Source organism: Streptomyces sp. NPDC001513 (genome assembly GCF_042894695.1).
Lineage (GTDB): Bacteria > Actinomycetota > Actinomycetes > Streptomycetales > Streptomycetaceae > Streptomyces.
Genome location: NZ_JBIAVU010000006.1, coordinates 109540 through 165163 on the forward strand (window position 1 = coordinate 109540; position 55624 = coordinate 165163).

Annotated in this window: 56 protein-coding genes, 4 tRNA genes and 1 pseudogene (2 of these 61 running past the window's edge); 12 read left to right on the forward strand and 49 right to left on the reverse strand. The window is 66.3% G+C overall.

Translation table 11 applies throughout. The features are described 5' to 3' along the window. From ACFYZ4_RS15070 to ACFYZ4_RS15235, 34 genes are all read right to left on the reverse strand, one after another. Positions 1–984: the 5' portion of a DNA polymerase gene (locus ACFYZ4_RS15070; protein WP_390784067.1), read on the reverse strand. Its footprint begins 843 nt before the window's first position; the window shows 984 of its 1827 coding nt (coding positions 1–984); the start codon lies at positions 982–984; its stop codon lies beyond the left edge, outside the window. 98 nt (positions 985–1082) lie between these two features. Then, positions 1083–3554, reverse strand: coding sequence for a phage/plasmid primase, P4 family (locus ACFYZ4_RS15075; protein ID WP_390784068.1), 2472 nt, complete (start codon positions 3552–3554; stop codon positions 1083–1085). A 134-nt stretch (positions 3555–3688) separates the two neighbouring features. Further along, positions 3689–4201, reverse strand: a complete 513-nt coding sequence (locus tag ACFYZ4_RS15080) for a hypothetical protein (protein ID WP_390784069.1) — start codon at positions 4199–4201, stop codon at positions 3689–3691. 367 nt (positions 4202–4568) lie between these two features. Beyond that, the gene (locus ACFYZ4_RS15085; protein ID WP_390784070.1) at positions 4569–4904 is read right to left on the reverse strand and encodes a hypothetical protein; all 336 of its coding nucleotides are present in this window, start codon (positions 4902–4904) and stop codon (positions 4569–4571) included. 102 nt (positions 4905–5006) lie between these two features. Continuing rightward, the gene (locus ACFYZ4_RS15090) at positions 5007–5729 is read right to left on the reverse strand and encodes a hypothetical protein (RefSeq protein ID WP_390784071.1); all 723 of its coding nucleotides are present in this window, start codon (positions 5727–5729) and stop codon (positions 5007–5009) included. 117 nt (positions 5730–5846) lie between these two features. After that, positions 5847–6689 carry a hypothetical protein gene (locus ACFYZ4_RS15095; RefSeq protein ID WP_390784072.1) on the reverse strand — a complete coding sequence of 281 codons (843 nt, stop codon included), beginning with the start codon at positions 6687–6689 and terminating at the stop codon, positions 5847–5849. A 288-nt stretch (positions 6690–6977) separates the two neighbouring features. After that, positions 6978–7685 carry a hypothetical protein gene (locus ACFYZ4_RS15100; protein ID WP_390784073.1) on the reverse strand — a complete coding sequence of 236 codons (708 nt, stop codon included), beginning with the start codon at positions 7683–7685 and terminating at the stop codon, positions 6978–6980. A 255-nt stretch (positions 7686–7940) separates the two neighbouring features. After that, positions 7941–8525, reverse strand: a complete 585-nt coding sequence (locus ACFYZ4_RS15105; protein ID WP_390784074.1) for a hypothetical protein — start codon at positions 8523–8525, stop codon at positions 7941–7943. A gap of 92 nt (positions 8526–8617) precedes the next feature. Then, positions 8618–10009 carry a hypothetical protein gene (locus ACFYZ4_RS15110; RefSeq protein ID WP_390784075.1) on the reverse strand — a complete coding sequence of 464 codons (1392 nt, stop codon included), beginning with the start codon at positions 10007–10009 and terminating at the stop codon, positions 8618–8620. 173 nt (positions 10010–10182) lie between these two features. After that, on the reverse strand, positions 10183–10773 hold the full coding sequence (locus ACFYZ4_RS15115) for a hypothetical protein (RefSeq protein WP_390784076.1): 591 nt from the start codon (positions 10771–10773) through the stop codon (positions 10183–10185). A gap of 59 nt (positions 10774–10832) precedes the next feature. Continuing rightward, positions 10833–11048, reverse strand: coding sequence for a hypothetical protein (locus tag ACFYZ4_RS15120; RefSeq protein WP_390784077.1), 216 nt, complete (start codon positions 11046–11048; stop codon positions 10833–10835). Positions 11049–11153: 105 nt separating this feature from the next. Continuing rightward, a complete protein-coding gene (locus tag ACFYZ4_RS15125) occupies positions 11154–12173 on the reverse strand; it encodes a peptidoglycan-binding protein (protein ID WP_390784078.1) in 1020 nt (339 codons plus the stop codon). 80 nt (positions 12174–12253) lie between these two features. Continuing rightward, positions 12254–14146 (reverse strand): collagen-like protein, encoded by a 1893-nt coding sequence (locus ACFYZ4_RS15130; protein WP_390784079.1) that lies wholly within the window; start codon positions 14144–14146, stop codon positions 12254–12256. 299 nt (positions 14147–14445) lie between these two features. Beyond that, positions 14446–14691, reverse strand: coding sequence for a hypothetical protein (locus ACFYZ4_RS15135; protein WP_390784080.1), 246 nt, complete (start codon positions 14689–14691; stop codon positions 14446–14448). Positions 14692–14700: 9 nt separating this feature from the next. Then, positions 14701–15315, reverse strand: coding sequence for a hypothetical protein (locus ACFYZ4_RS15140; RefSeq protein WP_390784081.1), 615 nt, complete (start codon positions 15313–15315; stop codon positions 14701–14703). A gap of 199 nt (positions 15316–15514) precedes the next feature. Further along, positions 15515–16588: a hypothetical protein gene (locus ACFYZ4_RS15145; RefSeq protein ID WP_390784082.1), complete on the reverse strand. Its 1074-nt coding sequence runs from the start codon at positions 16586–16588 to the stop codon at positions 15515–15517. Then, positions 16588–17391, reverse strand: a complete 804-nt coding sequence (locus tag ACFYZ4_RS15150) for a hypothetical protein (RefSeq protein WP_390784083.1) — start codon at positions 17389–17391, stop codon at positions 16588–16590. Before ACFYZ4_RS15150 ends, ACFYZ4_RS15145 begins: the two co-directional genes overlap by 1 nt. A gap of 45 nt (positions 17392–17436) precedes the next feature. Further along, positions 17437–19854: a phage tail tape measure protein gene (locus tag ACFYZ4_RS15155; protein WP_390784084.1), complete on the reverse strand. Its 2418-nt coding sequence runs from the start codon at positions 19852–19854 to the stop codon at positions 17437–17439. A gap of 270 nt (positions 19855–20124) precedes the next feature. After that, positions 20125–20403 (reverse strand): hypothetical protein, encoded by a 279-nt coding sequence (locus tag ACFYZ4_RS15160; protein ID WP_390784085.1) that lies wholly within the window; start codon positions 20401–20403, stop codon positions 20125–20127. Positions 20404–20405: 2 nt separating this feature from the next. Beyond that, positions 20406–20879, reverse strand: coding sequence for an HK97-gp10 family putative phage morphogenesis protein (locus ACFYZ4_RS15165; protein ID WP_390784086.1), 474 nt, complete (start codon positions 20877–20879; stop codon positions 20406–20408). Next, the gene (locus ACFYZ4_RS15170) at positions 20864–21859 is read right to left on the reverse strand and encodes a phage tail tube protein (RefSeq protein WP_390784087.1); all 996 of its coding nucleotides are present in this window, start codon (positions 21857–21859) and stop codon (positions 20864–20866) included. Before ACFYZ4_RS15170 ends, ACFYZ4_RS15165 begins: the two co-directional genes overlap by 16 nt. Before the next feature lie 27 nt (positions 21860–21886). Next, a complete protein-coding gene (locus ACFYZ4_RS15175; protein ID WP_390784088.1) occupies positions 21887–22315 on the reverse strand; it encodes a hypothetical protein in 429 nt (142 codons plus the stop codon). Between the two features lie 8 nt (positions 22316–22323). Further along, positions 22324–22692, reverse strand: a complete 369-nt coding sequence (locus ACFYZ4_RS15180) for a hypothetical protein (protein WP_390784089.1) — start codon at positions 22690–22692, stop codon at positions 22324–22326. 73 nt (positions 22693–22765) lie between these two features. Further along, positions 22766–23941, reverse strand: coding sequence for a phage major capsid protein (locus ACFYZ4_RS15185; RefSeq protein ID WP_390784090.1), 1176 nt, complete (start codon positions 23939–23941; stop codon positions 22766–22768). 71 nt (positions 23942–24012) lie between these two features. After that, positions 24013–24609 (reverse strand): HK97 family phage prohead protease, encoded by a 597-nt coding sequence (locus ACFYZ4_RS15190; protein WP_390784091.1) that lies wholly within the window; start codon positions 24607–24609, stop codon positions 24013–24015. Continuing rightward, positions 24602–25957: a phage portal protein gene (locus tag ACFYZ4_RS15195; RefSeq protein WP_390784092.1), complete on the reverse strand. Its 1356-nt coding sequence runs from the start codon at positions 25955–25957 to the stop codon at positions 24602–24604. Before ACFYZ4_RS15195 ends, ACFYZ4_RS15190 begins: the two co-directional genes overlap by 8 nt. 72 nt (positions 25958–26029) lie before the next feature. After that, entirely contained in the window at positions 26030–27592 is a 1563-nt protein-coding gene (locus ACFYZ4_RS15200) for a terminase large subunit domain-containing protein (RefSeq protein ID WP_390784093.1), read from the reverse strand. Positions 27593–27629: 37 nt separating this feature from the next. Next, a complete protein-coding gene (locus ACFYZ4_RS15205) occupies positions 27630–27974 on the reverse strand; it encodes a phage terminase small subunit P27 family (protein ID WP_390784224.1) in 345 nt (114 codons plus the stop codon). 307 nt (positions 27975–28281) lie between these two features. Beyond that, positions 28282–28629: an HNH endonuclease gene (locus ACFYZ4_RS15210; RefSeq protein ID WP_390784094.1), complete on the reverse strand. Its 348-nt coding sequence runs from the start codon at positions 28627–28629 to the stop codon at positions 28282–28284. Positions 28630–28709: 80 nt separating this feature from the next. Beyond that, positions 28710–28782: transfer RNA gene (locus ACFYZ4_RS15215), tRNA-Leu, on the reverse strand. 5 nt (positions 28783–28787) lie between these two features. Beyond that, a tRNA-Ala gene (locus ACFYZ4_RS15220) sits at positions 28788–28858 on the reverse strand. Positions 28859–28916: 58 nt separating this feature from the next. After that, positions 28917–28988, reverse strand: a tRNA-Phe gene (locus tag ACFYZ4_RS15225). A gap of 1 nt (position 28989) precedes the next feature. Further along, positions 28990–29064: transfer RNA gene (locus ACFYZ4_RS15230), tRNA-Met, on the reverse strand. Positions 29065–29649: 585 nt separating this feature from the next. Then, positions 29650–31374 carry a recombinase family protein gene (locus ACFYZ4_RS15235; protein ID WP_390784095.1) on the reverse strand — a complete coding sequence of 575 codons (1725 nt, stop codon included), beginning with the start codon at positions 31372–31374 and terminating at the stop codon, positions 29650–29652. 26 nt (positions 31375–31400) lie between these two features. Between ACFYZ4_RS15235 and ACFYZ4_RS15240 the strand changes: the two are divergent. After that, positions 31401–31820, forward strand: a pseudogene (locus ACFYZ4_RS15240) (dicarboxylate/amino acid:cation symporter); the annotation flags it as partial. Between the two features lie 75 nt (positions 31821–31895). On the opposite strand, the gene ACFYZ4_RS15245 reads toward ACFYZ4_RS15240, so the two are convergent. The 5 genes from ACFYZ4_RS15245 to ACFYZ4_RS15265 form a co-directional block, all read right to left on the reverse strand. Further along, positions 31896–32210: a hypothetical protein gene (locus ACFYZ4_RS15245; protein ID WP_351292258.1), complete on the reverse strand. Its 315-nt coding sequence runs from the start codon at positions 32208–32210 to the stop codon at positions 31896–31898. Then, a complete protein-coding gene (locus ACFYZ4_RS15250; protein WP_351292260.1) occupies positions 32207–32536 on the reverse strand; it encodes a hypothetical protein in 330 nt (109 codons plus the stop codon). The genes ACFYZ4_RS15245 and ACFYZ4_RS15250 overlap by 4 nt, the downstream gene beginning before the upstream one ends. Continuing rightward, positions 32533–33921, reverse strand: a complete 1389-nt coding sequence (locus tag ACFYZ4_RS15255; RefSeq protein WP_390784096.1) for a hypothetical protein — start codon at positions 33919–33921, stop codon at positions 32533–32535. The genes ACFYZ4_RS15250 and ACFYZ4_RS15255 overlap by 4 nt, the downstream gene beginning before the upstream one ends. Beyond that, positions 33918–34358 (reverse strand): hypothetical protein, encoded by a 441-nt coding sequence (locus tag ACFYZ4_RS15260; protein ID WP_390784097.1) that lies wholly within the window; start codon positions 34356–34358, stop codon positions 33918–33920. Before ACFYZ4_RS15260 ends, ACFYZ4_RS15255 begins: the two co-directional genes overlap by 4 nt. A gap of 69 nt (positions 34359–34427) precedes the next feature. Beyond that, positions 34428–34838: a contact-dependent growth inhibition system immunity protein gene (locus ACFYZ4_RS15265; protein ID WP_390784098.1), complete on the reverse strand. Its 411-nt coding sequence runs from the start codon at positions 34836–34838 to the stop codon at positions 34428–34430. Positions 34839–35284: 446 nt separating this feature from the next. On the opposite strand from ACFYZ4_RS15265, the gene ACFYZ4_RS15270 reads away from it, so the two are divergent. Then, the gene (locus tag ACFYZ4_RS15270) at positions 35285–36127 is read left to right on the forward strand and encodes a helix-turn-helix domain-containing protein (RefSeq protein WP_390784099.1); all 843 of its coding nucleotides are present in this window, start codon (positions 35285–35287) and stop codon (positions 36125–36127) included. A gap of 23 nt (positions 36128–36150) precedes the next feature. Here ACFYZ4_RS15270 and ACFYZ4_RS15275 read toward each other — a convergent pair whose 3' ends face one another. Then, positions 36151–36579, reverse strand: coding sequence for a MarR family transcriptional regulator (locus ACFYZ4_RS15275; RefSeq protein ID WP_351292268.1), 429 nt, complete (start codon positions 36577–36579; stop codon positions 36151–36153). 134 nt (positions 36580–36713) lie between these two features. Here ACFYZ4_RS15275 and ACFYZ4_RS15280 point away from each other — a divergent pair, with 134 nt between their 5' ends. From ACFYZ4_RS15280 to ACFYZ4_RS15290, 3 genes are read left to right on the forward strand one after another with little or no spacing between them, the layout of a single operon-like run. Further along, positions 36714–37604 carry an MBL fold metallo-hydrolase gene (locus tag ACFYZ4_RS15280; RefSeq protein ID WP_351292270.1) on the forward strand — a complete coding sequence of 297 codons (891 nt, stop codon included), beginning with the start codon at positions 36714–36716 and terminating at the stop codon, positions 37602–37604. Between the two features lie 59 nt (positions 37605–37663). Then, positions 37664–38011 (forward strand): GntR family transcriptional regulator, encoded by a 348-nt coding sequence (locus tag ACFYZ4_RS15285; protein ID WP_390784100.1) that lies wholly within the window; start codon positions 37664–37666, stop codon positions 38009–38011. After that, on the forward strand, positions 38008–39000 hold the full coding sequence (locus ACFYZ4_RS15290) for a DUF1648 domain-containing protein (RefSeq protein ID WP_390784101.1): 993 nt from the start codon (positions 38008–38010) through the stop codon (positions 38998–39000). The genes ACFYZ4_RS15285 and ACFYZ4_RS15290 overlap by 4 nt, the downstream gene beginning before the upstream one ends. Here ACFYZ4_RS15290 and ACFYZ4_RS15295 read toward each other — a convergent pair. Continuing rightward, positions 38997–39971, reverse strand: a complete 975-nt coding sequence (locus tag ACFYZ4_RS15295) for an AraC family transcriptional regulator (protein ID WP_351292276.1) — start codon at positions 39969–39971, stop codon at positions 38997–38999. The genes ACFYZ4_RS15290 and ACFYZ4_RS15295 overlap by 4 nt on opposite strands. 90 nt (positions 39972–40061) lie before the next feature. On the opposite strand from ACFYZ4_RS15295, the gene ACFYZ4_RS15300 reads away from it, so the two are divergent. Then, positions 40062–40892, forward strand: a complete 831-nt coding sequence (locus ACFYZ4_RS15300; RefSeq protein WP_390784102.1) for an NAD(P)H-binding protein — start codon at positions 40062–40064, stop codon at positions 40890–40892. Positions 40893–41069: 177 nt separating this feature from the next. Beyond that, a complete protein-coding gene (locus ACFYZ4_RS15305) occupies positions 41070–43007 on the forward strand; it encodes an AMP-dependent synthetase/ligase (protein WP_390784103.1) in 1938 nt (645 codons plus the stop codon). Positions 43008–43053: 46 nt separating this feature from the next. Here the strand turns inward: ACFYZ4_RS15305 and ACFYZ4_RS15310 are convergent, their stop codons facing one another. The 3 genes from ACFYZ4_RS15310 to ACFYZ4_RS15320 form a co-directional block, all read right to left on the reverse strand. Then, positions 43054–44223: a lipase family protein gene (locus tag ACFYZ4_RS15310; protein ID WP_390784104.1), complete on the reverse strand. Its 1170-nt coding sequence runs from the start codon at positions 44221–44223 to the stop codon at positions 43054–43056. 137 nt (positions 44224–44360) lie between these two features. After that, the gene (locus ACFYZ4_RS15315; RefSeq protein ID WP_351292284.1) at positions 44361–44537 is read right to left on the reverse strand and encodes a hypothetical protein; all 177 of its coding nucleotides are present in this window, start codon (positions 44535–44537) and stop codon (positions 44361–44363) included. A 110-nt stretch (positions 44538–44647) separates the two neighbouring features. Further along, complete coding sequence (locus tag ACFYZ4_RS15320; RefSeq protein ID WP_351292286.1) at positions 44648–45658, reverse strand: AraC family transcriptional regulator; 1011 nt, start codon at positions 45656–45658, stop codon at positions 44648–44650. Positions 45659–45811: 153 nt separating this feature from the next. Here ACFYZ4_RS15320 and ACFYZ4_RS15325 point away from each other — a divergent pair, with 153 nt between their 5' ends. The 3 genes from ACFYZ4_RS15325 to ACFYZ4_RS15335 all read left to right on the forward strand — a co-directional run bounded on the left by ACFYZ4_RS15325 (position 45812) and on the right by ACFYZ4_RS15335 (position 49684). Next, positions 45812–47551, forward strand: coding sequence for an AMP-dependent synthetase/ligase (locus tag ACFYZ4_RS15325; protein WP_390784105.1), 1740 nt, complete (start codon positions 45812–45814; stop codon positions 47549–47551). Positions 47552–48048: 497 nt separating this feature from the next. Beyond that, positions 48049–48672, forward strand: coding sequence for a histidine phosphatase family protein (locus ACFYZ4_RS15330; protein WP_390784106.1), 624 nt, complete (start codon positions 48049–48051; stop codon positions 48670–48672). Positions 48673–49135: 463 nt separating this feature from the next. Then, positions 49136–49684, forward strand: coding sequence for a hypothetical protein (locus ACFYZ4_RS15335; RefSeq protein ID WP_384341530.1), 549 nt, complete (start codon positions 49136–49138; stop codon positions 49682–49684). Here ACFYZ4_RS15335 and ACFYZ4_RS15340 read toward each other — a convergent pair. Continuing rightward, a complete protein-coding gene (locus ACFYZ4_RS15340; protein ID WP_390784107.1) occupies positions 49674–50720 on the reverse strand; it encodes an FUSC family protein in 1047 nt (348 codons plus the stop codon). The two genes, ACFYZ4_RS15335 and ACFYZ4_RS15340, sit on opposite strands and share 11 nt — an antisense overlap. A gap of 266 nt (positions 50721–50986) precedes the next feature. Here ACFYZ4_RS15340 and ACFYZ4_RS15345 point away from each other — a divergent pair, with 266 nt between their 5' ends. Continuing rightward, entirely contained in the window at positions 50987–52075 is a 1089-nt protein-coding gene (locus tag ACFYZ4_RS15345; RefSeq protein WP_390784108.1) for a hypothetical protein, read from the forward strand. Positions 52076–52100: 25 nt separating this feature from the next. Here ACFYZ4_RS15345 and ACFYZ4_RS15350 read toward each other — a convergent pair whose 3' ends face one another. Next, positions 52101–52298, reverse strand: a complete 198-nt coding sequence (locus tag ACFYZ4_RS15350; RefSeq protein WP_390784109.1) for a DUF397 domain-containing protein — start codon at positions 52296–52298, stop codon at positions 52101–52103. Then, entirely contained in the window at positions 52295–53167 is an 873-nt protein-coding gene (locus tag ACFYZ4_RS15355) for a Scr1 family TA system antitoxin-like transcriptional regulator (protein ID WP_390784110.1), read from the reverse strand. The genes ACFYZ4_RS15350 and ACFYZ4_RS15355 overlap by 4 nt, the downstream gene beginning before the upstream one ends. A 139-nt stretch (positions 53168–53306) precedes the next feature. Between ACFYZ4_RS15355 and ACFYZ4_RS15360 the strand changes: the two genes are divergently transcribed. After that, complete coding sequence (locus tag ACFYZ4_RS15360; RefSeq protein ID WP_390784225.1) at positions 53307–53714, forward strand: ATP-binding protein; 408 nt, start codon at positions 53307–53309, stop codon at positions 53712–53714. 24 nt (positions 53715–53738) lie between these two features. Here ACFYZ4_RS15360 and ACFYZ4_RS15365 read toward each other — a convergent pair whose 3' ends face one another. Both ACFYZ4_RS15365 and ACFYZ4_RS15370 read right to left on the reverse strand, forming a co-directional pair. Beyond that, positions 53739–54944 carry a Kelch repeat-containing protein gene (locus tag ACFYZ4_RS15365; RefSeq protein WP_390784111.1) on the reverse strand — a complete coding sequence of 402 codons (1206 nt, stop codon included), beginning with the start codon at positions 54942–54944 and terminating at the stop codon, positions 53739–53741. A 91-nt stretch (positions 54945–55035) separates the two neighbouring features. Beyond that, positions 55036–55624 carry the 3' portion of a Kelch repeat-containing protein gene (locus ACFYZ4_RS15370; protein WP_390784112.1) on the reverse strand. 830 nt of this gene lie beyond the right edge of the window, so the window shows 589 of its 1419 coding nt (coding positions 831–1419); its start codon lies off the right edge, out of view — the gene reads right to left on this strand; the stop codon is at positions 55036–55038.

The window sequence follows — 55624 nt, forward strand, 5'->3', positions numbered from 1 at the left end:
GCGCTTAGCCCTGAGCACCGCATCGGCAAGCGGGTTGGGCGTGCGCATGTGTACGCGCTCCCACTGCATAGACATGTCAGCAAGGGACAGCAATACAGCCTTGTCCACCTTGACGGCACCGGATGCCGTCCGCTCAGTCAGCGTCTCGCCCATGCCCATGAGCGCTTCCGCAATCTGCTTGGTCGAGTTGACGTTCTCAACCCCGTACCGGCGGGCAACGTCGTTGTACTCCGCCTCTTCCTCGCGCAGGATGCGGGACAGAGTGGTGACGTAATCGACGTCAAGCACCATGCCCTTGCGCTGCATGACCGCGCACATGCGAGAAATGGCGTGCTCGTACTCAACAAGCACGTCCCGCACCCCTAGCCGGTCAAGCTCAGCAGCAAGGATGGGAGCGAGACGAGACGTGAGAATGACGTCAAGTCCCGCGTAAAGATTGAAAGTTGGGTGCCTAAGGTCGATGCCTGCCCACCCGGTTGCCTTGGTGAGCCCCAGGGAGCGGAAGACCGCCGTAAGGTCCCCCTGAGTATCCGGGGCGGACCGGTCTACGTAGTACCCGCTGAGCGGCTTGAGGCCGGTCCCAATCCCACCTTCTTGGGGTTGGCGAGGGTCCACAAGCCCGGCAAGAATCTTGGTGTCCACCGTACGGGGAGCGAGGGACTCAAGAGAGACACCCGCATGCCGGTCCAACACGAGCCAATCAAACGGAGCGTGATGAATGCGGAAGCGCTGGACCACGCGGAGCGCGTACAGGGCGGCACTGACGAAGTAGCCCCCCAACTCCCAGTGAATGACCCACGCGTTGTACGCGTCTCCGAACTGAACTGTCCTCAGGCGGTAGCCGGTTGAGAAGAGATCAAGGCCGGTGGTTTCCGTATCTAGCGCTACGGGCCCTCGTGCGTCAGCCTCAAGCACCCATGCCCGGAAAAGGTCTAGGTCCCGCTCATCCTCAGGCACGTGGACCGTGACGGTCTCGCCTGCCACGTTGTGACGATAAATCTGCACTGCTGCCCCCAGGGACAAAAAAAGGGGGACCACCTACTAAATTAGTAGGTGATCCCCCAACGGACGGGCGGATACGGTTACTTGGCGAAGATGCCCGGACCGGTGGCGGCAGGCGACTGACCGGCAATGCGGCAACCCACTAGGGCAATGCCCTTGTTGGTCTTCTTGCGGGTTACCCCGCGCTCTTCCATGGCGGTGTAAAACGTGGTGCGCGTCCAGCGCTCACGCCCGGGAAGGTTCTCAGCCTCACACCACTCAAGGTAGAGATTGAATGCGTCGTTGCCCGGGGTCTGGCACATGTCGTCACACGGTTCAAGGGCACCCGGGTAGAAGCCTGCGAGTGCATCGCTGGTCTCTCGGTATTCCTTGACGGCACGCATGATGACGGATGGGTCTTGCAGCCCATCGGCGTACCACTCGACTGCACCCCGGACGGCCCACCGTGCGATTCCCTCAGCCTCAGCGGCCAACTTGACGTCAAGGGTGTGGTCCCGCTCGTGAGGAGCGAACCAGCGCTTGAAAGGGATCATCTTGACGCGTCGCCAGAGTCCCTCATCCTGGCCGCGAAATTTAGGCTTGTGATTTGTGGCGAGCATGAGAAGGAAGCTGGGCTTGAACTCAAAGAATTCTTGCCGCAGGAAGCGCGCAGCGATCATGTCCTTACCAGTGACCCGCTTGAGAATCGCTTCCGACATGGGCTTGCCTGACTCGCCCTCGCTGGCCATGACCAATCGGCTACCCCTCAGGGCCGCAATGTCGTTGGGAATGCCCCCCGACCCGCGCTCTTCGAATGTGGCGAACGGTGTGGTCTTGCTGACCGTGCGGAAGACATGCGTGAGCGTGTCAGTCAAGACTGACTTGCCGTTGGCACCCTTGCCCCACAGCACCGCGAAACACTGTTCGGACACGTTGCCTGTGATCCCGTAGCCGACCAACCGGCGCATGTACGGGGAGAGTTCGGGGTTATCCGGGAAGATTTCCTCAAGGAAGGATTCCCAACGCGGGCACTCCGCCTGAGGGTTGTAGTGGATGTCCAGCGCATACGTGAGCATGTCTTCCTTGCGGTGCTCATGCATGGTGCCGGTCCGCAGGTTCACGGTCCCGTTCTTGAAGCTCAGCAGATCAGGGCGAGCGTCGAACTCCGAAGCGTCCACGTGGACGGACGGGACGGCCCTGAGTTCCCGCATGAGAGCGTCAATGTTCCGGGTGAGGGTGAAACCCTTAGCCACCTTTCGCAGTACCTCACCCGGGTCAGCCTTTGCTTCCGGGTCCTTATCCCGGGTCTTCTCAGCGGCGGCAACCGTGAGGGCAGCACCCATGTAATGGATTGCCTGCCGTACGCGGGTTTCGCTGCGTTCCCAGACGGACCCGTTCCACACGTAGTAACCAAGCCCGGCAGCAAACTTGATATGCCCACCCGTGAAAGCCACAAGCGCATGCGCGTTCAGCACGTCCGAAGAGCCGTAGCGCTCCGCAAGCTCAGACATGAGCCGGACGGCCCTAGCCGCTTCGTCGGCATCCGGCACAAGCGCGCCGGTCTCAGCGTCCACCAGGGCCGACCCGCGCTTACCGGCAACCGGCTGAGCGGTCTTCACCGCGCGGTGAAGAGCATCCGGAAAGCGTCGCCCCCCGACCCGTTCCCGCCAGTCGGTCAAGTCGGCACCCTCGTACGGGACTTCAAGGGTGAAGACGTCCACGCCGTGACCGGCAAGCCCGTCCGCCAGACGCGCGGCAAAGCCGTTGCCTGCCTTGTCGTTGTCCCCGCAGACGATGACCTGAGACCCGCGAAGACCGGCGGCAAGCTCAGCAATGATTTCGGGGGAGTGCGAGAGGGAAGCCCCACGGATGGCTACGGCGTCATAGCCCACAGAAACGGCTGTGAGCGCGTCTCCCGGCCCCTCAGTGACCAGGGTGACCCCGTAGCCACCCTGACCCCGGAAAACCCCGTACGGGGTCCACCGTGCCCCCTCAGGGTTGCTAAGGGATATCCACCGGCCGGAGCACTGCCCAGTGATGTCACGTCCCTGTAGTCCCCGGGCAACCCCGCCAAAGTCCCTCAGGGGGACGGTCACCCGGGGGTAAGCCAGGAAGGAGCGAGACCGGTACGGGAAGCTGTGGCCGGTGCCATCGTCCACGCCGAGCATGAGTTCAGCGGCAGACTCAAGGTCCAAGCCAAAGCGCCGGTCAAGGTAGGCAAGCGCGTCCCCTGCCGTGGCGCTGCCGTAGTCGCCCAAGGCCAGAGACGTTGCGTCCACGTAGGCAGCGAGGGCGGCAGTGTGGCCGATGCCGACAAGTACCGGCTTTTCCTTGGGCACGGTCAGACCCTCGCCGGTTGCGTTGAAGAGATGACCCCATGTCAGTCCAACGGACTTGATGACTTCCTCAGTCTCACAACCGGCACGGCATGTGATCCGCACCTTGTTGTCATCCCCCCGCCAGACGCGCAGTGAGGGACGCGAGTCCCCGTGTGCCGGGCAGAGGGCGAGATAGCCCCCGTCAGCCTCTTCGCTTACGTCGGTAAACCGGGCCAGTAGATCAGCGAACTTCAATGTTCTCTCCCTTGCTCACCGGCCCTTGGGTGCGAGGGATTCCACTTCGGCCGAAGTAACTTTGCGTAGTTACCGCGGGGCCCGGCATGTCCGTTTCTGTCCGCTTACGCCCGTGCCGGCGAGGGGCCAGAATTTCACTGTGGGTTACGGTTCCTCCGGATGTCCGCAAGCAGTAGGGCAAAGTCCTCAACTTCGGTCGTGAAGTACCAACGACCCGTGTTCAGTCCACGGGTTGAGACCGTGAAGGAGTAGCGGTCAGCGAAATGACGGGAGCACATACCGAGGGACAGACGCACCCGCGTCCACGTGCGCACGGTGAAGTGCACCTTGCCCCGCCGGACGTTCAGCCGGGCCGACTTCACCACGGCTACCCCGTACGGAAATCCGGCATGATGGGCTTCAACTTCCGCTTGCCGTAGGAAGGTTGGGACGGCCGGTGACTTGACGTTCTTGCACTCAAGGATGAACGGCACGGCGTGCACGTCCCCTACGTCTGCCGCACCCTCTTGTGCCGGACGTCGGACGTTCAGCGCTGAGAACGGGTCAAGGAACTTCCCGAACTCATCCACCAGTCCTAGCCGGGCATTGAGGTAGTCGCGAACGGCGGATTCCCACCCGGTCCCCTTGGCCTTGTTGGGGTTAGCCACGGCGCCGCCCCTTGCTCGGTAGCAGCAGTGCAGCAGTCAGGAACCCGACGTTAAAGCACATCCAACAAGCTAGATACAGAACCCAGTTACTCATTTGCGGACCCACCTAGCGTCAGCGCCACGGGATACCGCCTCAGCGATGACGAAGACGTATCGCCCCCAATCCCGCCGGTTCCACACCCCGCCCTCAAGCCAGAGGGTGTCACCCTCGCCCATGGTCCGTACGTCCCCCAGGGCGGGGGCAGCGTCGGACGTAATGGCCTTGTCCATGTTCCTCCTTGGACCACCTACTAAATTAGTAGGTGGTGGATAGCAAAGAGGGGCCGGACGGTATCACTTGGATACCGTCCGGCCCCTAGGGTTCGGTCTAGCGAGTGGGTTCGTCGGCAACGTCCGCCATGACAAGCCGGACGTGCTCCGCAGAGATCCACTCAGCGCGCAGAGAGCGGCGCTTCGTGAAACCCGACTCTGTGCCGGTGGGCTGCACCTTGAGCATGGGGCGCAGCCTGCCCCCCTCAAGGCGCGTGGTCACCTTCTGAACGATTGCGTCCGTGACGCGTACGCGGTTGCCCTGCCGGGCCGCGTAGTTGATCAGGTCACCCGGGTACAGCTCTTCGCCTGCATAGTCCGTGACAACACCGCGCTTACCCAACGAATTCAAGCCCCTCATCATCGTCAACACCGAAGCGGACACGCCGCTCATGAATTACCGCCGGACGCTCGCCCGGGGTGAACTCCCAAAGGGGGCGCCGGATATCAACATCCGGCAGCACCCTTAGAGCCTCAGCGAATTCGTCACGGGTCATTACTCCGCCACGGCATCGTTGTAAGAGCGGACGCGATTGATAACCGGCTTGTAGTAGCTGACGAACAGACCCTTCTTAGGGCCCTTCTTGATGGTGAACTCAACAAGCTCAAGCGCGAGTTCTGCCACGGCGTCACCGTTGACCCGCTCAAGGTAATTCGCGTACTCGTGAAGCACAGCGGCCATGGTCCAAGAGCCGGTCTGGAACTTGAACAGGCCAAGGTCCGGGTCATCGGCCAGACGGAACGTGACAGTGATGGACGGGGACGGGCCCATAAGGTCCTTCGCTGCCTGCTTGCGCTCCGCGAAAAGCTCAGGGCAAAGGCACGGCTTACCCTTGCGCTCATCCGGAGAAAGGAACTTAACGCCGTCGCAGTGGTGGACCAGCTTGTTGCGGTTCCACAGCTTCATGTCAGCCTTGATTGCGTCCGGCCCCTCAAGGATGACCGGCACGGACTCACGCGAAGTGAATACGTCAATGTAGTTCTCAGACGTGGTCTCTTCGTTCTCCACCGGCTGACCGCCGAAGAGCTGAGCAACGGCCTTGGCAACCTCAGGGTCACCAGTGGACACGCGCCACTCAGAGAGGCTCTCAGGCTCCTTCTCGCCCTTGTCGTTTACGACCGAGTGACCAGAGTGGAACTTACCCACGGTGTCATCAGAGAACTTCTCACGGACCTTGGGCTTGTTGTTGGGGTCGGTGTCCCAGAGGTTAAGCAGCATGCGGAATCTCTCCAAAGAGTTCATGTGAAGTGGAGAGAGGGGGGAGGAAGGATTCCCGGGGTTGGCCGGTCCGTTCCTCGCCCCTCTCTACTAGCCCTTGGGTGCGAGGGATTCCGCCTACCGGGCCCGGCGCTCAGTTCCGGTGATGAGCTTTCCGGCGCTCTTCGCGATAGCCCGACCGATGACGGTCTTACTGGTCTCCCGGTCCCACGTGAAGACCTTTCGGAGAGTCAGGAACAGATCAAAGACATGGGCCTCAATGGACACCGGCTTGAAAGCCCACTGTTCCGGGGTGATGTGCAGCACTGCCGCCCCATCGAATTCCGGCATGGGCGCACGGTTGCCGTCCGGGTCAATGATGAAATCGGCGTGCGCGTACGCGGCCATCTGTAGGGCAACGTCCGCGTAAGTGGCCTTGGACGTCTTCCAGTCCACAATCAGGATGTGCGGCACTCCGGACCGATCCGGAGTGGGCTTCCCCTCTTCGTCCAGCCACACGCGGAGAATGGCATCAAAGCTTCCCGCGTAGTCGTGCGTATCCGACCACGCCACATCCTCAGCGCGGACTAGTTCCGGATTCACTGCCTCAAGGAATTCAGCGAACATCGCGCGATAGGGCTCAAGGTCCGGGTGGACGTGCCCGACGTACTCACCCCGGATCATGCGCTCAAAGAGGTCATGTGCCTGAGAGCCGATATCGGCCCGAATCTTGGTGTACCGGCGAGCGGCACCCTTGAGAAAGTCAACTGCCGCTTCGCGTCCGGCCGTTGCATGCATCTGCTCTACGAACGGCAGGGAATCAACGGCGAGTTCGGCAACCATCTTGGCATTCCAGAAAGCCAGAAAGGGCTTAGGAAGCATAGAGATGATGGATGTTACGCCCGGCCTCTTGATGGTGCTGTCTTCCGGGTCGATATAGAACCGGGTGCCGGAACGCTGGATAGTGCGGACGGTTCCCACTGTGCCCCCTTGGGCTTGGAAGTGCTTACAGGGGTGCTTGGGGGCGAGGGATTCCACCCGGGGGAGTGGTGACGAGTGACGACCGTGAGGGGGCTTCCGGGTCGGTCCCACAGAAGAGGCTGACTGAGTGATGTATGGGTGGAACAGAAGTAGTCGTCATTCCGTCACTCGTCACCGCTCCTCACTGCTGAGGGGGCAGGCGCGGCGCTCAGCGCCCGTCTGCGGGCACGACAAAGCCCCCGGGTCCGAAGACACCGGGGGCCGTCCGCTAGGTCGTTAGGCGGGCACTCAGAGCTTCAACGCCCGAGTCAGCTTGTTCGTCTCGTCCGTGGTGTGGGTCTTGCACATCCACACCCATGCGTAAGTGTGCATGGCTTCCTTGCTCTTGATCTCTCCGCAGATGGCGCACTCACGGGACAGCTCTTCGCCGTCCTCGCGCTCACGCGCCTCAAGAGTCGCTTCCCGGTCCTTACGGGCCTTGGCGGCAATCGGCCATTCCTCGTTGTGGGTCAGCGCGTAGAGATCATTCAACGCGCTTGCGATCCGCTCGAATCCTGCGCGGGTAGGTTCGCCGTTCGCGTCAACGTCTTGCCACCGCATGGAATCCCCGAGAGGGCCCCAGCTCCAAGTCTCGTGTGGCCCGCGCGCCTTGAGCTTGAGCCATGCGGAACCGAGACCGGACGGGCTGAACGGGCCGGGCGTGAATTCGGGTACTTCCTCTGTGATCTCTTCGATCACAAAGCCCGGCTCCCATTCCGCCTGCCACCCCGGGGCGCGACGGCTTTCCGCGTAGGCGAGTTCGTAAACCATCTCGTCCCACTGGATAGCGATTACCCCGGACGTGCGCTTTGCCTTGGGACCGGCGGAAATCTCGGTCCACTCGTTCCGCGAAGTCAGGATCTTGCGCTTAGCGTCTGCGTCCGGGATGTACGCGCCGAACTTGTCCAGTACCCCCGCGTACCACTCAGCAATCTCGTCTTGCGTGGTCTTCCTCATTGCACGCCACCCCAGTTCTTGCACTCTTCGCTGTACTCACGGAATTTCGGGGAGCACGCCACCCCGCCCCCAACGGATTCAATGAGCCTGGCCATGTAACGGCGCTCACGGATCGCGCCGCATCGGACGCATGTTGCGGGTGCCGATAGCTCCTCTTCGCTCAGCGGCTCATGCCGCCTACGCGGATACGTCATCTGACTGTCCCTCAGGTGGGGGACCACCTACTAAATTAGTAGGTGGTCCCGGGTGGTCGGACTACTGACAGGGGTCGGCGCAGACGTACAGCGCTGCCAGTCGGTCAAGGGTGTTGAGCGCCGCTTCCGGCCGGTGCTGCTTGCATCGCGTGCACTTGTACGCACGCCCCCCGTCGTATGTCAGCTCAGGGGGAAGCCCCACGCGCTCACTGGTCGGTTCATGCGAGCATGCCGCGTGAGCGTAACTACCGCAGTAGTGGCACCCGTTGAGCGTGCCGTGTTCCTCGGCCGCGTAGTGCGTGAGGTACTGCCCATCGGGCACGCATGTGCATGACATGGCGTTCAGCGGGGAGCATGTCCGTGTGTCTTCCGGCGCCGGGTCCGTGGCCCAAAGCGGCAAGACGTTCTTGCACTCAGCGCACGTGACCGGCGCTTCAAGGGCAATGACTTCCCGGTCAAGTTTGTCCCGGTCTTCCGGGGTGATGATGAGCTTGCCCTTTTCGCCGCGCAGCAGTGCAACAAGGTCTTCGTGTCGCGCCCGCTCAGGGCTGTAGCCGGGCTTGATGACGGGCTGTGCGTCGTAACCCTTCCCCCGCGCGTACGCCATAACGTCCGCCGCCTGTTCCGCTTCGCTCTTGTCGTGCATTGCGTTCCCCTCACACGGTGGTCTTATGGGACGGGCCCCCGCCCTATCCGGGTGTGAATAGAGCGGGGGCCCGTGGTGCCGGTCTGTCAGCGTCAGCCGATCAGGGCCTTACGGATTTCCTTTGCGGCATCCTCAAGGGCCTTAGCCTGCTTTTCCATTTCCTCGCGCTCTTCGTCCTTGAGGACACTGAACTTGGCGGTCTTAAACTTCGTCGTGGCCTTAACGGCCGCCGTGGCGAGCTTAAGAATGTCCACGTACGTGGGCTCAGTGGCCGGAGTGCCCTCGCCCTCGCCCTCGCCGGAACCCTCGCCCTCGCCGGACGCCAGTTCCTTCTTTTCGGCGGCAGCGAGTTCCGCCGCGCGCTCCTTGTTCCAGTCGGCCTCTTCGATCTCTTCCTTGGTCTGACCGCGCGAGACCTTGTGGTACTCAAACACCGCTTCCGAAACCGGCTTGTCCGGGTGGGCTTCCTTGGCGCGGGTGAAGAGGGCGGCAAGCTCCGGCTTGTCGTCAAGGCTCAGAACGAAGTCACGGCGTGCGGCAGCGTGGCGGTTCTGAACGGCCTTGAGGAACTTGGCAAGCGTCTTGTTCCCCTCAAAGTTGTCCGGGATTCCGGCCTCAGCGAGGGCGTCAGCGGTCATCTTGCGGAACGCGTTCTTGAGTGCGTCGCTGGTGAAGCCAATGTCAGGGTTGCCGTTCTTGTCGGTGAACGTGACGGCAAGCCCCATCTTGGCATCCGCAACTTCGCGGGAGAGCTTGGAGAACTTCATGTTGGCGGACAGTGCCGCACCGATGCTCTTTGCGGCAGCGTCGATCTTCTCGCGCGCCCCTTCGACGTCTTCCCAATTCTGCGTCTCGGGGTTGACCACCTCAGCCTTGGGGGCGGGGCGGTTAGCTGCCGCAGCCTCTACGGCCTTTTCCTGGTCGGCGCGAAGCTTGGCCTTGACACCGGCGGCACCCGTGCCGGTGATCTTCGCCCGGTCCTTGTTCAGCTCTTCCATAAGTTCCTTGGCAGAGTCGTCCTTACCCTCAGCGATAAGCGTCACGACCCGCTCAATTCCCGCCCGGATTTCCTGCTCGGCCTTTTCCTGCGCGGCCTTGTCCATCGTCTTCGCTGCCATCGTGGCTTCCTTCTCTTCGGTGTTGGTGGTGCCGGTCTCAGTGGGGGTCTCAGGGAACTCAAGGGGAACCGCTACGGCGGTCTTCACCTTGACGTCACGGCCAAGCCCGGGGATCGTCACGGCCTTTTCAACGATCTCAACCGGGCCGGTCTCGACAAGGGCAGAGCACTTGATGCAAAGCTCAATCTCCGGCTTCTGTTCGTGCGCCGGACCCCAAGAGGAGAATGCGGACTTGGCCTTAGTGGGGCAGTAAGGCGCCCACCCAGCGTCAGTCATGTTGAGCGCGTGCGGCGTACCCTTGAACCCTCCGGCCGCACCGATCATGACGTCCCCGCGAACCTCAGACAGCTTGAGCTTTGCAGCCATGTTCCCCGCCCCTTTGTTGCCGTGTTGTGCTTACAGGTAGGACAGTAGGGCATTGATCATGGTCGGCGCAACCCCCCACCTACTAAATTAGTAGGTGGTCCCCTGGGACTCACCCGTTCGGGTGACATGGGAACGCAAAAAGCCCCCCTTCCCGAAGGAAGAGGGGCGGTGCGCTAGCGGCGCGTGACCAACTGGCTTGCGTCTAGGTGGAGTTGGGGCAGCGTGCCCACGTTGGCAAGGGTCACGTCTGCGGGGTAGTCGTCTAGGGCGGTCTCACTCTCATGGGTTGCAGCCCCCGCCTGAGTCAAGGTCAGATGTTCAGCGGCCGGACGCTGCACCCGTGCGAGTAGGAAGCCACGCGCGCGGAGTGCGTCAGCCTCGTTGGGGTACCGGACGTCAGTCACGACTACGGGCAGGTTCCACGTGTCTGCCACGTCCACCTTGTCCATGGCGATGTTCACCCAGTAGTCAGCATCGTTGACCCGTACCGTCTGCCCGAGACGCTGTAGCGTCCGGCGGATTTCCGGGTAACGATCCTTTGCCTTTTCCCACCCGTACCGGCGCACGATGTCTGAGAGCCGGTTAGGCAGATAGCCGTAATGGCCAGACTCGGCACCGATGATGGGATCAAGGGAAAGCGCCATTCCCTTTAGGGGGTCAGCGAATGCCACCCGCGTGAATGCGAAGTTAGCGGTGAGGTACTTACCCACTTCGTCTTTCCCCGAACGGGCCTTACCCATAAGCGCGATGTTGCGATAGGACATGTGCCGCACTCCCCATAGCCGTTGGTGCTTTCACAGCTATGGGGGTGCGACGGATTCCACTACTCCTTTCGGTGCTTGCCGTCAGCCTCTAGCAGCGCACCCGCAAGGGTCTTCGCGTTCTCTAGACGCTGCACAGCCTCACCGGTACCGAGCACCGCAGCAACCACACCCAGGATGAGCGCGGACGGCAGGGACGGCACGTAGTGAGCCACTAGGGCGAGCACGGCCACGGCTAGCGCGTAGAGGCGAGTAGCGTGATTCTTGGCGAAGGTCATTGACAAAGTCCTTTCGTGACTGTCTGTAAAAATTGGCCCCGGGGCCGGCATAGCCTGAATCGGTACAGAAACGGACATGCCGGGCCCCGCGGTAACTACGTTGTGTTACTTGGAGACGCGCGGGACCTTGAGCGCATCCCACTGCCGCTTACCGGGCCACCCGTCGCAGTAGGCGCGCGCGTCGCCTAGCTTCACCTGCCACTTGCGGAAGGAAGCCCGGTCAGCCTCGCCCCACTCAGCGGACGGACCGACGCGGTAAGCGCTGCACCCCTCAGCAACTAGCCGCTTTCCCATGGCAGTTACGATCGGGCTATCGGGGTGCCGCTTGAAGAACGCCTCACCAGGGAACGGCTCGTAACCGGCGGGCTTGCTAGGGGTGGAGCCACCCGGCAGCGTGCCTAGAAGGGTCTTGAGGCTGGACGGACCGGGAACCCCGTCAGCGTCGGAACCGGTGAACCCTAGCGACTCCTGAAAGTCCGCATAGCAGAGCGTGTCAGCATCGGTCCAGTTGGGCCCCGGTCCCTCGCTGTAGTGAGAGCCGAAGCCCTTAGCCACAAGGGCCGTTCCAACCTGCGTGACGTGGTCACCAGTGGCGCCGTAGCCGTACGTCAGACCGTTGATGACCACCTGAGCGCGGGACGGTCCAGACGGGCCGCTATCGCCGTACGAGGGGCGCCCAAAGCCCAGGATGACGGACCGGCTACGGGAGCGCCGGTAGACCCCATCACCGTTGCCCTGAGAACCAGCGTTGCCGCTGGACGTGTTGCCCTCAATGGTGCGGACGTTGGAGCCTGCCGCAGCGTCGAACTCAACTACTCCAACGTGGTCCGCCACGGGGCCACCGTCCCAAGTGAAGAACACGATGTCACCCCGCTTGACGGCAGAGTTGGCACTAAGCCACTGACCACGGCCCTTAAACCAGTTCACATGCGACGGGCAATAGGCGAACTTGCCGACCGCCTCAGCGTTGCCGGACAGCTCTGCCCACATGGAAACGGCCATGTCACACCACGGCTCGTTGTTCATGGGGTACCAGCGGCCAAACTTGGTGTCGTTGCTAGGTCCCTCCTTATAGCCAGCGTCAGCGTCAACCGCAGCAGCGGCAAGCATTGAGTCAATGGACATGCGTGTTCCTCTCAACAGAAAGCCCCGCCCGGATTCAGCCCGGACGGGGCAGGGACCACCTACTGAATTAGTAGGTGGTGTTAGACGGCAACCGCCATGATGGGCGGGTCATGGTCCACGAGCGCGCTAGCCGGGTTTACGGTGGCCGTAAGCGTGGTCTGGCCGCTGAGATACCAATTCCGGCAGAACGCTGTACTTCCAAGAAAGAAGTTCGACGGACTCGACGGGGCTTCATTCTGAATGTGGAAGTAATAGAAGTCAGTCGCGGAACCGGCGGACAGTAGGAACGCCAACCAATAGCGTCCGGGCTGCATTGTGTAGCTAGCCGTTAGAGGCAGCGGGACGGCGCCAACGTGATTGCTCATCATTCCTGCCGGGGAACCGCTGATCTGACCAGCCATGGGCACGTTGGATAGTGCCGTTGACCCCGTCCACGCAACGCGCGTTCCGGCCTCGCTGTAGATACCGGCGAAGAACCGTGCGGCGGGAACCGTGGTGGAGCCTGCCCAGCCACGCGAGTGAATCACCACGCGGCTAACCGTGGTTGGCTCTGTGATGTTCACCGCGCTCATGTAGAGCCGCTGAACCACGGCAGCCTTTAGCGTGGTCGGGTTGGCAACCGAGGCAGGGTCCACGGTCCACGCTTCAAACCCAAGAGCGTCGGGAGTCCACGTGTTTCGCGTTCCCTCGTTGACCGTGAAATACCGGCCGCTCTGTTCCTGCACAGTGAGCTGACCACCAGTGGCATACAGATGCACACCGGCAGCATTCGCCGCAGACGGACCCGTTCCGTTGTCGATAGCGAGTACGCCGTTTACCGATGAACCGATACCGGCAGCGCTGCCCGATCCGCCTACGCGAATGTTCTTGTCAGCGTAGAGATTCCCTACGGCCATTCGCGCACTGCCGGTCTTGCGTACGGCGAACAGATCAGCGGCTACGTCATTCTGCACCTTGAGCGCGTCGGTAGCTGTGCCGTCTGCCTTAAGGACGGTCGGACCATTAACAGTCAGCTTCGCACCGGCCGTTGGTGCGGTTGTGCCCAGCGCGATTGCCCCCGTGCCACGGTCACCAAAGAACAGGGTTGACTTAAACGTTCCGTCGTCATTGCGAGACGAAAGCCGGAAGTTCGAGCCGGACCCGTCGCCCGGTTCGGCAGTGTCGTCTTTCTGGAATGTCCAGCGCTTCACGTTGCCGACGTCCAGGGACCACTGACGGTAGGCACCCGCAGCGCCGTTGAACGCGACGTCAGCAGTAAACGTTCCGCCGGTTGTCGGCATTGCACCGACGTTGGCAGCGGTAAGAGTTACCTTTCCCGCGCCATCCGGGTTCACGTTGTTCACGGCCGTAACGGTTCCGGAGCCGGTGCCATTCTGGCCGGGTACACCCTGGATTCCCTGGGGGCCCTGAGAGCCCGTTGCGCCCGTATCTCCCTTCGGTCCCTGAGGACCGGTAGGACCGGGTACGGTGCTAGCTGCACCGGTAGGGCCCTGGATTCCCTGGATACCCTGGATTCCCTGGATACCCTGAGGCCCCTTGATATTGCCCTTGGCGCTGCCCCAACCGCTAGCCGAACGCTGGTACATGTCGCCATTGTCGGTGCGTATGAGAATGTCACCGGGCTTGGCGTCCGTACTAGGCGTAGACGCGGTGTTGAGGAAGATTTGCGACCCGTGAACGTCACCGCCGATTGCAGCCCACACACCCCCGGTCTTCTGCCAATTGGTGACCGTGGTATGCGTGATCCCTAGCAGCGTCCGCGTGTCGTACTGCACATAGAAGTCATTGTTGACCCCGATGGCGCCAGTAGGCACGGCAGTGCCGTACAGAATCTGACTTCCGGCCACCGGAACATAGTTCGGTGTAGTCGGGTCAGCCGGGGCAATGTCGGCAAGGTCAACTTCGGCCACTGCCTTAGGCAGCAGCATTGAGAATGTGCGCGAACCAACTATGCCAGAAAGGTTCTCCTTCACGGTGTAGGACCACCCGGATGGATTCATACCCGGTGCATCGGTCGCCGGTAGTGTGACCTCAAAGCGTCCAGTCTCGTTTAGTTGAGCGACTACCGGACCGGCAATGAATAGGTCAGAATCCGGGAACGTCAACAGCGCGGGAATGCTGAACGTGACTGTCCCGGATAGGGCCCGCCCGTCGGGGCCGTAGTAGGTGCCGTGCACCTTGACAGTAGGAATGGCGCCGGGAATAGGCATAGGACCCCCATACGAGGGGGACCACCTACTAATTTAGTAGGTGGTCCCGGAAGAGTGGATGATTACGGGCGGGCTAGTAGCCGCTCAACCTGTGCGCGTAGCTCTGCGTTCTCGCGTCGCAGTTCGCGCACTTCCTTGTGTAGCGCGGCTAGCTCTTCGCTCTGCCGCTCAACCTTGGAGCGGTAGGCTTCCGCCTCTTCCTTCCAAGATGCAACCATGCCGTCTCGGAAGCGGCGCATGGTGAATGCGGCAAAGACGAGTAGGGGGACAACGATTTCCGCCGCCCCAAATAGTCGGGTGAGGTCCATCGTTGTTTCCTATACAGAGAAGTAGTCTTCGGTCAGACTGGCAGCCCGGCCCCAACTGGAATTCATGCCACGGGTCCACGCCCAGCCTGCCGCGCTTGCTTCCGGAATTCGATCCTTTGGAAGTCCTACGCAATACTGCATGGCCGAGATGGAATAGGAACCGTACTGTTCCTGATCGCCAACGATTCGCGGAATGGTCAGCCATCCGCCGTAGATGTTCGGCCGACTCTTGGGCAGAACCATCGTTTCGTAGTTGTTGTTATTGGGCATTTCCAGCCCGCCACCGGTGCTAGGGGCGCTAGTCTTTGTGTCCTTATAGAACGCAAAGACATCCTGCGTGTGGGCGTCAGAGTCGTACTCCTCAGGGCCAACGCGGTACCGGTGCTGTAGCTCGATGGTGTAAACGGTGTTGTTCTCTTCGTAGTCCCATCCGAACGGAATGCCGTGCACCCATCGGAGTAGGCATACGCCAACGTAGCGGGCGGATAGGCCGTGAAGGTTGAGCACGCGGGACGCGCTGACAATGAAGCGCTGTCCCATGCTGTCGTGTCGGAATGCGGCAAGCCTTACTTCGGCTTCACGCTTCCCCGTAAGGAGGAAGTCCGTAATGAACTTGCATTCCACGCGGTCAAATGTCAGCCCCGTAACGTTAGCTATGGAGACGGACGACCAAATATTGCCCCCCACTTCCGGGCGCCCCTGAGCGGCCCACTCGGTTGCGGGGTACCGGTCAAAGGCATTCACGGGGGCAGGGGCACGCTCAATAGCGTTCAGGCGTCGCTTTACCTCAGAAAGCTCACTGATCAGCGAGGGCGGGACTACGTTAGCTTGGGTTGGCATTGCTGAATAGCTCCTTACTGGCAAGCGCTAGCTTGATGGTTTCGGTTCCATTCGCGTCCACTGCCGTGGCGCATTCGGTCACAACGAATTCGTCAAAGAGGGCGACGTAACCCGCATCCACATTCACCGCAGTAATGTCCCCGGGGGTGAAGTCCAGCGGCCCGAACTCGCCCGGATAGAGCGTCAGCTCAGGAATTGCCACCGGGACCGCCCCCGCATTGATGGTGGCCTGAGCCTTATCAATGAGGGTCTCGGTTTCCTTGACGTCGTTATATGAAGCGACCATGAGTTTTTCCGGCATGGTGGCTTCAAGGGACGGGTTAGTGAACACGCCAACGAGCTTTTCGCCATTGCCCTTGTCTGCGCCGGTTGCGTAGGCCACGGTGCATAGGGCGGTGCTGTCGTAGCTCACAGAGGTCACGTTGCAGTTCGCGCGGTGAGTGAGGCTATGGGAAGTGGTGACACCTTCACGGCTGGATATCAGGAAGCGGTGACCGATCTTCTTTCCGACCGTCACCCAATAGGGGGAGTACCGGAAATTGAATCCGCCGATGTTGTCGGCAAGCTCTTCGATTGCTTCGGCAGCGTTCTTGAGTTCGTACTTAGTCCACACCGTTGTTCGGACGTGGCCGGTTGACGTGACAAGGCTGGTGTCCGTGGCAATGCCGTTGTCCCCGTTGAAGAACGCGAACCAATCCTTGAGAATGGTTGCTTGTTCCTTGCTCTTCGCCGTCCAGCCGTTGACGAAGTACCGCCCCTGATAATGCGAGTGGTAGCCCGTCGCATTGAGGGCGAGCGTTCCCGCGTCTATATCTCCCACTAGGGTCCAAAGGATTCCACCCCACACGGGGACGTTGTCCCGTAGGACCACTAGGCCACTCGCCCCCGGGCGTAGGGAGTTGGGGTCAGCCTCAGGGGCGAACAGCGGGATACCGACGCTCGCACTTCCGGCACCGTTCAGCGCGTGCGTGAAAGCGAGTGCGGTAACCGGCAGCGTGGTCACAACGTTGCCGGTCTTTAGGTCCGTCTGAACAACGGTATATGCCGCGCTGGTCATTAGACCCACCTATCCCGCCACGTGAGTTCGGCTGTAGAGGCGGCATTCACCGCAAGGGTTGTCATGGATAGGCGGTGTTCGCCAAAGCCGTATTCGGGCCACGTAGAGCCGGGGGTAATCCGGTCTGTGAAGTCGGTACCGGTAACCGAGCCGGTCACCCGCTGTGCCTCAGCGTCGATGGTGATTGCACCGGCAAGATTGGTCATGCCGAACCAAAGGCCGGTCACTTCGTCAGTGAGCTTGCAGTCCTTTGCGTTGGTCAGCTTGATAAGCGGCCGGAGGGCAACGGACCCGGGGGAGTTGAAGTAGAGCTTGGGGGTTGACCCCTGCCACGGGGCCGACAGGTTCCTAGTCGTCAGTGCGTCGCTGTAGATGTGGGGGTCAGTGGCGAAGAGTTCAACGACCACGTTGCAGACCTGATAGGCGAAGTTGAGATCAAGGGGGCCGGACCGCTTGCGCGGCCGGACGTTCACGAACCCCGTTAGATCGCCGCCTACGCCCGGGAAACGGAACCGTAGAGGCTTCTCACGCTCGGCAGGCTGAATGGCCGCGTAGAGCGCGCTGAGCGCCTTGGTGAACTCTGCCCGGGTGGAACCGTAAACCTCAAGGGTCAGCGTGACGGTACGGCCGTTCATGTAGTCGTCACCCGCGTACAGCCCGTGACGCTGAACAAGTGTCAGGTCAGACGTGCGCACGTCCGGCATGGACAGCAGACCGTCAACGCCAACGATAGAGATGGGCGAGTCAGGTTCACCCATGACCAGCCCGTTGAACTCACAAGTCCAGTCGTTCAACTCGCCCATCTCTACCCCCTGTTGAGTTGGACCACCTACTAAATTAGTAGGTGGTTACCGGGGCGCCGTACGTAGCGCCCATGCCACTTGCCGACCAATCGCGTACGGGTCAGCGTTGGTCTGTACGTTCACAACCACACCCCCGCCAGACGGGCCAGCGTGGTTGGGGATGACAGACGATCCCTTGGGGAGGTTCAGCCACTCAGGGCCGCGCTCACCAACTCGGGTAAGACCCGCTGCCGGACCACCCATAGCGCGAATCTTGGGGATCGGGTTATGCGGGATATCGACCCCAACCGGCCCGATTCCGATGCGGTCCGGGATCGCCCAGTTGAGTAGGTCGATCAAGGAATTGATGGCGCTCTTGAGTCCTCGCGCCACCGCGTCACCAATGCTTCCGCCGAAGCTAGCTAGCTGGGAAAGCCCCTGTCCTAGCGTGTCGATGATGGTTCGTCCGACACTTGCCGCAGCGCTGCCGATGCTCCCGACAAAACCCATGATCCTGCCGGGTAGGTCCCGGAAGAATCCAATGACCGCGTCTAGTCCTTCCTTGGCCTTATCGCGCACCCATAGGAAAGCCTCAGCGGTCTTGGTCTTGATGGTGTCCCAATGCTTGATCAAGAGCCCCGGGCCCGTGAAGTTCAGGAAGAGATCAACGAGCCAGTTGAAGACCGACTTGACCTTGTCCCAAACCCACTGGAAAGCCTCAGCGGTCCACGTCTTGATCTGATCCCAGTTGGTCCAAATCAGCAGCGCAAGAGCAACGATTGCCGCAATGACAATGGCTATCGGGCCCATGGCGATAAGCCACGCTGCCGCCATCCGTGCCGCCTGCAACATGGCCTGAGCGCCCATGGCAATCCAAGTGGCCACCATGACCGCGCCATTGACTACGGCGGCAGCAGCACCGGCAACCCACTGCCCAACGACCATGGCGCCGGATATGAGCGCCTGAGCCCCTGCCTTGAGCCACCCGCCAACCACAGCCCACGATGCCGTGACCTGAGCTAGTGCGGACGTGGTGGACGCTGCCCCCGACGTCACCCATGCAGTCACCGCAGCGATTCCCTGAGTGACTGACGTGACACCCCAAGAGATCAGGGCGGGCAACAGGAAAACCGTAATAGCCGTGGCTATCGCGGTGAACGTGGTCTTGTGCTCCCCGATGAAAGCAAAGGTGGAGCCGACCACTTCCCCAAAGGTCCGAACGGCAGGCACTACCCAGTCAACTAGGACGGTCTTAGCTGCGCTGCCGATCGGGGCAAACTTCGTTGCTAGTGCCTCTAGCTTGGGAATGACCTTCCCGCCAATGAGGTCAATAGCGCCGGTCTCAAGCGTCCGCCAAAAGGCGGTGAGCTTGGCACTGGCATTGTCGTGCATGGTGTCGCCTGCACGCTGCGCCGCGCCGTTTACCTTGTCTAGGCCGTTGGCTGCCGCTGCCGATGCAGGGTCCATCGCGTACAGGGCCTTGCCCATGGTGTTCGCGGGGTCACCGAACAATGCCGACGCTGCATTTAGCTGTACCGTTTCGTCTTTGGTATTGCGCAGTGCATCCGTGGTCATTTGGAATGCCTTCTGCGCGCTTGCCCCGCCTTCCTGCATTAGGGCCGTGATCTGCTTGCCGTTAACCCCAATGGACGCGTACGCCTCATCAACGGCCTTGCCACCCTTTAGAGCGACCTCACCGAAAATGCCGAGCGCGTCGGCAACCTGATCCGAGTCACGGGCACCGGCTTGAAGGGCCTGCGAGATAATGCCCATTGACGTTTTACCGTCTAGGCCAACCCGCTGAAATAGAACCGAGTATTCATTGAACGTGTCCAACAGGTCGTTGGCCTTATTGGAACCGTTCTGTGCGCCTACAACGAGAATGTCGAATGCCTCTTTGGCGTTCTTCGCCATTCCCGTTTTTAGCATGGTGCCGACTGCATTAGCGGTCGGGCCAACGTCCTCACCCAGGACCGATGCGACATTCAGCGCTTGCTTTGAAATGTTGGCCATCTCGTCGGCAGTCGCGCCCGCAGGAACTAGACCCTGTTGCCAAAGGTTCTTGAGAGCCTCATTCGCGTCAGCGACAGACTCGCCATAACCGGCGGAGTAGACCTTACCGGCCGCCTGCCCCAGGGCCTTTGCCTGCTCAGGGTTGGCACCTAGCTGAGCGGCCAGGAGGTCATTACCGGCTTCCTTTTCAAGAGCCTGGCCAAGGCCCATTGCGAGGGCGGCGCCAATAGCGAGACCGGCACCAAGGGCAAGCCCCTTGAGCTTTTCGCCAAAGCCCCCGACTTCCGCCCCGGCATCCTCAATGCCGTTGGCAACTTCGTCCCCTAGGCGGCCCGCCTCTTGCGACGCATCCTTTAGCGCGTCGGTTAGCTCAGTGCCTATCTCAGAGACTTCCGCAGAAGCCTTGGCCATGCTCTTTGCTAGGTCCGAAACATCACCTAGCAAAGTGATCTTGATGGGCTCCCCGGCCACGCCGCACCTCTATTCAGTTGTAACTCTGTGTATATCCCGCGGTATGCCGGCGGTATACGCAGAGTGAGAATTACGTCATAACCGGGGTCCGCCTGACCCCATCGGCCGGGGCCGATGTGCGCCCCCGGGACGCATTCCGGGCTTGCTTGTTCTGCTCTTCAACGTCGCTCACCATTTGGTCTGTGAGCGTGTTGAAATCCCTCAGCGAGAGTGAGCGCACATCGGCCCACGTAAGGCCCCTGTAATGCCCTACAAGCCGCGCGCAGGTGATTACTCGCTGAGCGCGGTAGGGTCCTTCGGCACGGCCTTGAGGGAGATGCGCAGCTTGCCCGCATCCTCAGCGGTGAAAGTCGGGTCCTCGCGCCGCTTGATAACCACGGCCATAGCGCGAAGGAGCTTTGCCTTTCGCGCGCCCGGCTTAGCGAGCTGGTCTAGTGGACCGTCGATGATGTCCTCAATGATGTCAATCTCATCAATGGAGAGAGAGTCAATGTCGATAGACAGAACCTCACCCAGGGTGCCGACGTTCTCAGCGGTCTTCTTAGCCATGACTAACTCTCCAATTTGTTTTTGAGTACGGCGGTAATCTCACGCTCGTACGTATCCGAGACGGCGCCGGAGTTCCTGGCCATTGCTCGGTAAAGGAATCGGTTAGGGCGAATGCCCCGCCGAGGGAAACCGAAGTGAATTGCTCCGGCATAAGGTGCACGGGCTTTAGTGCCTGCCTTGATGGCAGCGGAGTTAGCCGACGCGACCACCTTTACGGACTTGGCAAGTTTCCCGGGTCGGTACTTCTTGCTGTCCTTAGGTGTACGCGCATGCTGCGGAACACCCTGTTGGGCGTCCGGCCGGACTATCTCCGCTGCCGCCTTGTTGGCGTCGCGCACGCTCTTGTTGAGGTCTTTGTCTTTGAGCTTCCTGAGAGCTTGCTTAAGCTCGTTCAGCCCATCGACCTGAACTGAGAACCTAGACGATGCCAAGGGGTCACCTACTAAATTAGTAGGTGCCCTTACGGGGCAACCCATCCGGGAGTGGGCTCAATGTAAGTGAGCTTGAGTGCGGCGGTGTTGGCCGTGCCAGGGTCAAGGATTCGGAACGGAAGCTCAGAAACCGTGACGTCGTCAACCGACGCTTCCGGCGAATCGCCGGTGAACTGGATTGCAGGAGCCTCAATCTTGACCGACGTGCCCGGGGTGAGTCCCACAAGGTCAATCGTCAGAGCGGCAATCTTGCCCGCCACAAACGCTTCGTAGACCTTGAGAGTGTCGCTGGTGAACTCACCCTCTAGCGTGCCCTCATATGTCGGCACGGCGGCGCGTACGGGCTTGGCCTTAAGCGAGCTACCGCGCAGGAAGCGTCGGTCAACCTTCATGCCTAGATCGCCGGTCAGCTCAAGGGAGTTGACCGAAAGCGGGACCGACACGTTGTCAATCTTGAGAGAGACGGCAGTGCGGGACCAGTCGTAGGGGAGCGCGGTAGCGGGATAGGTGATCGGGAGAATCTGACCAACTACGTCCGTGTGGGACACGTCCTGAAAGTCAAAGTTCGCAGTGAGGGTCACCGCGTTCTCAACTTCGGCGGTCAGAGTGAACTCTGTCGCCTGGCAACCGACGTGCTTGTAAGCAACGTTCTTGCCGTCCGTGGTAGGCCGGATCATCTGCGACGTGAACGAGGGTGCAGCACTCTGCGTGCTGGTCTCGAATACGTGCGTGGTCTTTCCAGTCGTACCGTTCGGCGTGCTGGTGGTCTTATCAAAGATGGCAGAGAAGAGGGCAGCCGCACCCGCGTCTAGTAGGTCAACCTCTAGTTCGCCCTCACCGCCCATGTTGATGATGTTGCGACGGTCAGCGCGCGCGGTCTGTAGGCCGGTTCGGAAACCGACCGACTCAATGAACTCACGCGTGGTCTTCCAACTGTCTGCCTTGCCCTCGTAGCCGAGGACGGTAGTAGCCGCAGTGCCGTAGGTGTTTTCCTTGCCGATGCCGATAGCAGCGTCTAGCGCCATGCTGCACCCCTATTCAGTTGTGTTCGGTTAGGTGACCCGTCCGCGAATCTTCACGCGGACAGTGATAGCGGCGTAAGCGCCGTCGGTGTTTTCGGCCGTCTCCGTCTCAGAGGATTCAGGCCGGATGTCTATGAGCCCGGGAACGCTGGCACGGTCCAGAGACCGGCACGCTTCCGTGATGTGCTCACGTAGGCCGTAGACGGCCCGCTCAGCGGCTATCGGGTCACCGGGGGATATGACTAGCGCGTGCGCCTCTACGTAGCCCGTGACGGCCGTAGGCTTGGCCGGACCGGCACGCATGCCGGTGGGCACAAGTTCGTCATCCGACGTGGCACCTAGCCACACCTGTAGGCGCCGGTCAGCCTTGCCGGTCTCAGCAAAAGTGCACTGAACACCAGCGGGCACGAGGGTCTTGAGTTTCTGGAATAGGGCAACCTTTGCGTCAAAGATCAGCACGGTTCCCCCTACATGAAAATGAAAGGCAGGCGGACGCGGTAGCGGTTAAGCTGCGCGTTCACTTCGGGCAGGGATGTGGGGCGCCACGTACCACCGGCCTGCGAAAGTTGGATAGAACCGAACTCGCTTTGTAGCTGTAGGGCCCGATCCGGAATGCGGGACACAAGGTCAAGGCAGTATTGCCGGGCCAGAGTTCGGACGCACCATTCAATGGTTGCGGGTGTGGGGTTTTCGGCCGTGCCCCACTTCTGGCCGGTGTAGCTTTCGACGGTCTCAACCGCGTAGTCAATCGCTTCGCTGAGTGTGCTATCCGCGAAGAGCGAAGAATCTTCGAGCCCATCAAGGGCCCGCAACTCGTCAATGGTTACGTACGACATCGGGCCCTTATTCAGTTGTGAGGGGGCCACCTACTAAATTAGTAGGTGACCCCCACTCAGGTACCGCTACGCCTTAGGCGCCAACGGTCAGAACCTTCGCGGCGCGCTCATCCACTAGCAGACCGTCCGCACGCTGTAGGAAGCGGTAAACGATCTGGTCAGTGTTGAACTTGAAGTCAACCGACTTGTCCACGCGAAGACCACCGGCAAGACGCACGGTGTACTTGCTCAGGTCACCAAAGAGAATCTTGGTGTCCGGCACGCCAACGTCAGTCAGAACGGGACGACCATTGAAGGTGTCCGGCGCGCCAACCTGAATGCTGGACTGCCATAGGTACTGACCGTCAGTGCCCTTTAGCTTGCGCATCTGAGCCGCGCGCTTGTCGGAGACGACGAACGCAGCGTTGGCGCGGTAGCTCTGCGGTAGCTCATAGAAGAGATCAATGAGCGCATCCGAAACGGTCGCATCCTTGGCCGCGCCACTGAACGTAGCGGTAGCCGCAGACGCAGCAGTGAAGATGCCCTTGGGCTGTGCGGTACCCGAACCAGTCAGGAAGTGCGCACCCATGCCGGTACCGATAGCCGGGCCAGCGTCGCCCACCAGGAAGCCAACAAGGTCTAGTGCCTGATCGGCAACGAACTCACTGGAAACGGTGGACGCGTAGCCGTACTTGTAGGCGCCCACGGACCGCTGAACGGTGGTCGGCTGAGACTCGCCAATTGCCGCACCCTCGTTGACGATTGCAGCAGCAGCACGGCCGGTAACAACCGTGAAGTCCATCGGCTCACCGCTGGACGTGGTGAGGATGGTAGCGCCACCCCGCATGATGGTGGATCGCTCTACCGCCTCAGCGAGTAGGCGACCAAAGAGCGTCCGGCCAAACGTGGTGTTGCCCGGGTTGGTCTTGGTGTCGATAGCGCGGGTCTCAGGAGCGAAAGTCGCAGACTCGTTAAAGCCCATCGACCGTAGCTGAGTAGCGGCCTCAGCTAGCTTGTCCTGAGTGTCGCCCTTAGAGCCGGTGCCCTTGAGACCGGCCATGAGGGCAGAGACACCCTCATTGGACTTGAGCGTCTCAATGCCTCGCTTGATCCGGCCGTCAAAGTCGGCAATGGCACCGAGTAGCTTGTCTTCCTTGGAGCGCGCATCGGCGTCCATTTCCTTACCGGCAAATTCGTCGGCAAGTGCACGCAGCTCGTTCGCGGCGCGCTCACGCGCCTCAAAGTTCGCGCTAAGGGTAGTGGCGTCCATGAGGTAACCCCTATTCAGTTGGTATGTGGTTGGACGTGTACCACCTACTGAATTAGTAGGTGGTCCCGCTTTCACGTAGTGGCGCGAACAAGCGGCGGTAGGTTGCGGACGTGGTCAATAGGCGCGACGTCCGGGGAAGTGGTAAGGCAGACGGGCAGCGAACGAAGAGCCGCTTCCGTGGTCGGGTAGGCAGGGTTCACAACGGGGCCAACTTCCACCACGTCCATAGACGTGATCTCACGGACCGGTAGGCCGGTCTCTGTGTCATCCTCGTTGGCCCTACGCTGCCCGCCATCGTTCACGCGGAACGTGAACGAACTCCCGGATAGATCACCACGCTTGAGGAGTGCGGCAACGTCCCTGCCGGTAGTGGTGTCGGGTAGCTCAATCTCGTACCAGCCCCCGCGTTCGTCCTCGCCCACGGTGAGGGTTCCGGACGACACCCGCCCGAGTAGGGAACGGGTGTCATGGTTGAACGTGGCATAGACGTCATTGGCCTTGAGGGACGGGCCACCGGCCCCGGGAACGATGCGTTCCCGGAAGCCCCCAAGGTTGTGTGACAGCTCGTTGAATCGGTAGGCGTAGCCACGCATGACGGTCTTACCGTCCTCGCGTGCACGCTCCTCAAGTGGGCTGGTGAATAGGCGCAGTTCGCGCGTCTCAGTCATTGGGTGTGTCCCCCTCTTCGTCGGTCGGGTCCGGCTCATCCGGCTCTTCGTCCGGCTCATCCGTCTCGTCATCCGGCGCCGGGGGTTCGGGTGCAGGTTCCGGCTCAGGCTCTTCCGCCGCGACGTCGGCAAGGTTCATCGGCACACGGTGCACAGCGCCCATGCCGTCCGGCAGGGGTTCCATGTCTTCCCATGCGCGCACTTCGTCAATGCTGTAGATGCCCTGTTGCAGCCCGATGGAATACATGTCCATGCGTTCCTTGGGTGCGCCGCGCTGGATTCCCTCAAGAGAGAACTTGATGAATAGCTGACGGTTCGCGGTCTCAGCGAAGAGCAGACGGGTTAGCCCCGCCTCAATGCGCTCAAGCCAGGGGCGTAGGGAGAACTGAGCGAATGCCTGATTCTGTTCGGCTAGGCCGGAACCCCAAGACGTCGAATTGGTCGCGTCGGCAATTAGGTGCGGGGGCACGCCGAAGATTCGGGCGATTTCCGGAACCTGGAATTGCCGGGTCTGTAGGAACTGAGCCTCATCCGGCGACATGGTCACCTTGGAGAACTTGGCACCCTCGGTCAGTAGCGCGACCCTATGCGCGTTGTCCGCACCCGAGTTGGCCAGGCGCCACGCTTCACGCGCGCGGGATAGGCCGTCCTCGGACATGGCTCCCGGTACCTCAACCACGGCACCCGGCATGGCTCCATTCGCGAAGAACTTTGAGCCGTACTTCTGGGCAGCGAGGGCGAGGCCGATGGACTCACGCGCGTAGGTGATGGGGGATACCCCCGTGAATTCGCCCGGCAGCATCATCCCCGGGATATGGAGAATCTCCCTGGGGGTGAACCAGCCAATAGCAACTTCGTTGCCATCGTCGTCAACGTCGAAAGCCTCAAACGCCTTACGGCGCTGACCGTCCACCATGACCGTGTGGGTTGTGATGCGGGACGGGTCCAGCACATCAAGCCCGGCAATGGTGGTGTTGTCCGTAGTCCAGCGCACGGCTAGATACGCATTGCCCTCAAGCAGCAGCGATAGAACGCACTGAGACAGTAGGTCGATACGGCCAAGCCCGCCCGGCTCAGCGGTCGGATAGTCAAGCCACATAGGGGACTTGATTTCCTTCCGCACTCCGCCACGGCGCGAGTACGTCGCAACGGGGAGCGTGGCTATCGTCTCGCTCAGGAGTCGGATACAGCCGAAGACCGCAGACACCTGTAGCGCGCTGGACGCGTCTACACGCTGGCCGGACGCTGCGACCACACCCGGATACGGGTACAGGTCGGACGTGTCTTCCCACGTGGCGCGCGACTCAGCCGGAGTGCCCCGGCGGAAAAGGTCAGACCAGAATCCCACCGGGCACCCCTCGTTCAGTTGTTGTTCTGTTGTGTATTCGGTTAGACCACCTACTAAATTAGTAGGTGGTGGCTAGTCATCGAAGACCCCCGCCATGTCGGCAGGGAGACCCTCGGTAAATACGGCGCCGGTATCGTCTTCCCACGTTGCGAGGATCGCAGCGTTGATGAATCCGGGGTTGTCCTCGCGCCACATCACCGCACCGTGAACGGCAAGGATCATGGCAATGGCTAGGTCAATCTTCCGGCGCGATGCGGCGTATTCCTTGGTCACCCGGGCGCCGTTCTTGTCCTCGCGTAGCACGGCATTGCCGATGTGGCGAGCAAGGGCGGGGTTACCGTCATGGGTCAGCCGACCGTCCCGGCAAGCGTCGTATACCGCCTGAGTGGCGGGGATCATGCGCTTGAGTGAGTTGGTCGGGAACGCTTCAACCGGGAAGCCTTCGGCCTCAAGGTTGTCTAGCGTTTCCTCCCATCGGTACGGGTCGGCAACAAGGTTGCGCACGACGTACACCCGTAGCGCTTCGTTCAGCGCGTCACGTACGTCGGCCATGGGAACACGCCAGTGAGCGTCATCCTGCGGGGCTTCCCAGTGGCCTAGGACGAAGACCCTGAGGTCTTCCACGCGGCAGGCGACAAGCGCCGTGCTGTCGCCCTTCCATGAGCCATCAAAGCCCAATACAACGGCGTCCCCGGGGGCAAGGGTGTCTTCCCTTGCAAGCTCACCCCAAAGACCGTGAGGCAGCCACGTAGAGGCACCACGGACGAACTGAGAGAGCCGGTAGATACGGAAGCTGGCCTCAGTGCTCCGCTGGACAGCAGCGCGGAAGTCTTCCTCATTGAGAATCTCGTATGAGGGATTGCACGCTTTCCAGACGTCCGGGTCCGTGTGGTCCACGGTGTCCCCGATGCGAGGACCCCATGAGCGGTAGAACAACGTGGGGTCGTTCACTTCACCAGAGTTGACCCGCTCGCCGGTCTCGCACAGCTTGGCAAAGGGCCCGTCCGGGTCCGGTCCGGCCGTACTCACAACCCAAGTCATGGGCTGGTTACGGGCGGCAGAACCCAGGGTCAGCGCGTCGAACAAGTCAGCGTTCTTACTGAACGCGTACTCATCAAGGCTGACCGCTGAGGGGTTTAGACCCTGCTGCCTGCCAGCGTCGGCAGACACAACACGGTAGGTGGAATCCTTGAACTTGATGACGTCCCGCTGTACGTCGCAGACGGCAGAGAGCTTGGGCGACGCATTGACCATTTGCTTGGCAGCGTCGAAAACCATTCGGGCTTGGTTGCGGTCATTCGCCGCAGCGATGATCTGACGCTGTGCGTCTGCCCGGTCCGCCACCAGGTGATAGAGCATGATGGCAGCGGCAATAGTTGATTTCCCGTTCTTCCTCGCGATGCACACCACGGCCATTCGGTTCTTGCGTTTCCACCGGCCGAATAGGTCTTGCCGTAGCTCGTATGCATCAACGAGCAAGTCACGTTGCCAGGGGAGTAGCCGGAAAGGCTGACCGGCAAAGGAACCGGTGAGGTAGCAGAACCGTTCAATCCAGTTGGCTACCCGGTAGCCCTCACTCGGGAAGGGAGCGTCAGCGGGGATGTGACGCGCAATCACGGGGTCTAGCCCGTCCACGCGGCACCCCCTATTCAGTTGTGGCTGAACGTTTCTGCTAGAAGTCTTCCGGTCCAGCCGCTACGCGGCGTGCCTCAGCGGCGACGATGCCCAAGCGCATGCGCGCTTCCGGGGTGAAACCGATGACGGTCTCAATCGCCCTGAGTTCCTTCTCAGTGGACTCAACAAACCTCAGCGCCGGATGCATGACCGGCTGACCGTTGTAGCCCTCGCTCATGTACCCGTCAGCGTCCACCTGAGCCAGCAACACCGCGCGCCGGTCATGCAGTTCGCAGTACCTCAAGATGATGTTGCGGTCAGTGTCGGGGGAATAGGCGCCCGAACCGGCGGACCACACAGAGCGCCACACTTCGCGGCCCGTGGCCTTGAGGTGAGCGGGCACCCTGGGGGCGCGTCCCTCATAGACGATGGGGGCCGAAGCCTCAGCGGCAGTGTTGGCGTTGCCCGTCCGCTGATCGGGGCTCTTGCTTCGCGACACGTAGACACCACCTAACGGGTACTTACGGACCCCTTAACGGGTGCCTTTCTCACGTGGGCTAACCGGGGCTTGCCCAGTGTTCACGGGCCTTACAGCGGGTGGGGGGCTTGGGTTCGCCGTCACACCTAGCGTGCGTTTTCCGAGCTTGGGCCGGGATCGCCAGGAGGCATGCGGCCCGAACTTTCGGGACGCTCCGCCCCGTCATGCGACGTCAGAACGGGCGCTTGCCAAAGTCCGTTGCGGTCTTTGCCTTATGGCATGACTTGCAAAGGACTTGCACGTTGCTGTCTACATCCTCGCCACCCAAGGCAAGCGGCTTGACGTGGTCAATGTCCACCTGACTTGGGAGGTATGAACATAGGCATGTAGCACACGTGCCAGACACAGCCTTGCGCACAGCCTTACGCAGACGTGCGGCAGCGTTGTTGCCCGCAGCTATGGCGGCACGTCGCTTGCTGTGTGACTGCACTGTGCGTCTGGCTTCATAGCTCTTGTGGTGAGAGGAGCAACGCCCCTTGTGGGTAGCCCACTCACGACAGTCAAGGCACCGGGTACGCATAGCACCCCCCCCTACTCAACACCCCCCCCTATCGGGAAGGGCCCCCTACCCACCTACTAAATTAGTAGGTGGTCTCTGTGTACCCACTGAGGGAGTTGAACCCTCACACACCACGTTCTAAGCGTGGCGGCTTTGCCGTTTGCCTAAGTGGGCTAGCTTGCGTCGGGTTGGATTCGAACCAACGTTGACCCCTGCCCGGGGTTGTCCTAGGCCGCTAGACGACCAACGCTTTAGGCCCGTATGTGAGAGCTACTCACTAGGCCAAGGGATCACAAGTGAGCCCCTAGCCGGTCCGCATGGTTTCGAACCATGGCGCACGGGATTTCACCCCGTTGCTCTACCTACTGAGCTACAGACCGTTGGGAAGGGTGACGAGATTCGAACTCGCGCGTACCGGCTTATGGGGCCGGGGCTCTAACCACTGAGCTACACCCAACGTGGACCATGCCGGAATCGAACCGTTCAACTTCCCTGCCGAGGAAGGATGCAACCATTACATCTCATGGCCCATTGCCACACTGACCGGAGAGATAGCCAGTGTGGCGCATTCGAGAGAGGGAGTCTCAGACCGCCTGTATGTGGGGGGTGCGCGGTACTCCCTCTCTCTACCCTTACTAGGGTGCGAAGGATTCCACCTAACCCCGTGCTTGGGTGCGAGGGATTCCGTGTGGGGGAGTGGGGGCCGGTGGCCCGTGGTGACGAGTGACGGACGTGAGGGCACTTCCGGATTGCCGCCACAGAAGAGATTGAATGAGTGATGTATGGGTGGAACAGAACTACTCATCATTTCGTCACTCGTCACCATACTTTTATACAGAGAGTGACTAGAAGTGGGAATTGGCTACGTAGAGTGCCGGGGGAGCGCTACCGCTCATCTATCCACCCGCTGAGTTAGGCGATCCTCACCAGGGCACTACTGTGGCGCACATCACAAAGCCCTGTACGGCCGTTTGCGGGCATGGGAAAGCCCCGGCCCATACGACTGACCGGGGCTTTCTCTAGAGGCGCCTACAGGGGCGCTCAGGCCGCTTCGCTGGCCTCTTCGGTCTCGCCCTCACCAGCAAAGGTGATTGAGACCCGCTTTGACGCGTCGTACTGCACCCAACGGTTGCCGCGCATCGCAGACTTGTAGACCACGATGCGATCAACGAAGAGGGTGACGAAACGGCGCTTGCTCGCAAGCGTGGCCGTTGCCCACCAGGAACCTTCTCCCATCGGGTCGCCGTTGCCCTCTTCTGAGTTGATCCACTGCTGAATAGGCAGCGCAGGCGCGTCCGCCGCAGCGAGAGCCTTTAGGGCATCGTCCAGTGTTTTAAGGCGCGTTTCCGCAGCGTCCATTTCCTCAAGCACAGCCCTACGCGTGGCCGGACCCTTGTCCTTCACGCTCTTGTAGTCCTCTTCACACTCCTTGAGATGCTGCGCGGCCTCATGGCGCTCAGTGACAAGCTGCGCGCGTTCACGGGCGTTACTGGGGGCTTCCTGCGTGCGGGCAAACCGCTTAGTCGCCTCAAGCAGGAATCCGGCCGTATCTCCGTCCTCTTCCGCCGTACTGATGCGCGCGAAGATCCGGCGGGCAACGTATTCGTCTAGGTGGTGCTGGACCATGGTGTTGTTGCCGTTGTGGCCGGGCACGTTTCGGAAGTTGCACCTGTACAAGGGGCTAGGCGAAGTGCCGCCCCCGTAGTAGGCGCACATGGACTTGTCGCACGCACAGTTGAGTACCGGCTCGTCTTCCGGGTTGCGCAGTGCCGACAGGAGCGATTCCCCCCGGGTGAGGCCACGACCTCGGCCACGGGAGTCAAGCCACGCTTGCAGTTCCCACCATTCCGCCGGTTCAAGGATGGGGTCATAGCCGTATTTCTTTGGGGTGCCATCCGCGTTGCGCTGGATTCGGTAAGCGGCCTTTTTCCCGTTTCCGTATGGCTCAGCCATGTATCCAGCAATGCGAGGATCACGCAGAATGCGATTCAGCGTGGTTACCTCCCAAAGAGCGTCTTTCCATGCGCCCCCAACGCGCGCCCCTCGGGTGGGCACCTTATCTACGTGCATTTGGTGCACTAGACCGGCGAGAGAGCCGGGGTGCCTTTGACCCTGCTTGATTGTGTCGTCTTTGTGGCGCTTGATGGTTTCCCAGCACCATTTAATGACCTTGGATTCGTCCTTTCGCGGACGGAGTAGCTGAATCTCTACGCCGTCCACAAATGCCTTGTACGCCTCGAAACCGAAAGGCGCGAGTCCGCCGAGCCACCCGCCGCGCTCACGGGCCTTTTCGAACGTGCCCCGTACGGCAATGGACTTGTTGCGCGACTCGTTGTGTCCCGCCTCAAACCGCATGATGATATTCATGAGGTCCATTACGTTATTGCTCGTGAATTCGCCCTCATTCACGGAGACAATGCGAACGCCCAGTTGGAACAGTTCGAGCACCTGCATAAGCACTATGTTTACGTTCTGGCGAGAAAACCGCGACGCGTAATGGACAACGATCATGTTGATACGACCAGCACGAGCGTCATTCATCATTCGGTCAAAGCCCTTGCGTTCGGCGTCCGGGTCGTAACCCGACTTGCCGATGTCCTCATAGAAGTCTACGAAGTGGTGCCCCTCGTTGTCTGAGTAGCCCTTGGTCTTGTCGCGCTGGTCTTCCGGCGAAGCCTCGCTCTTGTTAGCTTTCTTCCTTGACTGTCGGATGTAGCACGCGCAGAACACGCCAGTGCCGTTCACGGTGGTGCCCCCTGTGATCATGGGGGCATCGTACCCCCTAACTGTGACTACCGTTCGGCGCCACCACCAAGATGGACGGCTGCGCCGCCATCTACCCGGCGCTCGCCGCCATCTTCATCGCGCAGATCTTCGACGTGCAGCTGGGCATCAAGGAGTACCTGCTCATCGTCTTCGTCTCGGTCATCGGCTCGGCCGCCACGGCCGGTCTGACGGGCGCGACGGTCATGCTGACGCTGACCCTCTCCACGCTGGGCCTGCCGCTCGCGGGCGTCGGCCTGCTGATGGCGATCGACCCGATCCTGGACATGATCCGCACCGCCACGAACGTGGCCGGCCAGGCCCTGGTCCCGGTCATCGTCTCGGCCCGCGAAGGGATCCTGGACAAGGAGGCCTACGCTTCCGCCTCGGCCTCCCCGCTGGACGAGGAGCCCGCCTCCGCCCCGGCCCCGGTCGCCGTCGCGGCCTGATTCCCGCTCGCGCCGCAGCCCCCGCCCCCGTCCGGGCGGGGGCTGCGGCGTGTCCGGACCGGTCGCAGTCCCGGGTCAGACGGTGCGGGCGCGGAAGTACGCCACCGTCGCGAGCAGGAACGGCACGGCGAACCACCACCGGCCCATGGTCCGCCGGAACACGGGGGTGATGGTGAGCAGCAGCCCGAGCAGACACAGCACGACGGAGCAGTCGCCCATGAACCGGGCGTCGTCGCGGATCTGGTCGTACGGCGACTCGGGCCGCAGGGCCAGGGCGACGTAACACGCGAACGCGGCGGGCACGTACAGCAGCACGAGCGGGACGCCGAGCACCCACTGCAGACAGCCCCGGTCCTCGGGCAGGTCGATGTTCTCGCGGGGGAGCCTCACGACAGCGTCACCATCCGGATCCAGGCGATCGCCCCGAGGACGACCGGCGGGGCGAGCCACCACGGGCCCAGCATCCGGCGGACGGGCGGGACGAGGGTGAGGAGGAAGCCGGTCAGGCTGAGGCCGAGGGCGAGGAGACAGACCGCCGTCGTCCCCGCGTACCCCTGGTCGTCCCACTCGGCCGCCGGCCCGTAGCGCACCGCCGTGTAGACGAAGAAGGCGTCGAGGACGTTGACGAGGGCGAGCGGGACCCCGACCACCCACTTGAGCGGGCCCTGGTCCTGGTCTTCGGGCAGGTCGACGCCCGCGCGTCGCGGGTGCGTCATCGCATCGCTTCCTTCACCTGGCCGAGTCCGTCGGTGAAATCATCGCCGTAGTTCTGGGCCTTCTGCGACTCCCAGTACGGGCCGCCGTTGTAGCGGGCGGCGATCTCGCGCATCTGGGCCCCGGTCAACTGGTCGGCCGGTACGTCCGCGTACGCGGTCTCCGCCTTGATCTGTGCCAGGTGGCCGGCGGCGATGAACGCGTTCTGCCGGTGGTCCTGGAGGGACTCCTCCACCAGGGCGCGCTGGGCCTCCGTGAGGTGGGCGGGGTCGTAGCCGAGGACCTCGGCACCGCGCCGCAGCTGGATGGCGATCGGCCCGAAGGAGGTCTGGTCGGGCACGCCGCCGAGCCGGTGGGGGAGGTTCTCGGGCGTGATCGGGCTCAGCGGGAAGTCGGCCGCGTGCCGCAGGTGGTCGGTGATGTCGTCGGCGTAGCCGGGCTGCCCGGAGATCTCGTTCCAGGCGATGCCCGCGAGCAGTTCCTCGGGCAGTCCCGCGTGCTCGGCGGCGGCCCGCAGGACCTCCTTGTTGCGGGCGATCCACCGGGCCTTCTCCGCGTCGCTCTCCGGCGGGTTCCAGTACATGTCCTCGCCCTGCGGCAGCCCGGCGACGCGCGTCCGGATGTCCTTGAGCTCCGGCGACATGTACGCGTCCCCGACCGTCCCGTGCACCTCCCGCTTCGGGCCGCTGCCCGGCAGGTGCGTCAGCGGGTTGCCGCGCGCCTCCTCGCCCTCCCGGCGCAGGTCCGCCATGGCGGCGTACAGGTCGGGCCGTTCGCCGCCGCGGATCCGCAGCTCGGGCATCAGCTCGTACGCCTGCTTCAGCGCGTGGACGCACGCCTCGCGCGCCTCCTGTTCGACCGTCCGGGCCAGGTGGAAGCTGCCGCCCGCGTCGTCGTGGTGCCGGTTCGCCTCGTCGCGGATGTCGTCCACGTCCAGGGTGACCTCGGCCAGGAAGTCGAAGACGCCGGTCGTGGCGCGCATGTCCTCCCACTGGCGCATCGGCTCCGCCTCCTGCGCGACCTTGGTGATGGCGGTGCCCTTGGTGGCGATGAGTGAGGCGAGCGCCCGCTCCGACCGCGTGCCGTTGCCGTAGTGGGACTTGGCGGTGGCGAGGGCCAGGGCGTAGGCGTGCAGGGCGCTCGCCGCCTTGTCGAAGGCCTCGGCCATGTGCGTGACCAGCTCCCGGGCGTCGGTGAGACGCGAGCGGTACGTCTCGCTCCCCTCGCTGTGCCACTGGGTGTGCCGCTCCGCCCGCAGGGCGGGTTCCTCGACCTGTACGAGGAGCTCGCGCAGCCGGCGGAACTCGTCGGCGTTGCGCTCGACGAGGGCGGGGTTGCACTCGTCGAGGAAGCGGACGTCCGCGTGGTGGCTCAGGCCGCCGCTCAACGGTCCTTGTCCTCCGGCTTCACGTACACGCCCGTGTCGACGACCATGCGGAGGAACGAGGCGGCGGTGTCGTCGTCGACGCGGGCGAAGCCGGTGCCGGTGGTCTTCAGGCGGGTGGCCAGGCCGGCGAACAGGGCCACCGCGTCCTTGAACTGGTCGTCGGCGAACCGTGCGAAGCGCAGGGTCTGGGCCGCGACGTCGGGGTGTGCGCGGGGCGCGCGGGCCATCGTGCTCGCGTCACCGTCGGGACGCCCCTCGTGCAGGAGCGCGGCGATCTCGATCAGCAGGTTCGCGTTCCCGTTGATGGACGGCGCCCCGGCCACCAGGCCGCCGGCGGGCGCCGGCTGCTGGAGCCGCAGAGGAACGGGCTGCTCCCGGGCCTGCTCTCCGGCCTGCGCGGCGGCCTTGCACTCGGCCCACTCCACGTCGAACGTCATGACTTCCCCCCACTGTGGTGGTCATGCGCATGTTAAGTCGCCCCACCCCCCTCCCGCCCCCACCACCCCTCACCCCCCAAAGCCTCCCAACCCCTCACCCCTTGCCAGCCAGGGGAGTTCGGCGATGGCATCGGTCGGGAGGTCCTTGACGGCCGCGGTGAGCCGCTCGGCCAGGTCCGGGAAGAGCGCCCAGGCCGAGCCGGGCAGGCCGCAGACCGCGAGCAGCAGGTCGCCCTCGTGGAAGTACGCGTCCAGCAGCGGGTCTTCGAGCAGCAGGGCCACGGCGAGCGGGAGGACGTACGGGAGGGACACCTGCTGGGTGACGAGCGTACGGAGGTCCGAAGGGCTCAGGCCGGACAGCGGGCGGCGGCGCAAGGCGTGGACCTTCGTGACGAGTCCCGTCGCGTCCGGCGGCGCGGGCGGCCACGCGGGGCCGTCGAGTTCGTCGAGCGTGCGGTCCAGGTGGAGGAGGCGTTCCATCGGGCCATTGTTGCCGCGCCCGGTGGGGTGGCAGCCGGGGCGTGGGGAATCGGGATGCGGTGGGGTGGGGAGGGGGGTTTTGCCGGGTCGTGGGGGGCCGGGATGCGGTGGGGTGGGACGCATAAAGAACCAAAGAACCGGGGGAAAGAACCAACCAACCCCACCAAACCCGGACCGTGTCGCTCGGATGGGTGAAACGTGGCAACTGGGCTGGATTTGGAGAGGGTTGGCGGGCATATGCTCGCCCCGACCACCTCAGAAAATGAGACGGCCCCCGGCGGGACGGCAATCCCGGACGAGGGCCTGACCAAGAAGGAAGCTAGACCTTCCCAATGGCTCCACAGCACCTTAGCGCGCCATCGCGCGCAGCGGCCCGTGTTCGACCCGGGACCCCCCGATCCGGTGTCATTCACGTCAACACGCCGCACCGGCGTCACTTCACCGTGGTGGGCAACCACCTCCTCCAGCACGCCGATCTGTCGGCGACGGCGATCGGGGTCGCCGCCTACATCCAGTCGCTGCCCGACGGGGCGCCCGTCGGGATCAAGGCGCTCACGGAGCGGTTCCGCGAGGGGGAGGTCCGGATCGCCTCCGCCCTGCGGGAGTTGGAGCTGCACGGCTACCTGGAGCGGCGGCGCGAGCGGCTGGCGACCGGCCAGGTGGTGACCCGGACGTTCTCGTACAACCGGCCGGGGGGTGTTGCCGATCCTGACCCTCCACCACCTCCGGACGGCCCCCCGTCTTCCGATGACCCGCCGCCTCCGGACGGCCCCCCGTCTTCCGACGGCCCGCCGCCTCCGGATGACCCGCCGCCACCGCCTCCTCCGCCGCCACCGCCTCCGTCGGTTCCTGAGCCCTTGCCGGGGCCGGGGCCGGAGCCGGTTCGGGCGGCGCGGGTGCGGGCGTTCGAGGCTCTGCCCGTGCCGCGGGCGCTGCACCCCGGTGCGGCCGATCTGCTCGCCGGGCTGCGGCGTCACGATCCGCGGCTCCTGCTGGCCGAACGCGACGTACGGCGGCTCGTGCCGGGGGTGTCGGCCTGGCTGGAGCGCGGGGTCGACCCCGCGGCGGTCGTACAGGCGCTGTCAGGGGGCCTGCCCGAGCGCATGCGCGACCCCGCGTCCGTGCTCGCGTACCGGCTCGCCGAACTGATCCCGCCGCACCTGCCGCCCGCCCCGGTGGTCCGGCGCCCCAGACGGCCGGATCCCCTCCAGAACTGCGACGGCTGTGATCGCGCCTTCCGGGCCCCGGCCCCGGGCCGTTGCCGCGCGTGCCCGCCGGCCGCCGCCTAGAGGAATGAGTCCACGACCGTCATCTAGGGGGAGGTGACGGCCTGCTCCAGGAGGGCGTGCAGGACGCGCTGGTCTTCGGGGGTGAGGCCGGAGAGCGGGGAGTCCACGGCGAGGAGGGCGAGGAGACGGTCGCGCAGTGCGGTGCCCTCGGCGGTGAGGACGAGGTGCTTGGCGCGGCGGTCGGTGGGGTGCGGGTGGCGCTCCACCAGGAGCTGCTTCTCCAGCTTGTCGACGACGAAGGTCGTGTTGGACGGCTCGCAGCTCATGCGTTCGGCGAGCTCCCGCATGGTCATCGGCCCGCTCATCTCCCGCAGCGCGGTCGCCTGGGGTGCGGTGAGGCCGAGGGTGGCGGCGCGCTCCCGTACGTGCTCGGCGATCCGCTGGGCCAGTCCGTTCACCAGCCCGCACAGCTGGCGCTCGGCGATGACCTGCTGCTCGGGGGACGTCGTCATGCCACCACCCTAGCAAGTCCGTCAAGACTGAATATTTCCAGCTTGAATGATTCGAGCTTGATGCTTATGGTGACGTCGTCGCCGCGGGGAACGAACGCCGCGGCGCCCTGATGGCGACTCACGGAAGAGGATTCATGGCCGAGTTGACGGTGGAAGAGGGTCAAGGCGTGCGGCTGCGGCGGCCGGCGGGCGTTCGCTCGATACGGCTCGGCGACACGAAGGTGTCGTACGTGCCGGACGGCGATGTGCGGCTCCGGCCGCTGAGCGTGCTCCCCGGCACCACCGAAGAGGTGTGGGCCGCGCACCCGGAGTACCTGGACGCCGCGGGTCACCTCGTCGGCAGCGTCGGCGCACTGCTCGTGGAGCACGGCGACCGCGCGCTGCTGATCGACGCGGGCTTCGGCCCGCAGGCGCACGAGGCTCCGGACGGCCCCATCAGCGCGATCCACGGAGGCGGGCTCGCCGACGGCCTGGCCGCACTCGGCCGGCGCCCCGAGGACATCGAGGCGGTGGCCTTCACCCACCTCCACGCCGACCACCTCGGCTGGGCCTGCCACCCCGCCCCCGGCGGCGACCAGCCGGTGTTCGCCCACGCCGACTACCTGATCTCCGAGCCGGAGTGGGACCGGCGCGACCTGCTGGCGGACCAGGGCATGGGCGAGCAGGTCGCGGCCCTCGCACCGCGGGTGCGCACCGTCGCGGACGGGGAGGAGATCTTCCCCGGCGTGCGCGTGCGGATCGCCCCCGGCCACACCGTCGGGCACGCCGAGTACGTCATCACCGGCGGCGGGCGGCGGCTGATCGCCTTCGGCGACGCCGTGCACTCGCCGATCCAGATCGACCACCCCGACTGGTCCTCGGCCTTCGACCACGACCAGGCCCGGACCGCCGACCACCGCCACCGCCTCGTCGCCGAGCTGGCGGAGCCCGGCACGATCGGCTTCGGCGTCCACTTCGCCGATGTCGTGTTCGGCCGCGTCCAGCGGGACGGGGAGGGCCCGGCCTGGCGCCCCCTGGATGCCTGACCCGTGGATGCCTGACCACTGGATTCGATGACGAGTATGGTGCTGGCTTCATTAGCACCATGTTGCTGAAGCTGAACATCGCGGACGACCGGCCACTGCACGAGCAGGTGGCCGGGGCCGTGCGGCGGGCCGTCGCCGAGGGGGAATGCGCCCCGGGGGACCGGCTGCCGCCCGCGCGGGATCTCGCGCAGGCGCTCGGGGTCAACGCGAACACCGTCCTGCGCGGGCTGCGCGCCCTGCGCGACGAAGGGGTGCTGGAGTTCCGGCGGGGGCGCGGGGTGACCGTGGCCGACGGGGCCGATGGGCGCTCCGCGCTGCTGGAGCGCGTACGCGAGCTGGTGGCCGACGGGGCGCGCCTGGGCTACGGCAAGGAGGATCTCGTCGAAATGATCGAGGGGGCGCCGTGAGCGGGGCAGGCAAGGTCAAAGGCAAGGGTGAGGGCAAGGCCAGGGCCTTGGGGCTGGCCGGTTGGGTGGTCGGGGTCGTGGCGGTGCTGGCGGCGCTGCCCCTGTCGGCGAGCGGGCGGCTGCCGGACCGGATGGCCACCCACTGGGGCGGTGGTGTCGGTGATTCCGGCGCGCCCGACGGCTCGATGTCGTTCGGGCAGGCGCTGTCCTTCCCGCTGGCGATCTGGTCCGTACTGGTCCTGGGGGCCGTCGTGTTCACCGTGACCCGGGCCCGGGCCGCGACCGTACTGCTGCCCGGCGGTGTGTTCCTGGCCGGCGCGCAGGCCTCGGTCGTGCGGGCCAACCTGGACCACGAGGACTGGCGGCAGGCCGATCCGCTGGACGGCCGGGTGCTGGCTGCGGTGCTCGCCGTGGCGGTCCTGGCGGCCTTCGCCGGAGCGATGATCGACCGTCGGGGGCCGGTGGTGGCCGTGAGTCCGGCCGCCGATGGTCCCGTCATGGACATCCCCGCAGGTGAGCGGCTCGTATGGCTCGCGCGGACGTCGAACCCGTGGCTCCTGCTGACCGCCGCCGTCCTCGGAGCCGTCGCGGCCGTCGCCGCGGTCGCCGGGGCGGGCGGGCTGCTCGCGCCGGCGTGGCAGCTCGTCGCACCGTTGGGCATCGCCTCCCTCGCGGTCCTCGCCTGCTCCTCCGTACGGGCACGCGTCACCGGGCAGGGGCTGGAGGTCGGCTTCGGGCCGCTCGGATGGCCCGTACGGCGCTGGGCCGCCACGGACATCGAATCGGCCCGCGCCGAGCACCGGATGCCCTCCCAGGTCGGCGGCTGGGGCTACCGGCTCAGCGGGCTCGGCACGACGGTGATGCTGCGCGCCGGGGAATGCCTGGTCGTCCGCTCCCGCGGCAAGGACTTCGCGGTGAGCGTCGACGACGCCGCCCGGGGCGCGGCCCTCCTCAACTCCCTGGCCGGCGCCACCCGTTCGACGTCCTAGGAGGCGCTACGGACCGTGCCGGCGGCCGCGCGGTGGTGGCTCGGGCGGGTGCCGTACACCCGCTGGAAGGCCACGCTCAGCCCGAAGGCGCTGCGGTAGCCGACCTGCCGGGCGATCGACTCCACCGTGGCCTCGGTACGCACCAGCAGGTCGGCCGCCAGCGCCAGCCGCCAGCCCGTCAGATAGGCCATGGGCGGCTGGCCGACCAGGTCGCCGAAGCGGCGCGCGAACGTCGCCCGCGAGACGCCGGCCTCCCCGGCGAGCTCCGCCACGGTCCACGGCCGCGCGGGCCGGTCGTGGATCACGCGCAGCGCCGGGCCCGCCACGGGGTCGCCGAGCGCCCGGTACCACCCCGGCGGGTCGGCCTCCGGGCAGGTGAACCACTCCCGCAGCGTGGACAGCAGCAACAGGTCCAGCAGCCGGTCCAGAACCGCCTGCTGGCCGGGGTGGTCCCGGCTGATCTCCAGGGCGGTGAGGTCCAGGATCGGGCCGGGCTCGCCGCCGTAGCGGACCACGAGCACCCGGGGGAGCGCGCTCAGCAGCCGCTCCGAGACCCGGCCGCCCACGTGGTAGCTGCCGGTCAGCAGCACGTTCGGGGCGTCGGCGGCCAGGCTGTTCCCGCAGGTGCGCACGCCCAGGACGAGTTCCTCGCCGATCTCCGCGCCGTCGGCCGTCGTGCAGTGGTCGGGGCCGTGCACCACGTACAGCGGAGGGGCCGCCGGGCCGTCGTGGACGGTGTCGGCGATCGTGAACGGCAGGCCCCCCACGACGATGGCCACGTCGCCGCGGTCGAGTGCGACGGGCTCGTCGTCGCCGCCGGGCAGGATCCGGCCCGAGCCGCGCAGCATCGTGACCAGGGTGAGCGGGGTGCGGTCCGCGAACCGGATCGACCACGGCGGGGCCAGGATGGCCCGGCTGAACAGGGCCCCGTCGGACCGCACTTCGTACAGCAGACTCGCCAACGCATCCATACGACACGAGCCTAGGGCCCTGGACGCTCAGACATCGATCTGAGCGGGGAGACCATTCCGCGCCTCACCGGCGGCGGCTTGACTGGCCGCATGACGACGAAACCGATTCTGGTCCTCGGCAGCACAGGCAAGACGGGACGCCGCGTGCTCTCCCGCCTCCGACAGCACGGACACGAGGTCCGGGCGGCCTCCCGGAAGGGGCCGACCCGCTTCGTCTGGAACGACCGGAACACCTGGGAGCCGGCGCTGGAGGGAGCCGGCGCCGCCTATCTGGTCGATTCGCAGCAGAGCGACGCCGCGGCGTCGGTGCGCTCCTTCGCCGAGCTGGCCGTGGCCACCGGTGTGGAGCGGCTGGTGCTGCTCTCGGCCCGCGACTGGCTGGTCCCGGACGGCGAGGAGAAGCTGCCCGCCGAGCGCGCGGTACGGGAGTCCGGTGCGCAGTGGACGATCCTGAAGCCGACCTGGTTCGCCCAGAACTTCAGCGAGGACCCCTTCTACCGGGGGCAGTTGCTCGACGGCGAGTTCGTGATGTCGACGGGGGACGGCGTCGAGCCGTTCGTCGACGCCGAGGACATCGCCGACGTCGCCGTGGCCGCCCTCACCGAGGACGGGCACGGCGGGCAGGCGTACGAGCTGACCGGACCGCGGCTGCTGAGCCTCGGCGACGTGGTCGGCGAGATCGCCCGCGCCACCGGCCGCGACATCGCCTACCGGCCCGTTCCGCCGGAGGAGTACACGGCCTACGCCCTGGGGAAGGGGCTGCCCGAGGACTACGTCGCCCTGCTGAACCTGCTCAACGGCTGGATCGAGGAGCGCCGCTTCGCCACCCTCGCCGACGGCGTTCAGCGCGCCCTCGGCCGCGAGCCCCGCGACTTCGCCGACTACGTCCGCCGCACCGCCGCCACCGGCGTCTGGCACTGACCGACGGGGGGTGTGGCGCCGTCTCCACGCGTGCGGCACAGATCGGTGTCAGTGGCACAGATCGGTGTCAGTGGGGTGGAGCGTCCGTGAAGAAGGGCTCCGGGGGCTGGCCGGACCGGGTGACCGCTCCGTACATTACCCGCGGTAACGCTCGTGCCGAGCCAAGGAGAGTGCGCCATGGGAGCCGAGCTGAAGCCCGTCAGCCCCACCAGTTCCGCCAGTTCCGCCAGTTCCGCCAGTTCCGCCCGTCCCACCCGTCCCGCCAACCCCATCGAACCCGTCAAGACCGTGATCGACGGGGTGGTGCGCGAGGTACGGGTCCCCCCGCTCGTGGGACCGCCGCAGCAGGGATCCCTCGGCGACATCCCCTTCGACAACGCCCACCAGGCCCCCCGCGAAGCGGTCCTCGCCCGCAAGGAGCGCGACGGGTCCTGGCGCGACGTCTCGGCCGCCGAGTTCGCGGCCGAGGTGCTCGCCGTCGCCAAGGGCCTGATCGCCGAGGGGCTGCGCGAGGGCGACCGGCTGGCGATCATGGCCCGCACCACCTACGAGTGGACCCTGCTCGACTTCGCCGGATGGGCCGCCGGGCTGGTCACCGTACCGATCTACCCCACCTCCTCCGCGCTCCAGGCCCGCTGGATCATCCAGGACTCCGGAGCCGTGGCCTGCGCCGTCGAGGACACGACGCAGGCCCGGCTCCTCAGCAACGAGCGGGCCCACCTGCCCTGGCTCGCGCACCTGTGGGAATTCGACACCGGCGCCGTCGCCCGGCTGATCAAGGCCGGGGAGCGCATCCCCGACGCGGTGGTGCACAACCGGCGGGCCGCCCGTACGCCGGACAGCGTCGCCACCCTCATCTACACCTCCGGCACCACCGGGCAGCCCAAGGGATGCGTGATCACCCACGCCAACTTCTTCGCCCAGGTGGACAACGCGGTCGAACTCCTGCACCCCGTCTTCAAGTCCGTCAGCAAGGACCCGGCCTCCACCCTCCTCTTCCTCCCGCTCAGCCACGTCTTCGGGCGGATGGTGGCCATCGGCTGCATGCGGGCCCGCGTCAAGCTCGGACACGCACCCAGCATCAGCACCGAGGACCTCCTCGCCGACCTCGCCGGCTTCCGGCCGACCTTCCTCCTGGCCATCCCGTACGTCCTGGAGAAGGTCTACAACACCGCCCGGGCCACCGCCGAGAGCATGGGCCGGGCCTCCTCCTTCGACCGTGCCTCCCGCATCGCGCAGCGCCTCGGCGAACTGGCGAAGGGCAAGGCCCCCGGGCTCGTGCTGCGCGCCGGCCGCGCCCTGTACGACCCGCTCGTCTACCGGCGGATCCGGACCGCGCTCGGCGGCCGCGTCCGCTACATCCTGAGCGGCGGCTCCCCGCTGGGCACGCGGCTCGCCGCCTTCTACACCGGCGCCGGCGTCGAGGTCTTCGAGGGCTACGGACTGACGGAGACCACCGGAGCGAGCACCGTGACCCCGCCGCAGCACCCCCGGCTCGGCACGGTGGGCTGGCCGCTTCCGGGCACCGCCGTACACATCGCGGACGACGGGGAGGTGCTGCTGGCCGGCGGGCACGTCTTCGCCGGCTACTGGAACAGCGGGCACGCCCTCCCGTACGGGAGCTGGCTGGCCACCGGCGACATCGGGGAGCTCGACGCCGACGGGTACCTCACCATCACCGGCCGCAAGAAGGACCTGATCATCACCTCCGGCGGCAAGAACGTGGCCCCCGCACCGCTGGAGGACTGGCTGCGCGCCCACCCGCTGGTCGGCCAGTGCATGGTGGTCGGCGACAACCGGCCGTACATCACCGCGCTGATCACCCTGGAGCCCGACGGGCTCCAGCACTGGCGCCAGATGCACAAGAAGCAGGGCGTGCCCATGCGCGAGCTGGTGCGGGACGAGACACTGCTGGCGGACCTCCAGCGGGCGGTCGACGAGGCGAACCGGCTCGTGTCGCGGGCCGAGTCGATCCGCCGGTTCGCCGTCCTGCCCGGCGATTTCACCGAGGCGCGCGGCCACCTGACCCCGTCGATGAAACTCAAGCGGGGCGTGGTCGCCCGCGACTACGCGGACCGGATCGAGGAGCTGTACCGGACGCCGCGGAACGCCTAGCGGCGGGCTGGGCGGCTGTGGGTGGGCCCGCCCGGGACGCGCCGGATCAGCAGTCGGGGTGCGTGGTGCGGCCGGCGAAGCGGTCCGCCAGCCAGTTCCCGGCCGCCAGGGAGTGCGTGATCACGCCGCTGACGTGCTCACCGACCCAGACCGTGTCGAATTCGAGGTTCGCGCCCCGGGCGCACCAGTCGGAGCGCAGCCGGCGCCCCACCCCGTACGGGATCAGCTCGTCGCCGAGCGCGTGGTACTGGTACACCGGCGCGGCCGGGGCCGTCCGCCCGAGCCGGCTCTGGTTCAGCCGGGCCCGCCAGTCCGGCTGGGCGAGCGGGTCGCGCGTGGTCAGGTCGGAGATCCGCTTGAAGGAGCCGGCGATCGCGTCGATCGCCACGCAGTGCTCCTTCATCCCGGCGACCAGCAGCCGGCCCGCCGGGTTGAGGTAGGAATCCAGCTTCAGCTCCGGGAAGGCCGCGTCCTGTCCGGCGGCCGCCATGAAGATGAGCCCGGAGCCGTAGGAGCCGTTGTTGAAGGCGGCCACCTCCAGCAGGTCGGCGGGGACACCGCCGGTGGCCGTGCCCTTCACCTGGAGCTCGGGGGCGTACGAGCCCTGCAGCTCGGCGGCCCAGCTGCTGGCCTGCCCGCCCTGGGAGTAGCCCATGATGCCGACCGGGCCGGCCGGCGACAGGCCCGTCCCGGGCAGCCGCTGGGCGGCGCGGGCCGCGTCGAGGACGGCGTGCCCGGCGGAGGGGCCGACCGTGTACGCGTGGACGCCCGGCGTGCCGAGGCCCTCGTAGTCGGTGACGACCACGGCCCAGCCGCGGAGGGTGAGCTGCTGGATGAGGTTGGCCTCCATGGCGGTGCCGTGGGGGAGGTTGTTGCTGGGCGCGCAGGAGTCGCCGAGGCCGACCGTGCCCACGGCGTACGTGATCAGGGGGCGCGGCCCGGTGCGGCCGTCCTGGGGGACGATGACGGTGCCGGAGACGACGTTCGGGGTTCCGTCGGCGGTGGTCGAGCGGTAGTGGATCTTCCAGGCCCTGGTGTTGGTGGGCTGGCCGGGCAGCGGGTGGAAGGCGGACGGGGCGCTGCCGACGACATCGCCGGGGGCGCCGGCCGTGGTGGCCGCGGTGGTGGTTGCTGCGGCCGTGGGGATCGCGGTCGGGACCGCCGAGACGGCCAGTGCGGCGGCCACGGCGGCGAGGGCGGTGCTGCGCGTACGCATGGGGGGCTCCCGGGGGCTCGTTCCGTGCGGGGATCGGTGAGCCGAAGGTAGTGACCGGCCGGTAGGGAGGTCGCTGACCGCGCAGCTCAGCTTTCCTGGCCCGAAAACGCACCCGCCGGGGCGCCCGGGGTACCGGATCAGTCGGCGCGAGCCCTGCCGCCGGCGGGCCGGGACCCGGCGGAGTCGGGCCGCATGGGGATGAGGGTGCCGGTGGAGGGGGCCATGCGGGCGGAACCGATGGCACCGGGGGCCACGCGGATGGCGCCCACGGCGATGGCGGCCTTGAGGAGGGCGAGGCGGTGGATGCTGGTCATGACGGTCTCCTTCAGGCGGTGGGGAACGGGGTCGAGCCCGTACACCCATTGCGCTCCGCCCGCGGCACCCCGTCACGCCACTGGAACTCGGGTCTTGACAGTTCGCGGACCTAGCCGCCCGACGCGATGCGGTAGGCGCCCGGGGTCGTGCCCGTCCAGCGGCGGAAGGCGCGGTGGAAGGCCGTGTCCTCCGAGAAGCCCAGCCGCGCCGCGAGCTCCGCGATCGGCTCCCCGCTCTCCGCCAGCCCCGCGATCGCCGCGTCCCGCCGCACGTGGTCCTTCAGCTGCTGGAACGAGGTCCCCTCCTGCTGGAGCCGGCGCCGCAGCGTCGCCGGGGACACCGCGAGCCGCGCCGCCACCTCACCCAGCGCGGGCAGCCGCGGCGACGTGCGCAGCCGCTGCGTCAGGGTCCGGCGTACCTGCTCCGCGACCGTGGTCCCGTACTCCGGGCGCGACAGCAGGTCGAACGGCGCGCGCCGGAGCATCGCGTCGAGCGCGGGCTCGTCCCGGACGAGCGGTGCGGTCAGCCAGTGCGCGTCGAAGGCGGCGCCCGTACGGTCCGCCCCGAACCGGACCGGGCAGTCGAAGAGGGTCTCGTACTCCTCCTCGTGCGGCGGCGGGGGATAGGCGAAGGCGGCGTACGCCAGCGGGATGCGCCGCCCCACCAGCCAGCTGCTCAGCCGGTGCCAGATCGCGAGCACGCACTCGGTGAGGAACCGGTCCTCGTCCCGGACGAAGTCGTTGCGCACGGTGAACCGGGCCTCGCCGCCCACCACGTCGAGCGCCAGCTCCGGCCCGCCGGGGAACAGCCCGTAGAACGCGGCCGCGCGCTCCGTCGCCGCGCCCAGGTCACGGCAGCCCAGCGAGGCGTGACACATCATCGCGAAGGTGCCGGGACGGCTCGGGACCGCGCTCAGCGCGAGGAACTCGTCCTGCGTGGTCCGGTACAGCGCCCGGAACAGCCGGGCGAACTGCGCGGGCGTGATCCGCGCCCGGTCGTCGCCCAGCAGCAGCGGCGGGATCTGCGCCTCCTGGAGCAGCGGCACGGTGTCGATGCCGCTGCCCCGCGCCCCCGCGAGCAGGGCGCGCACATGGTGCACGGTGATCGTCCGCCTCCCCATGCCTTCGACGGTAGCCCGCCGTGGCGCGGGGCGATACGGACGTGCGCGGACCGGTGAGCGCTCGGGTCAGCAGGGGTGACGCTTCCGGTCATGCCGCGGCGGCCGTCCGGCTGCCTAGCGTCGGGGGTCACCAACTCCCCCGGAGGGCATGCGATGGAAGGTCGGCCGAGCACGCTGGCGGTGTTCACCCAGTGGACCGAGGAGCGGTACGGGCCGGAGACGGCCCTGCGGTTCCGCTCGCCCGACGGCGGGTGGCAGACCCGTACGTACGGGGAACTGGCCGCGGAGGTACGGGCCGTCGGGTGCGCGCTGCTCGGCCTGGGCGTGGCCGCCGGCGAGCGGGTCGCCGTACTGGCGGAGACCCGTCCGCAGTGGACGTACACGCACTTCGGGGTGCTGGCGGCGGGCGCGGTCCTCGTACCGGTGTACCCGACGGCGGGGGAGGAGGAACTCGCCTGGGTCCTGTCGGACTCGGAGGCGGTGGCCGTGGTCTGCGACGACGGGCGGCAGGCGGAACGCGTCGAGGCGCTCCGGGCGAAACTGCCCGCGCTGCGGTCGGTGGTCCTGATGGACGAACTGCCCGCGCCGGAGAGGAGTCCGGAGCGGAGTCCTGACGCTGATCTGGCCCGCCGGGCGGCGGCCGTGACCCCCGGCGCGGACGCGGCGATCGTCTACACCTCGGGCACGACGGGCCTGCCCAAGGGATGCCGCCTCACCCACGGGAACCTGGGCGCCATCCAGGACGCCACCGTCCCCCTCATCAAGGGCGGGCCGGGCGACTCCACGTACCTGTACCTGCCCCTCGCGCACATGCTCGCCCAGCTGATCCAGTACACGACCCTGCTGGAGGGCGGGGAGCTGTGCTACTTCGGCGGCCGGATCGAGGACGTGCTCACGGAGATCGCGGAGGTCGCGCCGACCCATCTCCCGTCCGTCCCCCGGCTGTTCGAGAAGCTGCACTCGGTGGTGCTCTCGCTGGCGGAGTCCCGGGAGGGCGGCCGCGCACGCTTCGAGGAGGCGGTACGGGTGGGCGTACTCGCGGCGGACGGCCGACTGCCACAGGAGCGGCGGGCGGAGTACAAGGCGGCGGAGAAGTCCCTCTACTCCCTGGTCAGGGGCGCCTTCGGCGGCCGGCTGAAGTGGGCGCTCACCGGCGGCGCCCCGATCGCCCCGGCGACCCAGGACTTCCTGCGGGCCTGCGGGATCACCCTCTACGAGGGGTACGGGATGACGGAGTCGGGCGGAGTCATCTCCCTCAACCACCCGGGGGCGGTGCGCCACGGAACGGTCGGCCGCCCGATCGCCGGCTGTGAGGTGCGGATCGCGGAGGACGGGGAGGTGCTGGCACGCGGGGCGATGGTGTTCCCCGGCTACCACGCGAACGCCGCCGCGACGGCGCAGGCGCTGGACGGGGACGGCTGGCTGCACACCGGCGACCTGGGGGAACTGGACGCCGACGGCTACCTCCGCATCACGGGCCGCAAGAAGGAGCTGATCATCACCTCCGCAGGGAAGAACCTCACCCCGACGGAGGTCGAGTTCGCCGTCCAGCGCTCGCGCTACGTCTCCCGCGCGGTCCTGATCGGCGACCGCCGGCCCTACCCGGTCGCCCTGATCACCCTGGACGCGGAGGAGATCACGGCCTGGGCGGCGCGCGAGGGCCTCGACCCGGGCCCCACCCCGGCCACGCACCCGGCGGTCCACGCCCTGATCGAAGCCGCGGTGGCCGAAGCCAACGCCACCCTCTCCCGCCCGGCCCGCATCCGCGCCTTCCACATCCTCCCGGAGGACTTCACGACCGCCGCGGGCACCCTGACCCCCACCCTGAAACTCCGCCGCACGGCAGTGACGACCCGCTACGCGCACGTGATCGCGGGGCTGTACGGGGAGTGAGGGGGGCTTCGGGGGGGCTTCGGGGGGGCTTCGGGTTGGCCGGGATCAGAGAGGCGCGGGTGGGGTTTCCCGTCAGTCTCATCGTCCTTCCGTGGCGGGCCGGCCCCTCAAGGGCGCTCCTTCGTCGCGTCGCTACGCGATGGCCTGCGGCCACCCTTGACCGACCGACCCGCCACGAAAACCCGAAGACAGCCGAGAAACCCCAAAAGAACGAGCCGGGCCATCGGACCAGCCACGGCCCCATCACCGATCTCTGGGCAGGGGTCCCGGGTACGCACCAGATCGCTACGCGCCCCCGCTCGTCTCAGCGTCTACCAGCCGTCCTGGGCCGGACATAAGCCGCCATCGATCGCTACGCGCTTCGGTAGGACGGCGACTGCGGGCCGCCTGGGGGCGCTGACGCGAGTGCAGTTCGGCGGGGGAGGGGAACCGGCAGGGGAAGGGGCCGCGTCCAGTGATGCGACGCAAGATCGATGGCGGATGCGGGGGAGTTCGGGATGACGGGCATGGCTACGCGGTACCTCTATCTCGTCCGGCACGGTGAGGCGTTGCCGGACGAGAGCGGGCTGACGGCGGACGGTCGCCGGCAGGCCACCCTGCTCGGCCGACGCCTCCGGGACGTCCCCCTCGCGGCGGTGCATCACGGCCCGTTGCCCCGGGCCGAGCAGACGGCACGACTGATCGGCGAGCAGCTGAAGGACGTGCCTGTGCACTGTGCGGAGGCTGCCGGGGATTACGTCCCGTACGTGCCGCACAGGGACGAGCTCCCGGCGGAATCCGCCGACTTCTTTCTGCGCTTTCTCGAAGGTGCCTCCGACGAGGAGCGGGAGCGGGGACCTGGGCTGGTCCGTGAGGCGATGGAACGGTTCACCGGTCCGGTGGAGGGTGAAGAGGACCGTCACGAGCTGGTCGTCACCCACAACTTCCTCGTCGCCTGGCTCGTCCGCGACGCCATGCACGCTCCGAAGTGGCGCTGGCTCGGCCTCAACCACGCCAATGCCGCCCTGACGGTCATCCGGTACGCGCCCGATCGCCCCGCCTCCGTCCTCTTCTCCAACGACATGCGGCACCTCCCCGCCGAACTCCGCTGGACCGGCTTCCCACCCGAGCTCCACCTCTGACCCAAGACGGCCGGCAGTCGCCGAGACGTGCGGAGCGCGTAGCGATCGATGGCGGCTTATGTCCAGCTCAGGACGGCCGGTAGACGCTGAGACGTGGGGAGCGCGTAGCGATTTGGGGCGCACCGGGACCCTTGCCCGGAGGCCACCGACGTGGCCGTCCCTGGTGCGATCGCCCGGCCCGTTCTTTTGGGGTTTCTCGGCTGTCTTCGGGTTTTCGTGGCGGGTCGGTCGGTCAAGGGTGGCCGCAGGCCATCGCGTAGCGACGCGACGAAGGAGCGCCCTTGAGGGGCCGGCCCGACGCGGAAGGACGATGAGACTGACGGGAAACCCCACCCGCGCTTCTCTGATCCCGCCCAGCCGGGGCCTTGCCCCCGAAGCCCCCGCCCCCGCCCCCGCCCCCCCAACCCCCGCGTTACGCGCCGTCCCTCGCGGGTATCGGGCCAGGGGAGAGGGAGGGGGCGTTGTGCGTGTTGCCGTGCGGAGGTTGGGGCAGGGGGCGGCCGGGGTCGGGGTGGTCGTGACGCTCGCGGTGGCCGGGTGGCTGGTGTGGCTGCTGCCCGGGCCGCAGATGGCCGCCGTGCTCGGCTTCGGGCCCGTGGACGGGGTCGTCTCGGTCCACAAGTGCTACGAGGCCACCGACGCGGAGGGCTACGCGACCGGCACCGACTGCACGGGTTGGTACACCCCCCGGCGGTCCGGGGAAGAGGGGCGCGAGATCGTGCTGGACACGGCCGACGAGAAGTATCGGTTCGGCACCGACGTGGAGGTCAGGACGGCCCGCGGCAAGGCCTACGAGCTCTCCGGCAGCGCCGTGTTCAACTTCGGCACCGCCACCGGCCTGCTCCTCGTGCCGTTCCTGACCCTGGCGGCCTGGCTGTTCTCCTGCGCCCGCCACGGCAGGGTCGAGGACGGCGAGGTCTACTTCCTCGCGGGCATGGTCGGCCTGTTCGCCGCCATGGTGGTGGGTGCCGTGGCCGGCATGCTGGTCGGCATCGCCACCTTCATCCTCTGACGGTCCCCGCCAGGTCGTCGAGCATCCGCTGGAACGGCCTGCGCAGGACCACGGCCACGGGGCTGGAGTCGGCGTGCGCGTACGCGGCGAGTGCGCCCCGGGCCGCGGTCAGGCCGGGCACGATGTCCCGGCAGGCCAGAGCGTCCCCGATGGCCTCGGCAGTGGCGGCGGCGAGCGCCGGTACGTGGTCGCGGGCGCGGGTGACGTCGGCGGCGAGGTCGTCCCGGCCGGCGAACGCGGCGACCTCCCTGGCCAGCGTCGACAGCTGCGCGGTGAGCTGCTCGGCGGTGGCGATGGCGCGCGCCAGTTCCCGTACGGCCTCCCGATGGCGGCGCCGCAACGGGTTGAAGCGCATGGTGCGTGCGGCTTCGCGCGCCCGCGCCGCGTCGCCGTGGACGGCTTCGTTCTGGGCGGTGACACGGGCGAGGTTGTCGTAGGCCGCCGCGGGCCCGGCCGCGAGGGCCGCGGCGGTGTCGGTGAGCGCCGCGGCCAGGTGCGTACGGCAGTCGGCGGCGAGGGCCGACAGGGTGCGCCGGGGATCGGGCGGCCACAGGAGCGGGGCCAGCAGTACGGTCACCACCGCACCGGCCACCGTCTCCCAGAGCCGGTGCAGTGCATACGAGTCGGGTGAGGTGCTGGCGAAGACCAGCAGCGACGAGGCCGCCACCTGGATGTTCAGCCCACCACCGGCCCGGAGCAGCATCCCGGCCGCCAGCCCCAGGGCCACGACCAGGGCGAGCGTCCCCGTCGAGGGACTCAGCAGGTTGAGGGCCACGATGGCGATCACCACGCCCGCGACGACCCCCAGGACCCGCTGCACCGAGGCCCCCAGGGCCGCGAACGGGTCGCCGCGCAGGGCGACGAGCGGCACGACCGCCGCGAAGACCGGGGGCTGGTCGGCGCCCAGCCACAGGGCGACCTGCCAGGCGGCCACGACGGTGACGAGGATGCGCGCCGCGGCGGGCCCCTCAACGCGCAGGACGTCCCGCGCCCCGGCAGCTCGGGCCCGCAGACCGGCACCGGCGGGGCGGTTCATCCGTACAGCGTGCGGCGGCCGGACGCCCCGCCGCCGCCATTGGGCCGGAGGCGGCATGTCGGGCCCCGCCCCCCACCTCCGGACGACTCCGCCGAAACTGAAGCGTTTCTTCCTGGTTTGGGCGGGGGAGGCAGCGGTGGTCGAGAACCGTTCGCGCGCCGGGGGATCAACAGGGGTGCGCGGGGGCGTTCGACTCCGTGCTGATCATTCCGAGAAGACAGGGGATCTTCTTGTTACCCGTGGTCCTTTCCGCGATGTTGTCCGTGATGGTCGTACCGCCCGCGTCCGGCGCCGGCGCCGGCGCCGCCGCGATATACGAACTGCCACTCCTGGCAGGCCACACCACCAGCTCGGCCCAGGCGATGAACGACACCGGAGACGTCGTCGGACTCTCCCTCGACGCGAACAGGGACGGCCATCTCGTGCGCTGGGGAGCCGACGGCTCCCTCACCCCGCTACAGGCCATCGACGACGGGTCGGGGGGCCAGGCGGTCAAGGTCGTCGACGACGGGACGGTGGCCGGCTTCACCGACGCACCCGACGGCGTACGGCACGCCGCCCGGTGGTCCGCCTCAGGCACCCTCACCCGGCTGCAGGAACCGGCGGGCTACGTCAACGGCGAGGCCCAGGACATCAACAACGCCCACGTCGCCGTCGGACACCTCTCGACGGACACCGCCACCACCCGCCCCGTCCGCTGGGGCGCCGACGGCCGGGCGACCGTACTGCGCCTGCTCCCGCGGGCGGAGGGCGGCGCGGCCACCGCGATCAACGAGCGCGGAGAGATCACCGGTTACGTGTCCCTGCCCGGCGACCAGACCCGCCTCGTACGGTGGGACCCCGCAGGCCGCGTCCACGACCTCGGCTCGCTCGGGGGCGCGTACGCCGACCCGTCCACGATCAACGAGCGCGGCACCGTGATCGGCCGCGCCACCGACGCGAACGGGACGTGGAAGGCCGTCCGCGCCCCGCACGGGAAGAAGATCAAGGCCCTGCCGTCGCAGGACCCGGGCGCGCGGGCGGTGAGCGTCAACAACTCCGACGTGGTCGTCGCGAACGTCAAGGACCGCTCCCTGCGCTGGAGCGGAACCGGCACCACCGTCACCGAACTCGCCCTGCTCCCCGGCACCGGCCACACCTTCGTCCAGGGCATCAACGACGCGGGCACCAGCGTCGGCACCTCCGACGAACGCGCCGTGACGTGGGACGCGCAGGGCAAGGTCACCGCGCTGCCCGCGCCCGCCGGCCTCGACCAGGCCGACCCGGTCGCGATCAACGCGGCCGGAAGCGTCGCGGGCAACATGGCCAGCTCCAGGGCCTGGCCGGTCCAGTGGCGGGCCGTCGTCTGGCGGTAGCCGTCGCCGATCCCGCCTGCCGGACCTACTCCGGCAGGCGGGCCGCGGTGATCCCGTGGAGGAAGGCGGCCCAGCCGGCGGGGGCCACCGAGAGATGGGGGCCGGCCGTCACCTTGGAGTCGCGGACGTGGACGGTGGTGGGGCAGGTGGCGACCTCGACGCACTCGCCGCCCTCGCCGCTGCTGTAGCTGCTCTTGAACCAGGCCAGGTCGGTGGTGTTCATCGGAGTTCTCCCAGCATCTTCTCGATCAGGGCGAGTGACTCGTCGGGGGCGAGTGCCTGTGCCCGGATGATCCCACAGCGCTCGGCCATGATGCGTACCTGATCAGGGTCGGTGATCAGGTGGGGGCGCCTGTACGCCTCGTGGTAGGCGACCTGTTGCCGGCCCTTCGGGTGGAGCAGGGTGAAGGAGCCGTCCATCGCGGCATGCGCGCCCCGCGTGTACGGCAGCACCTGGAGCTCCACCGTCCGCAACCGGCCGATGTGCAGGAAGCGTTGAAGCTGCTCAGCGTGTACATCCGGGCCGCCCACCTGCCGGTCCAGCAGGTTCTGGTCGAGGATGAAGCTGAAGGTGGGGGAGGGCCAGCGCTCGAAGATCTGCTGACGGGCCAGCCGGTCCTGTACGCGCTTCTCGATCGTCGCCTCGTCCAGCAGCGGACGCCGTTGGGTGAAGATCTCGCGTGCGTGACGCTCCGTCTGCAAGAGCCCCGGCACGCCCTGGTGTCCGTACGCGTGGAGGGCCTGCGTGGCGGCCTCCGCCGCCGCATAACTCCGGAACCAGTCCGGATGCCGCGTCCGGGCCCGCTTCAGGGCCTCCTTGACCTCCGGGATCGCCGCCAGCAGGACCCCTCGGGCCTGGAGGATGCGGTCCGCGCGTTCCAGGAGGTCCGGCTGCGGGGTGCGGACGCCGCGTTCGATCGCGCCGATGAGGTCCTCGCCGACGTTCAGGCGGGTGGCGAGTTCCTTCTGGAGGAGGCCGGCCGCCTCGCGCAGGGTTTTGATCTGTTTGCCCAGGGCGCGGAACAGGTGGGCCGTGCCGTCCGCCTCCACCGGGCGCTCGGGACGTTCTTCGCGGTCTGACAGGTCGTTCATCGGTTGAACCGCCCTCATCCGTACGGGCCGTACACGAACAGGCCGACGTCCCTACGGATCACCTTCGTAGCGCCGTCGTCACTGGAAAGCGTAAGGCGCGGTCGCCACGCTCGGTGAGGTGACGACCGAATTGAGTGACATGGCACTGGCCTTCCGGCAGCGGTTCAGTTCGACGCGCCGCGGGGCCCGGCTCGCCCGGCGGCTCGCGCAGGCGCAGCTGGCCTTCTGGGGCGTGCCCTACGGCTGCGCGCTCTCCGACGACGTGGGGCTCGTCGTCGGGGAGCTCGCCGCCAATGCCGTCCTGCACGGGCGGGTGCCGGGACGGGACTTCGAGCTGCGGCTGGGCTACGACGGAGGGCAGCACGTGCGGGTGGCTGTGAGTGACATGCGGGACGACGTACGGCCGCCGGGGGAGCCGCCGGTGGTCGATCCGTGGTCGGCGGAGGGCGGCCGGGGGCTGCTGGTGGTGCAGGCGCTGGCGCGGGAGTGGGGCGTGGCGCCGAGGGGGCCGGGCAAGACCGTCTGGGCGGACCTGACGGGCTCGTGACCCACCTCGGCGCGATGCGGCGACCTACCGCGCGGGAGCGGGGTCGGGGGCCGGGAGGGTGACGGGGCCGTGGCCGGGCTTCGGGTCGGGCCGGTGCTTCGCGTGGGCGCGCTCGATCGCGAAGGCCTCGGCGGTTCCCAGGGCTCCGGGAGGGGGTCCTGCGATGGCGCTCCCCCCGACGGCGTACACGCAGTGGTGCTTTGCGTTCTTGGGGCACGGCGCGGCGGCCGCGCCGAGTGTCGTGCGGCCCGTCGGCAGCGAGGGCAGTGTCACCCAGGTGTTGGTGACCGGGGTGTAGGCCTCCAGCGTGGTCGGGGTCGTCGTGCCGCCCACCACGTAGATGCAGCCGTTGCTGATGCCTTCGGGGCAGGGGGCTGTTGCCGCCGCCGCGCCGATGCGGCCACTTGGGTTGTCGGCGACGGACTGCCATGAGCCGAGCACGGGGTCGTAGGCCTCCACCGCCGGGGTGTTGGGGCTGATGCCGCTGATGGCGTACACGCAGAGGTGCCGGGGGTTCGACTGCCCGGGGCAGGGGGCGGCCGCGCCGGCATGACCGCTTCGGGTGGTCTGCATGACGGGCAGCGTGGCCCACGTGTTGCTGGCCGGGTCGTACTCCTCCACGGTGGCGAGCTCGGTGACGCCGTCGGAGGTGCCGTTCAAGCCGCCGAAGACGTACACGCAGGTGCCCCGCAGCCCCCGGCCCTCGGTGCACGGGGCCGTGGCCGCGGCCGCGGCGTATCGGGGGCCCGACATGGACCGCAGGGTCAGCCAGGTACCGGTCTCCGTGCTGTACGCCTCGGCGGTCGCGAACGAGAGCAAGTCTGCGTCGCCACCCCCGAGGACGTAGACGCAGTCGCCCTCCACCTCGTTGGGGCAGGGGGCTGTCGTCGCTGCGGCAAGGCTGCGGGGGGTCTTCAGCGCGGGGAGTGTGGCCCAGGTGCCGCTGGAGGGGCTGTACGCCTCGAACTTCTCCGGCGCCTGCATGCCGCCGGCCGCGTACACGCAGGTGCCGCGGAGGCCCTCCGGGCAGTCCGCCGCCGCACTGGCCAGACCCGCTCGTGCCGTCGGCAGGTTCGGGACGCTCACCCAGATGCCCTGGGCGGTCGCGGTGGTGGCCGTCAGGGCCAGCAGGGGTGCCAGGGCCGCTACGGCGAGTCGTCGCCAGGCGGGGCGGCGTCCGGTCCGGCCGGGTGGGGAGTCCTGTCGGTCACTTCGCTGAATGCGCCTCATCGGGCACCTCTCGTGGCGGCCCCGGCACGGTCTGCCGCGGCGGGCTCGGGGCCGGCGCCGTGACGGCGCCGGCCCCAGGTGACGGGACGGACTAGCGGGCGTGGCGGGTGCCTTCGGCGTCGTCGGCCGGAACGTCGAGCTCCGGTTCCAGGTCGAGGTCGGAGTCGAGGTCCGGGTCGACACCCGCGTCGGGCGCGGGGTCGGTCTGGGGGTTCTCGGCCGGGGGCTTCGGCGCCGGCTTGGCGTCGGGCTGCGGCTTCACTTCGGGCTTCGGCTCCGGCTTCGGCCAGGGCTTCACGTCGGGCTGCGGCTTCACGTCGGGCTTGGGCAGCGGGGCCGGTGCCGGGTCCGGCCGCGGGCCGTTCGGGGCCGTGGGTGCGGGGGTGGGCTCCGGCCGCGGCTGGGGCCTGCCGCTCTGGCGCTCGATGGCGAAGGCCTCGGTCGTGCCCGAGGCGGTCGGGGGCTCGCCGGCGACCTGGGATCCGATGGCGTACACGCAGTGGTGCTTCGTGTCCTTGGGGCACGGCGCCGCGGCCACACCGTGGTCCAGGTGGCCCGTCGGCGTCGAGGGCAGCGTCACCCAGGCGTTGGTGACCGGGGTGTAGGCCTCGACTGTGTTCGGGGACGTGGTGCCGCCCACCACGTAGATGCAGCCGTTGCTCATGCCGTCGGGGCAGGGG

What these genes read in the sequence shown, in the direction of transcription:
- ACFYZ4_RS15085 (WP_390784070.1), bottom strand. Translation starts at nt 4,904, where the DNA reads ATGAGCGGCGTGTCCGCTTCGGTGTTGACGATGATGAGGGGCTTGAAT.
- ACFYZ4_RS15090 (WP_390784071.1), bottom strand. Translation starts at nt 5,729, where the DNA reads ATGCTGCTTAACCTCTGGGACACCGACCCCAACAACAAGCCCAAGGTC.
- ACFYZ4_RS15100 (WP_390784073.1), bottom strand. Translation starts at nt 7,685, where the DNA reads ATGAGGAAGACCACGCAAGACGAGATTGCTGAGTGGTACGCGGGGGTA.
- ACFYZ4_RS15105 (WP_390784074.1), bottom strand. Translation starts at nt 8,525, where the DNA reads ATGCACGACAAGAGCGAAGCGGAACAGGCGGCGGACGTTATGGCGTAC.
- ACFYZ4_RS15110 (WP_390784075.1), bottom strand. Translation starts at nt 10,009, where the DNA reads ATGGCTGCAAAGCTCAAGCTGTCTGAGGTTCGCGGGGACGTCATGATC.
- ACFYZ4_RS15115 (WP_390784076.1), bottom strand. Translation starts at nt 10,773, where the DNA reads ATGTCCTATCGCAACATCGCGCTTATGGGTAAGGCCCGTTCGGGGAAA.
- ACFYZ4_RS15120 (WP_390784077.1), bottom strand. Translation starts at nt 11,048, where the DNA reads ATGACCTTCGCCAAGAATCACGCTACTCGCCTCTACGCGCTAGCCGTG.
- ACFYZ4_RS15125 (WP_390784078.1), bottom strand. Translation starts at nt 12,173, where the DNA reads ATGTCCATTGACTCAATGCTTGCCGCTGCTGCGGTTGACGCTGACGCT.
- ACFYZ4_RS15135 (WP_390784080.1), bottom strand. Translation starts at nt 14,691, where the DNA reads ATGGACCTCACCCGACTATTTGGGGCGGCGGAAATCGTTGTCCCCCTA.
- ACFYZ4_RS15145 (WP_390784082.1), bottom strand. Translation starts at nt 16,588, where the DNA reads ATGACCAGCGCGGCATATACCGTTGTTCAGACGGACCTAAAGACCGGC.
- ACFYZ4_RS15150 (WP_390784083.1), bottom strand. Translation starts at nt 17,391, where the DNA reads ATGGGCGAGTTGAACGACTGGACTTGTGAGTTCAACGGGCTGGTCATG.
- ACFYZ4_RS15160 (WP_390784085.1), bottom strand. Translation starts at nt 20,403, where the DNA reads ATGGCTAAGAAGACCGCTGAGAACGTCGGCACCCTGGGTGAGGTTCTG.
- ACFYZ4_RS15165 (WP_390784086.1), bottom strand. Translation starts at nt 20,879, where the DNA reads ATGGGTTGCCCCGTAAGGGCACCTACTAATTTAGTAGGTGACCCCTTG.
- ACFYZ4_RS15170 (WP_390784087.1), bottom strand. Translation starts at nt 21,859, where the DNA reads ATGGCGCTAGACGCTGCTATCGGCATCGGCAAGGAAAACACCTACGGC.
- ACFYZ4_RS15180 (WP_390784089.1), bottom strand. Translation starts at nt 22,692, where the DNA reads ATGTCGTACGTAACCATTGACGAGTTGCGGGCCCTTGATGGGCTCGAA.
- ACFYZ4_RS15185 (WP_390784090.1), bottom strand. Translation starts at nt 23,941, where the DNA reads ATGGACGCCACTACCCTTAGCGCGAACTTTGAGGCGCGTGAGCGCGCC.
- ACFYZ4_RS15190 (WP_390784091.1), bottom strand. Translation starts at nt 24,609, where the DNA reads ATGACTGAGACGCGCGAACTGCGCCTATTCACCAGCCCACTTGAGGAG.
- ACFYZ4_RS15210 (WP_390784094.1), bottom strand. Translation starts at nt 28,629, where the DNA reads ATGCGTACCCGGTGCCTTGACTGTCGTGAGTGGGCTACCCACAAGGGG.
- ACFYZ4_RS15235 (WP_390784095.1), bottom strand. Translation starts at nt 31,374, where the DNA reads ATGATCACAGGGGGCACCACCGTGAACGGCACTGGCGTGTTCTGCGCG.
- ACFYZ4_RS15250 (WP_351292260.1), bottom strand. Translation starts at nt 32,536, where the DNA reads ATGACGCACCCGCGACGCGCGGGCGTCGACCTGCCCGAAGACCAGGAC.
- ACFYZ4_RS15260 (WP_390784097.1), bottom strand. Translation starts at nt 34,358, where the DNA reads ATGACGTTCGACGTGGAGTGGGCCGAGTGCAAGGCCGCCGCGCAGGCC.
- ACFYZ4_RS15265 (WP_390784098.1), bottom strand. Translation starts at nt 34,838, where the DNA reads ATGGAACGCCTCCTCCACCTGGACCGCACGCTCGACGAACTCGACGGC.
- ACFYZ4_RS15275 (WP_351292268.1), bottom strand. Translation starts at nt 36,579, where the DNA reads ATGACGACGTCCCCCGAGCAGCAGGTCATCGCCGAGCGCCAGCTGTGC.
- ACFYZ4_RS15280 (WP_351292270.1), top strand. Translation starts at nt 36,714, where the DNA reads ATGGCCGAGTTGACGGTGGAAGAGGGTCAAGGCGTGCGGCTGCGGCGG.
- ACFYZ4_RS15285 (WP_390784100.1), top strand. Translation starts at nt 37,664, where the DNA reads ATGTTGCTGAAGCTGAACATCGCGGACGACCGGCCACTGCACGAGCAG.
- ACFYZ4_RS15295 (WP_351292276.1), bottom strand. Translation starts at nt 39,971, where the DNA reads ATGGATGCGTTGGCGAGTCTGCTGTACGAAGTGCGGTCCGACGGGGCC.
- ACFYZ4_RS15300 (WP_390784102.1), top strand. Translation starts at nt 40,062, where the DNA reads ATGACGACGAAACCGATTCTGGTCCTCGGCAGCACAGGCAAGACGGGA.
- ACFYZ4_RS15305 (WP_390784103.1), top strand. Translation starts at nt 41,070, where the DNA reads ATGGGAGCCGAGCTGAAGCCCGTCAGCCCCACCAGTTCCGCCAGTTCC.
- ACFYZ4_RS15310 (WP_390784104.1), bottom strand. Translation starts at nt 44,223, where the DNA reads ATGCGTACGCGCAGCACCGCCCTCGCCGCCGTGGCCGCCGCACTGGCC.
- ACFYZ4_RS15315 (WP_351292284.1), bottom strand. Translation starts at nt 44,537, where the DNA reads ATGACCAGCATCCACCGCCTCGCCCTCCTCAAGGCCGCCATCGCCGTG.
- ACFYZ4_RS15320 (WP_351292286.1), bottom strand. Translation starts at nt 45,658, where the DNA reads ATGGGGAGGCGGACGATCACCGTGCACCATGTGCGCGCCCTGCTCGCG.
- ACFYZ4_RS15325 (WP_390784105.1), top strand. Translation starts at nt 45,812, where the DNA reads ATGGAAGGTCGGCCGAGCACGCTGGCGGTGTTCACCCAGTGGACCGAG.
- ACFYZ4_RS15330 (WP_390784106.1), top strand. Translation starts at nt 48,049, where the DNA reads ATGACGGGCATGGCTACGCGGTACCTCTATCTCGTCCGGCACGGTGAG.
- ACFYZ4_RS15340 (WP_390784107.1), bottom strand. Translation starts at nt 50,720, where the DNA reads ATGAACCGCCCCGCCGGTGCCGGTCTGCGGGCCCGAGCTGCCGGGGCG.
- ACFYZ4_RS15345 (WP_390784108.1), top strand. Translation starts at nt 50,987, where the DNA reads ATGGTCGTACCGCCCGCGTCCGGCGCCGGCGCCGGCGCCGCCGCGATA.
- ACFYZ4_RS15350 (WP_390784109.1), bottom strand. Translation starts at nt 52,298, where the DNA reads ATGAACACCACCGACCTGGCCTGGTTCAAGAGCAGCTACAGCAGCGGC.
- ACFYZ4_RS15355 (WP_390784110.1), bottom strand. Translation starts at nt 53,167, where the DNA reads ATGAACGACCTGTCAGACCGCGAAGAACGTCCCGAGCGCCCGGTGGAG.
- ACFYZ4_RS15360 (WP_390784225.1), top strand. Translation starts at nt 53,307, where the DNA reads ATGGCACTGGCCTTCCGGCAGCGGTTCAGTTCGACGCGCCGCGGGGCC.
- ACFYZ4_RS15365 (WP_390784111.1), bottom strand. Translation starts at nt 54,944, where the DNA reads ATGAGGCGCATTCAGCGAAGTGACCGACAGGACTCCCCACCCGGCCGG.